This window comes from Micromonospora sp. NPDC051296, from assembly GCF_040682255.1.
GTDB classification, from domain to species: domain Bacteria; phylum Actinomycetota; class Actinomycetes; order Mycobacteriales; family Micromonosporaceae; genus Micromonospora; species Micromonospora craterilacus.
Window position 1 is genome coordinate 1 of record NZ_JBFBAO010000014.1, and the last position, 40,658, is coordinate 40,658.

General features: G+C 70.8%; 37 protein-coding genes, 1 tRNA gene and 3 pseudogenes. 11 read left to right on the forward strand and 30 right to left on the reverse strand.

Translation table 11 applies throughout. The annotated features are described in order from the left end of the window. Window positions 1-223, reverse strand: a pseudogene (locus tag AB0M52_RS02930) (cell division protein FtsK); the annotation flags it as partial. A 183-nt stretch (window positions 224-406) separates the two neighbouring features. Next, complete coding sequence (locus tag AB0M52_RS02935) at window positions 407-802, reverse strand: transcriptional regulator (protein ID WP_176094969.1); 396 nt, start codon at window positions 800-802, stop codon at window positions 407-409. 745 nt (window positions 803-1,547) lie between these two features. Between AB0M52_RS02935 and AB0M52_RS02940 the strand changes: the two genes are divergently transcribed. Further along, a complete protein-coding gene (locus AB0M52_RS02940; protein WP_363948050.1) occupies window positions 1,548-2,003 on the forward strand; it encodes a hypothetical protein in 456 nt (151 codons plus the stop codon). Here AB0M52_RS02940 and AB0M52_RS02945 read toward each other — a convergent pair. The 4 genes from AB0M52_RS02945 to AB0M52_RS02960 all read right to left on the reverse strand — a co-directional run bounded on the left by AB0M52_RS02945 (window position 1,987) and on the right by AB0M52_RS02960 (window position 4,276). Beyond that, a complete protein-coding gene (locus AB0M52_RS02945; RefSeq protein WP_363948052.1) occupies window positions 1,987-2,763 on the reverse strand; it encodes a glycosyltransferase in 777 nt (258 codons plus the stop codon). The two genes, AB0M52_RS02940 and AB0M52_RS02945, sit on opposite strands and share 17 nt — an antisense overlap. Then, window positions 2,751-3,572, reverse strand: coding sequence for a GntR family transcriptional regulator (locus AB0M52_RS02950; RefSeq protein WP_363948054.1), 822 nt, complete (start codon window positions 3,570-3,572; stop codon window positions 2,751-2,753). The genes AB0M52_RS02945 and AB0M52_RS02950 overlap by 13 nt, the downstream gene beginning before the upstream one ends. A gap of 130 nt (window positions 3,573-3,702) precedes the next feature. Then, window positions 3,703-4,047 (reverse strand): hypothetical protein, encoded by a 345-nt coding sequence (locus AB0M52_RS02955; RefSeq protein ID WP_363948056.1) that lies wholly within the window; start codon window positions 4,045-4,047, stop codon window positions 3,703-3,705. Beyond that, complete coding sequence (locus AB0M52_RS02960) at window positions 4,034-4,276, reverse strand: hypothetical protein (RefSeq protein ID WP_363948058.1); 243 nt, start codon at window positions 4,274-4,276, stop codon at window positions 4,034-4,036. The genes AB0M52_RS02955 and AB0M52_RS02960 overlap by 14 nt, the downstream gene beginning before the upstream one ends. Before the next feature lie 642 nt (window positions 4,277-4,918). Between AB0M52_RS02960 and AB0M52_RS02965 the strand changes: the two genes are divergently transcribed. Further along, window positions 4,919-5,329, forward strand: coding sequence for a GntR family transcriptional regulator (locus AB0M52_RS02965; RefSeq protein WP_363948061.1), 411 nt, complete (start codon window positions 4,919-4,921; stop codon window positions 5,327-5,329). A 361-nt stretch (window positions 5,330-5,690) separates the two neighbouring features. On the opposite strand, the gene AB0M52_RS02970 is transcribed toward AB0M52_RS02965, so the two are convergent. From AB0M52_RS02970 to AB0M52_RS02980, 3 genes are all read right to left on the reverse strand, one after another. Then, window positions 5,691-6,953, reverse strand: coding sequence for a hypothetical protein (locus AB0M52_RS02970; RefSeq protein WP_363948064.1), 1,263 nt, complete (start codon window positions 6,951-6,953; stop codon window positions 5,691-5,693). 104 nt (window positions 6,954-7,057) lie between these two features. Beyond that, window positions 7,058-8,185 (reverse strand): DUF262 domain-containing protein, encoded by a 1,128-nt coding sequence (locus AB0M52_RS02975; protein WP_363948067.1) that lies wholly within the window; start codon window positions 8,183-8,185, stop codon window positions 7,058-7,060. A gap of 912 nt (window positions 8,186-9,097) precedes the next feature. Then, window positions 9,098-9,181, reverse strand: a tRNA-Tyr gene (locus tag AB0M52_RS02980). Between the two features lie 149 nt (window positions 9,182-9,330). Between AB0M52_RS02980 and AB0M52_RS02985 the strand changes: the two genes are divergently transcribed. Next, entirely contained in the window at window positions 9,331-9,825 is a 495-nt protein-coding gene (locus AB0M52_RS02985) for a YajQ family cyclic di-GMP-binding protein (protein ID WP_363948070.1), read from the forward strand. 237 nt (window positions 9,826-10,062) lie between these two features. Next, entirely contained in the window at window positions 10,063-10,668 is a 606-nt protein-coding gene (locus AB0M52_RS02990; RefSeq protein ID WP_363948073.1) for a CueP family metal-binding protein, read from the forward strand. 141 nt (window positions 10,669-10,809) lie between these two features. Here the strand turns inward: AB0M52_RS02990 and AB0M52_RS02995 are convergent, their stop codons facing one another. From AB0M52_RS02995 to AB0M52_RS03030, 8 genes are all read right to left on the reverse strand, one after another. Then, window positions 10,810-12,069, reverse strand: a complete 1,260-nt coding sequence (locus AB0M52_RS02995; protein WP_363948076.1) for an MFS transporter — start codon at window positions 12,067-12,069, stop codon at window positions 10,810-10,812. Window positions 12,070-12,230: 161 nt separating this feature from the next. Next, complete coding sequence (htpX, locus tag AB0M52_RS03000; RefSeq protein WP_363948079.1) at window positions 12,231-13,109, reverse strand: zinc metalloprotease HtpX; 879 nt, start codon at window positions 13,107-13,109, stop codon at window positions 12,231-12,233. Between the two features lie 135 nt (window positions 13,110-13,244). Beyond that, complete coding sequence (locus tag AB0M52_RS03005) at window positions 13,245-14,705, reverse strand: proton-conducting transporter membrane subunit (protein ID WP_363948082.1); 1,461 nt, start codon at window positions 14,703-14,705, stop codon at window positions 13,245-13,247. A gap of 37 nt (window positions 14,706-14,742) precedes the next feature. Then, entirely contained in the window at window positions 14,743-16,275 is a 1,533-nt protein-coding gene (locus AB0M52_RS03010; protein WP_363948085.1) for an NADH-quinone oxidoreductase subunit M, read from the reverse strand. Window positions 16,276-16,351: 76 nt separating this feature from the next. Further along, window positions 16,352-18,304 (reverse strand): NADH-quinone oxidoreductase subunit L, encoded by a 1,953-nt coding sequence (locus tag AB0M52_RS03015; RefSeq protein ID WP_363948089.1) that lies wholly within the window; start codon window positions 18,302-18,304, stop codon window positions 16,352-16,354. Next, window positions 18,301-18,738 carry an NADH-quinone oxidoreductase subunit NuoK gene (gene nuoK / locus AB0M52_RS03020; RefSeq protein ID WP_363948092.1) on the reverse strand — a complete coding sequence of 146 codons (438 nt, stop codon included), beginning with the start codon at window positions 18,736-18,738 and terminating at the stop codon, window positions 18,301-18,303. The genes AB0M52_RS03015 and nuoK overlap by 4 nt, the downstream gene beginning before the upstream one ends. Further along, a complete protein-coding gene (locus AB0M52_RS03025; RefSeq protein WP_363948094.1) occupies window positions 18,735-19,304 on the reverse strand; it encodes an NADH-quinone oxidoreductase subunit J in 570 nt (189 codons plus the stop codon). The genes nuoK and AB0M52_RS03025 overlap by 4 nt, the downstream gene beginning before the upstream one ends. Then, window positions 19,301-20,008 carry an NADH-quinone oxidoreductase subunit I gene (locus AB0M52_RS03030; RefSeq protein WP_363948097.1) on the reverse strand — a complete coding sequence of 236 codons (708 nt, stop codon included), beginning with the start codon at window positions 20,006-20,008 and terminating at the stop codon, window positions 19,301-19,303. Before AB0M52_RS03030 ends, AB0M52_RS03025 begins: the two co-directional genes overlap by 4 nt. A 154-nt stretch (window positions 20,009-20,162) precedes the next feature. Here AB0M52_RS03030 and AB0M52_RS03035 point away from each other — a divergent pair, with 154 nt between their 5' ends. Then, window positions 20,163-21,197 (forward strand): glutathione S-transferase C-terminal domain-containing protein, encoded by a 1,035-nt coding sequence (locus tag AB0M52_RS03035; RefSeq protein ID WP_363948147.1) that lies wholly within the window; start codon window positions 20,163-20,165, stop codon window positions 21,195-21,197. A gap of 63 nt (window positions 21,198-21,260) precedes the next feature. Here AB0M52_RS03035 and AB0M52_RS03040 read toward each other — a convergent pair whose 3' ends face one another. Together AB0M52_RS03040 and AB0M52_RS03045 are read right to left on the reverse strand one after the other, a co-directional pair. Beyond that, entirely contained in the window at window positions 21,261-22,223 is a 963-nt protein-coding gene (locus AB0M52_RS03040; RefSeq protein ID WP_363948100.1) for a complex I subunit 1 family protein, read from the reverse strand. After that, window positions 22,223-23,005 (reverse strand): NADH-quinone oxidoreductase subunit C, encoded by a 783-nt coding sequence (locus AB0M52_RS03045; protein ID WP_363948103.1) that lies wholly within the window; start codon window positions 23,003-23,005, stop codon window positions 22,223-22,225. Before AB0M52_RS03045 ends, AB0M52_RS03040 begins: the two co-directional genes overlap by 1 nt. Window positions 23,006-23,153: 148 nt before the next feature. Here AB0M52_RS03045 and AB0M52_RS03050 point away from each other — a divergent pair, with 148 nt between their 5' ends. Beyond that, entirely contained in the window at window positions 23,154-24,200 is a 1,047-nt protein-coding gene (locus tag AB0M52_RS03050; protein WP_363948106.1) for a glucose 1-dehydrogenase, read from the forward strand. Between the two features lie 80 nt (window positions 24,201-24,280). Here AB0M52_RS03050 and AB0M52_RS03055 read toward each other — a convergent pair whose 3' ends face one another. Both AB0M52_RS03055 and AB0M52_RS03060 read right to left on the reverse strand, forming a co-directional pair. Continuing rightward, window positions 24,281-25,597 (reverse strand): DUF2252 domain-containing protein, encoded by a 1,317-nt coding sequence (locus AB0M52_RS03055; protein WP_363948109.1) that lies wholly within the window; start codon window positions 25,595-25,597, stop codon window positions 24,281-24,283. Between the two features lie 69 nt (window positions 25,598-25,666). After that, a complete protein-coding gene (locus AB0M52_RS03060) occupies window positions 25,667-26,245 on the reverse strand; it encodes an NADH-quinone oxidoreductase subunit B family protein (RefSeq protein ID WP_363948112.1) in 579 nt (192 codons plus the stop codon). Window positions 26,246-26,379: 134 nt separating this feature from the next. Here AB0M52_RS03060 and AB0M52_RS03065 point away from each other — a divergent pair, with 134 nt between their 5' ends. Beyond that, a complete protein-coding gene (locus AB0M52_RS03065; protein WP_363948115.1) occupies window positions 26,380-26,940 on the forward strand; it encodes a SigE family RNA polymerase sigma factor in 561 nt (186 codons plus the stop codon). Beyond that, window positions 26,933-28,138 carry a hypothetical protein gene (locus tag AB0M52_RS03070; RefSeq protein WP_363948118.1) on the forward strand — a complete coding sequence of 402 codons (1,206 nt, stop codon included), beginning with the start codon at window positions 26,933-26,935 and terminating at the stop codon, window positions 28,136-28,138. Before AB0M52_RS03065 ends, AB0M52_RS03070 begins: the two co-directional genes overlap by 8 nt. Before the next feature lie 19 nt (window positions 28,139-28,157). Here AB0M52_RS03070 and AB0M52_RS03075 read toward each other — a convergent pair whose 3' ends face one another. The 3 genes from AB0M52_RS03075 to AB0M52_RS03085 all read right to left on the reverse strand — a co-directional run bounded on the left by AB0M52_RS03075 (window position 28,158) and on the right by AB0M52_RS03085 (window position 31,412). Further along, window positions 28,158-29,633, reverse strand: a complete 1,476-nt coding sequence (locus AB0M52_RS03075) for an aminotransferase class V-fold PLP-dependent enzyme (protein ID WP_363948121.1) — start codon at window positions 29,631-29,633, stop codon at window positions 28,158-28,160. A gap of 97 nt (window positions 29,634-29,730) precedes the next feature. Continuing rightward, on the reverse strand, window positions 29,731-31,065 hold the full coding sequence (locus AB0M52_RS03080) for an MFS transporter (protein ID WP_363948123.1): 1,335 nt from the start codon (window positions 31,063-31,065) through the stop codon (window positions 29,731-29,733). 32 nt (window positions 31,066-31,097) lie between these two features. After that, entirely contained in the window at window positions 31,098-31,412 is a 315-nt protein-coding gene (locus tag AB0M52_RS03085) for an MGMT family protein (RefSeq protein WP_137776551.1), read from the reverse strand. A 13-nt stretch (window positions 31,413-31,425) separates the two neighbouring features. Between AB0M52_RS03085 and proB the strand changes: the two genes are divergently transcribed. Together proB and AB0M52_RS03095 are read left to right on the forward strand one after the other, a co-directional pair. Continuing rightward, entirely contained in the window at window positions 31,426-32,583 is a 1,158-nt protein-coding gene (proB, locus tag AB0M52_RS03090; RefSeq protein ID WP_363948126.1) for a glutamate 5-kinase, read from the forward strand. Between the two features lie 19 nt (window positions 32,584-32,602). Further along, the gene (locus AB0M52_RS03095; protein WP_363948129.1) at window positions 32,603-33,844 is read left to right on the forward strand and encodes a glutamate-5-semialdehyde dehydrogenase; all 1,242 of its coding nucleotides are present in this window, start codon (window positions 32,603-32,605) and stop codon (window positions 33,842-33,844) included. A gap of 99 nt (window positions 33,845-33,943) precedes the next feature. Here the strand turns inward: AB0M52_RS03095 and AB0M52_RS03100 are convergent, their stop codons facing one another. From AB0M52_RS03100 to AB0M52_RS03125, 6 genes and pseudogenes are all read right to left on the reverse strand, one after another. Then, complete coding sequence (locus tag AB0M52_RS03100; RefSeq protein WP_363948132.1) at window positions 33,944-34,765, reverse strand: prenyltransferase/squalene oxidase repeat-containing protein; 822 nt, start codon at window positions 34,763-34,765, stop codon at window positions 33,944-33,946. A gap of 91 nt (window positions 34,766-34,856) precedes the next feature. Next, window positions 34,857-36,038, reverse strand: a complete 1,182-nt coding sequence (gene moeZ, locus AB0M52_RS03105; protein ID WP_363948135.1) for an adenylyltransferase/sulfurtransferase MoeZ — start codon at window positions 36,036-36,038, stop codon at window positions 34,857-34,859. A 137-nt stretch (window positions 36,039-36,175) separates the two neighbouring features. Beyond that, a complete protein-coding gene (locus AB0M52_RS03110) occupies window positions 36,176-36,922 on the reverse strand; it encodes a DUF3152 domain-containing protein (protein WP_363948138.1) in 747 nt (248 codons plus the stop codon). Window positions 36,923-37,127: 205 nt separating this feature from the next. Further along, window positions 37,128-38,060: a DUF3152 domain-containing protein gene (locus AB0M52_RS03115; RefSeq protein WP_363948141.1), complete on the reverse strand. Its 933-nt coding sequence runs from the start codon at window positions 38,058-38,060 to the stop codon at window positions 37,128-37,130. Continuing rightward, the gene (locus AB0M52_RS03120; protein WP_363948144.1) at window positions 38,057-39,031 is read right to left on the reverse strand and encodes an alpha/beta hydrolase; all 975 of its coding nucleotides are present in this window, start codon (window positions 39,029-39,031) and stop codon (window positions 38,057-38,059) included. Before AB0M52_RS03120 ends, AB0M52_RS03115 begins: the two co-directional genes overlap by 4 nt. A gap of 22 nt (window positions 39,032-39,053) precedes the next feature. Continuing rightward, window positions 39,054-40,292: pseudogene (locus AB0M52_RS03125) on the reverse strand (hypothetical protein); the annotation flags it as partial. On the opposite strand from AB0M52_RS03125, the pseudogene AB0M52_RS03130 reads away from it, so the two are divergent. Beyond that, window positions 40,252-40,658 (forward strand): annotated as a pseudogene (locus tag AB0M52_RS03130) (hypothetical protein); the annotation flags it as partial. The pseudogenes AB0M52_RS03125 and AB0M52_RS03130 overlap by 41 nt on opposite strands.

A 40,658-nucleotide genomic window follows, 5' to 3' on the forward strand; every position in this document is an offset into this window, starting at 1 on the left:
CCGACCCGAACGCCGCCAGCACCAGCGGCACGATCAGCCCAGCCCGGCCGAACTCGGCGTAGAGCAGCACCCCGGCCACGACCAGGCCCACGATCACCGGATGCCGGACACACCAGACGGCGGCCCGGAACAACCAGCGCAGCACCAGGCCGAGCGCGATCAGCCACAGCGGCAGCTCAAGCCGCCGAGGGCGGATCACCATCAGATCCCCGGCCGTGGTCATCACGACCTCACCACGCGGCCGGCGGATCATCGAACACCCCGCACGACCGCTACCAGCCCCCGCGCAAAGGCGGGCATACCCTTGGACACGTCACGACCTCTCTCGACAGAGCAGGGGAAGAGACACCAGGGGGCGGGGCTGCCGTCCGCCAAGACCAGACAGCCCCGCCCCCACCAAATGCGGCTACGCCGCCGCCTTCTTGCCGCCGACCACCGGAGCCCGCAGCCCGGTCGCCCGCAGCGAATACGCCATCCGCCCGTTGTTCGCCACGTACGGCGTCACCGTCATCCCGTCGAACTCCACCGCCTCGAACGGCGCACCCGACGGCGGCACCGGCTGATAATCAGCCGAGATCTTCACCGTCGTCTCCCGCGACCGCTTCCCCAGCTCAGGGTCAAGATCCATCACCCGGACCTGCCACACCCGCTGACCAGTCAGCTTGTCCTTCGCCGGGCTACGCCGACCTGTCTTCTCGTCGTAGTCCTCGACCTCACCCAGCGACTCGGGCACCAACGCGCACCCCGCCGGGAACACGTCCTCGAACCGCACAGCGAACCTCGTACCGCCACGCAGAGCCATCGCTCAACCTCCAGGTTGTTGACTTGTCTGCCAAGTTGCGGTCCAAGGTAGACGGCACTTGGCAGACAAGTCAACAAGTAAGTTTCGGTAGCCGCACAGCAGGCGACAAGCGAGCGGGGAGAGCGTCAACCCACGCACTGCTGTTCGCAGTGACAAGTAACCTCGTTCGTAATAACATGCATGAGGTAATGTTCGGGGAAGCACAAAGAAGGGCCCCCAACCCCTCGCCAGGAAGCATCGAGGTTGGAGGCCCGCAATCAGATGGGGTGATGTGGCCCTGCTGGCCAAGCAGGAGCTACATCACATCCCCGCCAGACCTGATCAGGTCCACCAACGTACCGACTCGTGCCGCAATCCTCATCCCGAGGTCCAGCAGCTCGCCCCAATTCCGCAGTCGCGCCAGGCTGGCACGGACCCGAGGTTGAGGCACCGGTGAGTCGTTGGTTGGCATGCTGCACCACCTCCTTGACCAGGGGTTGGGTCTCTCCCTCTCCCTGCGCACCGGAGATGGAACCCACCCTCTAGCCGCCGAGGCATGCGGCATAGCGTCATCGACCGTAACCGCTAGATGCCAACCGGACTGCTGAATGTGATTCCGAACACCGGAATCGATGGAGGCAATTTATAATTACCGATTAGCCTCCCATCTCGCATAGATCCGGAAATATTCCTTTGAGCAGGATCCGCCACTTAGGATCTAGCGGTTGAGGGGCACAAATCGACCGGCGCCGGGTATGACTCACTCATGGCAAGTCAAGATCAGCGGCGTCCGCAAACAGTAGACGAAACACACTCACGACCGGCAGAACTTGATGACGCAGCCGTCGAGGCGCTCGGCGAGCTGAGCAAGGCGTTGGAGACGATCCACCGGGTCCGAAGTCACCTGTACTCCGCTCACCAGCTCGTCGGCGGTGCTGATCTCACCCTTGATCGGGTGGTCGAGCTGCTGCGGCAGGCAGGGCACGACGAGGTTGCCGACCGGGTAGAGCGCGAACTGCTGGGCCGCAACGTGCTACCCGGCCGCTGGACGTTCCAGATCATGGAGGAGTTCGATGACGGGTACTACGCGGCGTTCCAGGAGGTAGAGCGGTACGCGCGGGAGACGCTAGCCGGCGGCCGCCGGCACATTTTCGAGGCGGAGATGAAGGAGCGTCGGCGGACTCATGGGATGCCGGGGCATGAGGCTACGCCGCAGGAGTGACCGGCAAACCGTTCGGGAGCATCGAGGCCAGGGCAGCCGCTCTGGCCTCGATGATTTTCATGCGGCCTTCGTACTCGATGGGTTCGCGGTGGGCGGCTTGGCCGGTGACCTGGCCGGGCCATTTGCGGTAGAGCAGGCCGTGTTCGCGGGTGAAGTAGCCCTCGCTGACCGCGCTGGCCGCCAGGAGTAGGCCGGTGTCTTCGGAGGCGGGCAGTGCCATCCAGCCGCCGAGGGCCAGGAGCAGGTCACGGCGGATGCAGAGGGTGGCGGGGTGGACCTGGGCGCGGTAGCCGTTGGCTTGCCAGAAGGCGAGGACGGCACCCCGGCCGATGACTCCGCCGTCGGGATCCTTGCCCCATCCGGCGGTTGAGCCGTCGGGCATCAGGTCCAGGACGCGGGAAGTCGTCCAGCCGATGTGCGGGTGAGCCTCGAAGGCGGCGATGTCTCGGGCGAGCGCGCCGGCGGTGAGTTGGTCGTCGGCGTCGAGCACCTTGACCAGTTGCCCGGTGACCCTGGAAAGAGCGAGGGTGCGGGCGACACCGGGGCCGCCGGGACGACCGCCGCCGATGCTGATGCGAGGGTCGTCCGGCAGGAACCCGGTCAGTGCGCCGGTCTGCCCGTCCTCCTGGACGAGCCACTGCCAGTCCCACCCGTCGGGCATGTCCTGCCTCACCAACGAGTCGTACGCGCCTACCAGGTATTCGATGCTGGGCGCGTGGACGGGAGTGATGACCGAGACGAGCTGCGTCAAGTTTTCCACCGCTGGAGTTTGTGGGAGTAGACAAGCTCGGTCCGGTCGCCCGGCATGACCACGTCGGCGACCTCGACGATGCGGCCGGTGGTGTCGATGGAGGTCTTCCGCACGGTGAGCACGGAGACGCCCGGATCGATGTCCAGCAGTTCGGCCTCATCCGGCGACGGCGGACGCGCCCGGATTTCGTCGTCGATCCGGTCCAGTTCGATACCGATCGTGTGCAGCTGGTGCTGCGTGCCACCGGGCCAGGGCTCGTTGCTTTCGTCGAGCAGGTCCGGGTTCGCGGCCACAAGGTCACAGGGCAGGTACGAGTAGGACATTGTCAGCGGCGCGTTCTCGTGCCGGGACAAGGTCCAGTAGACCCGACGCAGCAGCGGCGTACCCGGCTCGACCTGCAAGGCAGCCGCCATTTCCGCGTCTGCCTCCACCTGGGTGTACTCGGCATGGAACGTGAGGTCATCGACGGTCAGGCCGGTGTCATGCTCGGTCGCGCCGGTCTTGAGCCGCTCGTCCTCGTCGAGAAGGACCCGGTCCTTCTCCCACTGGTACCGCTCGGCGTTGCGACGGCGTACCCGCTGGCGCTGTGCCCGTACATAGGTGCCGCGCCCCTGCTCCGCGCGGACCAGGCCCCACTCGCGGAGCTGGCGGATGGCGTTGCGGACGCTGGTCCGCGACAGGCCCGACGTGTCGGCCAGCTCGGTTTCGCTGGGCATCAGCGTGCCGGGCGCCAGTTCTCCGCTCGTGATCTTCGCCCGCAACTCTTCGGCGAGTTGCAGGTAACGAGGGCGCCAGTCCCGGCCATGCACACCGGTCACCGTACCCCCTAGACGTTCCAACGACTGCCAGGTGGTCCCACCCGCCGGCCGTTCCGGCACCGGACTCACCTCCACCTCCGGCCGCCTCGGTCGATGCCCGGCCACAGGGGTACGGCGGGAGCTGCGGCGGTCAGTGGCGGTCATAGTGTCCCTCCAGAGGTTGTCCCTTGGTCATCACCCGCCACCGGGCGTAGGCCAGTTCGTAGATGAGCCGATCGAGCTGGGCGCGCGAGAGCAGCACCGATTGCGTTGCGCCGTCGCGAGTCGCGTCGACCTTGACGACAGGCTCACGGCGCCGGAAGCGGTCCAGGAGCAGTTGCACGCTCACCCAGCCGCTGCGCTCGCTGCCGATCGTGGCGAGCAGCCGGCGATGCATCGGATCGTTCGGCCCGCACCCCCGGCACCAGTCGGGACACGAAGCCTCGTCGGTGGCCTCAGTCGGTCGAATGCCGGTCGGGCCGTCACTGTCGCTCATGCTGGTCCTCCCCCGGGCCGACGGCCTGCACCAGGAGCGAGCGGAGCTGGTCGACCAACTGTTCCGCTTGCGGGAGGGTGAGTTCGGCCCAGGCGACACCGGACCGGCAGGAAGCGTGAACGACAACGGTCGGCCATGCGTAGTCGGATCCGATCAGGTACGAGACGACGAGGCCGGACGACCGGACCTCACCGGTCCGCAGCAGCACGCCCCGATGGCGTCGCGCCATGTGCGCCAGCACAGGCGGCACCAGGTGCCCGCACCGATCCGGCGCGCACCAAGCAGGGTGGCTGGCTGCGGCGGGCCGCCTGCCCGTCTGGCTCATTGTGGCCACCGCCCACCGTTGCCCCGGAAGATCTGCCCCCGGGTCAGCAGCGGCGCCTGACGCAGCGCCGGCAACTCGCGGGTCCGCTCCACCATCCAGCGCAGCGGATCGGTGTTACGAGCAGAGGCGGAATCGCCGGAGCGGCTTCCGACCCCGGATCCGGCCCGGTTCGCCTGTCGGCGTGACCGCCACGGCAAGAACCAGGGACGTCGACGATGAGAGCCAGGCATCGCACCTCCAGACGTAGGGGAGCCGGCGGCCGACCAGGGGGATTGACCGGCCACCGGCCCGACAGAGGGCACGGCGCACCGTCCGACACCGGACGGGTCGGGTAACGCCGAGCCACCTTGTACGCGCGACTACCGCAACCGGCCCACTAGGACGTCGCGCCTCACGCACGACCAGCCAGCGCAGCAACACCCTGATACACGCCGTCATCCCAGCCGCACACCGGGAAACGTACCTACAAGTGGACGAGTTGTCTACACGTCAGAACGACGCCTCTGCTTGACACTTGGTAAGACAAGTGCCAGGTACGGTGAGCAGGTGCCCACCCCGCACTACGGACAGCCGCGCTACCGCGTCATCGCCGACGAGATCAGGAAACGGCTCGAGCACGGCATAATCGCGCCTGGAGCACTCTTACCCACTGAAAGTGCCCTCACCGCAGAGTTCCGAGCAAGTCGCGGCACCATACGCCAAGCAATCGCCACGCTTCGCGACGAGGGCCTAGTCTCCACCGAGCACGGCCGGGGCACCCATGCAACAATCCAAACCAATGGCCAATCGGACGCTACGGAACGAGAGGTTCTCGCCGACAACCGCTTAGCCTCCCTTTTTGCAGTGCGGGCAGGGACAACACTGATCGAGGTCGAGCGCGTGACTCGCAAGAACGGCCAGGTCGAATCAGTTATCCGAACTTATCGAACGAAGCCACCGAGCCCAGCGGCACCTTGACGTTATACTGTCGCTTGCCTTCAACCGCTACGGGATGCAAGCCCACCTTTGGGGGTGAGGGAACAAGCCGACGCTGGAAAATGTGCCTACAGAGCAAAGCAAGTATGGGCGTTTGCCTCAGTGGCCACCCCAACCCGTCCGCCGCCGGTGGGCACCAGAGGTGCGGCTTCACCAACACCAAGAAGCGCCGCGAATGGCCAGACCAAGATTCATCTAATCTGCGACAAGTGTCCACGACACCGTCCAACCACGAATGCCCATGCAACACGAAGCCGACCAGCTGCGGCTACAGGTCGGCGTTCCCGCCTTTGCCTTTGGACGGCAATGAAGATACTGCCCTTCATTGCCGTCCAGTCTGCCACTACCCTCTAACCATTTTGGCCGCCGCTAGCACTCCGCGGAACTCCTTACCACCGCCTGACCGCTCAAGCTCGAGAACTGCGGAATGCGCAAGGGCACGCAATGTGGGTTGGCGTTCAACACCGCTAGAATCTACAACGTCCTGAACCCAGTTATGCGGCTCCCTTCCCCTAATTCTCATGAACAGCCCCGAGAGCTCACCCTCCGAGATGTTCAGGCGATCAGCGAGAAGGCCGACATTCGCTTCGGCGGCATTCTTCATCAACTCGTCCGGATCTCCTGGCAACAGAATCAGTGGCCACCTCATTCCAGCTTCTCCAGAGGCGCGTTTAGTGGCTGCCGTAACCTCGTCAACCATGTCACCATCTGCTAGGAATGCGAAGTTCACGAGACCCTCGGGCTTTACTGGGGGCCTCGGAAGATGCTTCCAGATAGTCTCGATGTCTCCGTAGCCCTTACACCATAGGAAATTCGATCGCTGCCAGAGCTGTGGGGCAAATCGTCGGAGAGCTTCGTACGCCAGGACATACCCGCATTCATCCTCACAGAGAACCAACCACTCGGAATCAACCGATCGCCCAAACAGGCCTGCAACTTGATCAGCTAGATCTTGCGACGTTGGCCCAATAAGAGCGGTAGAATTTCCTGTTTCTGTTAGCAGGAGAGCCGATTCAGCATCAAGGCCACCGCGTATGAGTTCCAACGAGTGCGAAGCCACGATAATGGGTGCCTGCCGCTTGATAGCAGCCTCGAGTAGATAGTTTAGGACCACGCCTCTGGACGGCGGCGGCAAGAAAGCCTCCGGCTCATCCAGAAGGAGGGGCACGCCACGACTATCCCGACTATAGGATAGGAGCCACGCTAGGAGATGGGCGCTCAACTCTCCTAGCCCCATTGTACGAAAGTCGTACTCGACCCCTCCATGGCGCACCACAAAAATAGGCACAACGTCATCGCCGACCAGTTCCCGGAAAGGGCTATCCATGATGGGCACTGCGTACCATCGGATCTCTTCATAGTCGCGTCGAACAAGATCTCTCACGGCAGATAGGTGCTCGTTGCTGATCGACAAAGGCGACGTCTCTTCAATGAACTCAGCAACGTCTGTTCTTATGCCGAACGCGGTGTGCAGATAATTTACAAGATTGTGCAGCGAGACCAGCTTCGCGCCTCCCATGGAGGCAGCGATTTGACCGAGAAGCCGCGTCTTCCCGACCCCGTTCAGGCCAAATATTAGAGTGAGTGGAGTAGGTAACTCAACCACCGGAGGGAGGCCACTAGAGGAGTCAATAAGGACCGTCCTGGGAAAATCGCGACCAACCTCGGAACTGCGCAACTCTGCCCATCGCCGCTGGACAGGAAGAATCCTCACGGCAGGTCTCCCCAATTCGCCTGGCTGATAGTAACCGTTACCGCCCGCTCAGGACTTTCAGCTAATCCATACGCGTCCAAAAACCCGAGGGCTCTCCCATCGCCCGAATTGGTTACGAGAGAATATATGGCATGCAGCGTAAAATCCCGGATCAGTACCGAACTTATGTCCAGCACCCGATACGAGCCACGATCGCTGTATAGCTGCATCAGGGCGGCAACTAGCGGCGAATATGCCAGGCGCGCGGATTCGTCCAGACGAAGCTCCTCGAAAATGGGGAGAAAGTCCCGTGAGGGATACGACCCCGTACGATGCGCCATCGAGTAGTAGAACACTAGCCATGAGAATAACGTAGCCTTGTTGAACTTGACTCTAACTCCACCGTGCAGATGCTGCCCAAGTTGCGACGCCGCATTTAGGGCATTTTCGAGCACGTCATCTCGATAGCTTCTCTTCCGATAGAAATCTTCGACGACCTGGTTGCTGACTTGCCTCCGCAGATGCCCGTCCTGCAATGCCAGGCAGAAACGCGCAATCACATCATCATACGCCAGGCGTCCGTTTGAGAAACCAAGCGTTTCCCTGCTGAATAGACCCTCTTCTTCCAGTTGGTAAACCAACTTCTTCACCTGGTCCCTCGCCACGCCAAAGAGAGCGTTACGCTTCTCTGGCGGTGACAGGGCATATTGCTGGTTCAGTCTGAAGAAAAGTTCGGACGGCTCCTCGGGGGAATATTCAAAGAGAGTCACTACTGTCAGTTCAAATCGACGAACCTGGCGCTGCACGATCTGCGGAAGCTCGGGGAAGTGCAATCCGTCTAGCTGGAGAATGTCGTCGCGCATGGGCTCGCCAGCGCCCGCCACGGGAAGATCTCCACCCAAAAAGGCATGGATGGTCCTCAACCTTTGCTGCCCATCGAGAACCAGATCCCTTCCGAGCTTGTCGTCCCGCACAATATGGACGGCGGGGACATACCATCCCCTCAGAATCGTATCGACCAGTCGCTGCCGTCGCGTACGATCCCAGACCTCACCTCTCTGGTAGTCGGGCTGTAGATCCAGCTCACCTCGATCAATTCTGTTTACTAGAACCTCAAGTTCCAGATCCGATCGGGTTAAGCGCATGAGACCCCCACTTCCAGTAGGCGGAAGCTGCCTTTATGAGCGGCTGCCGCGCAGGATATCGGACACGCCCCCCACACGCCCCCAAGACACGTCGGTCAGTTCAGCGCCTGAAGGGAGCAGGAGTTTTCCAAGCTAGCCTCTGGGGCCCGGATGTCTGAGCGCGTCCCCTATGGAGTAACACAACAAGACCGACACAGCAAGGCGCCAAGGGACACCACGCGACGATCCTGTAGACACAGCGGCACAGTAATCCGCAGCCCGCATGCTGGCTTTACAGTCCATGTTTCGATCCGGGTCGCTTCTTCGAATCTGAACCTTCAACAGGGACGAGCACGACGGCACATGGGCGTTGACCAGGCAGCTCATGGCATGCAGATACGAACGCGGCGGGTCCGAAGAACTGCTCGGGACATGACAAGTAGTTTAGGGCTAGCTAACGCACTGCTGAATCACGCTCTATTGGATCAAGGCACCGCGCTTCGCGCGGTGCGGGCGGTAAGCCCGGCCGGCGGCAAGCCGCCCGGCCGCCTACGGCGCCGGGGCGGTCAGCCACCGACGGCCGCCGGGCAGCCGCCCCCGCAAATGAGATCCCGACGGGGCCGCATCAACTCCAGGCCGGTACGGAAGCCAACCAACTCACCCCAGCAAGCCGGTCAGGGCTTCCGGCTGCCGCGCCAGTCCAAACCCGGGACTGGCTTGCCCCCGGCCCGTCTCCCGCAGCCACAGACCGCCTCAGCCACCCAAGCGACGCGCCGTGCGCAACCCCAGCACTGAGCAAGGAGCGGGCATGATCAACCTGCCCACGATATGCCCACGACGAGTCGCAACGGGCTGGACTCAGTCGGACTCGGCTAGATCAACGAGAACGGCCCCCGATCAGCATCTCTGCTGGTCAGGGGCCACTGTCGCACCTGGTGGCGGGTAGAGGATTCGAACCTCTGTAGCTTTCGCGACGGATTTACAGTCCGCTCCCATTGGCCGCTCGGGCAACCCGCCAGGGCGTTCCACCGCACCGTGGCGCGGCGGCGGAAGCAAGGATAGCGGCTCCCCCCGGCAGCGTCGCAACCGGGTACCGTCAGGGAGTCGCACCCCTGGTCATCAGGGGGCAAAGGATCACAAACCAGCCGGACAGCAGGAGCATGAGCATGGCAGCGAACCCGTCGTTCGACATCGTGAGCAAGGTCGACCGCCAGGAGGTCGACAACGCTCTTCGCCAGGCGGAGAAGGAGCTCGCGACGCGGTTCGACTTTCGGGGCACCGGCGCGGAGATCTCCTGGTCGGGCGAGGAGGCGATCAGCCTCCAGGCGGAGACCGAGGAGCGCGTGCGGGCCGCGCTGGAGGTCTTCAAGGAGAAGCTGATCAAGCGCAACATCTCGCTGAAGTCGCTTGACGCGGGCGACCCTCGCTCGTCGGGCAAGATCTTCAAGATTGACGCCAAGGTGGTCCAGGGCATCAACCAGGACAAGGCCAAGGCGATCAGCAAGAAGATCCGCGACGAGGGCCCCAAGGGCGTCCAGGCGCAGATCCAAGGCGACCAGCTCCGGGTCACCGGCAAGAAGAAGGACGACCTGCAGGCCGTCATCACGCTGCTCAAGGGCGAGGACTTCGGCGTTGCCCTCCAGTTCACCAACTACCGGTAAAGCCGCTGACGTCGTGGCCGGTCGTCAGGTCGGCCACCTACGTCGACCTGGGGCCCTGTCACCGCTCCACGGCAGGCCGTCCCGCAAAGACGGGACTTTCGCCCTGATACCGGCTGGCACCGGGCGGGCAGCGTGGAGGGCGGCGGTCTCCCGCGTGGGAGGGACGGGCCGGCTCCGGCCGCACCGCCACGGCACCACTCTGGCAAGAGTGCCCGAGCAACCGGTGAAGGACTGATTGTGAAACGACAACTCCTCATCGCAACCGTGACCTGCGCCCTGCTGCTCACCGGTTGCGCGACCGAAGGCGGCAGCCCGAGCGCTACCGCCCCGAGCGTGCCCGCTTCCTCGTCGGTACCCGCCGAGGCCATCCCGCTGCTGACCAACTATGGTCTCGGCGGGAAGAGCACGGTGGAGGTCATCGACCACCTCGACCGGCTGGGCGGCAATCAGCGGCCGGCAGACCTGACGGCATCGGTTCGCCCGCAGGAACTGCTGATCTCCAGCGGCGATGAGAAGTTCAGTCTCGGCCTCCCCCAGGACCGCTTCTACCTGTCCGTGGCACCGTACGTGAACACCACCCACGACTGCTTCTATCACTCTCTGACCACCTGCAAGGGGGAACTGGCCGCCCAGGACGTGCAGGTGCGGATCGTGGACCAGACCAATGACAAGGTGCTGGTCGACGAGGTGCGTACCACGTTCGACAACGGCTTCGTGGGGTTCTGGCTGCCCCGCGGAATCGAAGGCACCCTGCGGCTGAGCTACGACGGGAAGGTCGGCCAGACGATCATCTCAACTGACGACGACGCGCCGACGTGCCTGACCACACTGCGGCTTACCTGACCAGGCCCGTGCCGGGATCAGCGGCCGAAGATCAGCAACAGCACCACGGTCAGGATCGCGCTGACCAGGAGTGATCCCAGGCAGCCCAGTCGGTTCGAGAAGAAGGCGAGCACGCTGCGGGGATACCCGCCGGGGGCGCGGTCAGACGGTGGCCGGGGCGTCGAGGCGTACGGTGGCGGCCTCCGCGCGGGCGATGGGCCCGGCGGGCAGGGCGGCGACCGCGGCCCCGACGGCGACCGCAGCCCCGGCGAACAGGAACGCCCACGGCACGCCACCGGCGTGATCGACGATCAGGCCGGCCACGGCGCCGCCGGCGGCGCTGGCGCCGACCGACATGGTCACCACCCAGGTGTACGCCTCGTTCAGCATGCCGGCCGGCGAGATCCGCCCGACCAGGGTGTTCTCCAGGGTCAGTGCCGGTGCGATGGTGGCCCCGCCGATCAGCAGGGCGACGCCCAGCGCGACCGGCGTGGACATCGCGGCGAAGACGGCGAAGCTTCCCGCCACCGCGGCGAGCAGCCAGGAGAACTGGCGGGTCATGTTCCGGGCCGGGCGTCGGACGCCGAACCAGAACCCGCCCACCGCGCTGCCGATCCCCCAGACGGCCAGCAGCACGCCGGCGAGGCTGTCCGGGTCGCCCGCGGTGTAGCCGGTGGCGAACGCCGGCACGGTCACCCCGGCCGCCCCGAACGCGATGCCGAGGCTGGCCACGCAGAGCAGCAGCGCCGGGAAGCCGGCGACCCGCAGCGGGCCGAGTCCCCGGGCGTGGTGCTCCCGGGAGTGCGGCTGCCAGCCGCGCATGGTCCGGCCGAGCGCCACTGCCACGGTGCCGACCAGGGTCACCACCGCCGAGCCGACCAGTGCCGCTCCTGCGTCGGCGAACAGGACGAAACCGGCCACGAGCAGCGGGCCGAGCACGAAGACGATCTCGAACAGGGTGGTCTCGGCGGCGAGTGCGGTGTTGCGGAGGTGGTACCGGCCGGAGGCGACGCTGGTCAGGTCGTTCCAGGCGCCGCGGATCGCGGCGGTCATCGGTGGGTACGAAGCGCCGGCCAAGGCCGCAGCCAGCAGGACCAGCGAGAAGGGTGCGGAGTCGGAGCGGGCCGACCAGAGCAGCCCGATCAGGGCCAGCGGGTGGGCGATCGCGGTGCCGAGCAGCACCGGGGTGGGGCCGATCCGGTCGGCGATCCGGCCGGCCACCGGGCTCAGCGCGGCGCCGGAGAGGGCGTAGCAGCCACCGGCCACGGCGGCCAGCGAGTAGCGCCCGGTGACCTGCTCCACGACGAGCAGCAACGCCAGTGGCGTCATGCCGATCCCGAGCCGCCCGATGATGCCGGTGACCAGCAGCGTCGGTGCTCCCGGAATCTGCCAGACACCCAGGTACCGGCGCAGCCCAGCCACGTACCCACCTCCACCTCGAATGTAATGAGCGAGAGTCGTTTAGACCCTAACGCCCGGCACCAGCTCGGCAGTATGGTTAGCGCGCTCACACCCGTACCCGAAGAGAGCGCCGCCCGCGCCGGGCGGACCCGGCGCGGGCGGCGAAGGGGTTGGGTGTCGGGTCAGCGCTGGTAACGGACCGGGCCGGTCGTCTGGGCGGCCATCTGCTCCAGCCGGGCGACGCGCTCTTCCATCTTCGGGTGGGTGGAGAACAGGGCGGAGATCCCACCGCCCTTGAACGGGTTGTCGATCATCAGGTGCGCGGTGCTGGTGAGCTGCCCCTCGGCCGGCAGCGGCCGACGCTGGGTACCCATGTGGATCTTCCGCAGGGCGCTGGCCAGGGCCAGCGGGTCACGGGTCAGCTCGGCGCCGGAGGCGTCGGCCTGGAACTCCCGGCTCCGGCTGATCGCCAGCTGGATGACGGTCGCCGCGATCGGGCCCAGGATGATGGTGAGCAGCAGCACGGCCGGGTTCGGGCCGTCCTCGTCGCTGTTGCCACCCAGCGGGATGAACAGGGCGAGGTTGGCCACCATGGTGATGATGCCGGCCAGACCGGCCGCCACGCTGGAGATGAGGATGTCCCGGTTGTAGACGTGGGACAGCTCGTGCCCGATGACGCCCCGCAACTCGCGGTAGTCGAGGATCTCGACGATCCCCTGGGTGACGCAGACCGCGGCGTTCTGCGGGTTACGCCCCGTGGCGAACGCGTTGGGCTGGGCGGTCGGGCTCACGTACAGCCGCGGCATCGGCTGCCGAGCCTCGGTGGCCAGCTCACGCACCATCTGGTACAGCTCCGGGAACTGTGCCTCGCTGACCGGTTGCGCCCCCATCGAGCGGAGTGCCAGCTTGTCGGAGTAGAAGTAGGTGAAGCCGTTCATCAGCAGCGACACGAGGACGGCGATGACCAGGCCGCCACTGCCGCCGAACCAGTAGCCCACCGCCAGGATCAGCGAGGTGAGCAGGCCGAGCAGCGCGGCGGTCTTGAGACGGTTGTGGTGCACGATCACTCCTTCGGTGCACGGATGCCGGGATCCGCTGACCGGTACAACAACCCGGTACCCGTTAACCATCCGCCTCATGACTGAGAGTTACCTGAGTGGCAGTCATGACCGGGAATGCGGGAAGGAGGGCCGGCTTCAGCTCCCGGCCAGATCGAGCACGACCTGCGGCGCGAAACCGACGACCACGGCCACCACGGTCGCCACCGCCAGCGCGGCGGCTACCGCCCGTGCCGGCCGGACGGCAGGCGCGGCGACGTCACCGGGCGGCGCGTAGAGCAGCGCGGCGACACGCAGGTAGTAGGCCAGGCCGAGCACCGCGTTCAGCGCCACCACCAGGGCGAGCCAGCCCGCGTCGCCGCCGAGCAGCGACCGGACCACCGTCACCTTGGCGAACAGCCCGGCCAGGGCCGGTGGCAGGCCGGCCAACCCGACCAGCGCGAACGCGAGGCCGGCACCGACCCAGGGGTGCCGGCGGGCAGCGCCCCGCAGGTCGTCCAGGGTGCCGCCGTCGGCGCCGGCTGGGCGCAGGGCCACCACGCCGGCGAAGGCCGCCAGCTCCAACAGCACGAAGAAGACGGCGTACGCCAGGGCCGCGGCGTACGCGCCGGTGCGCGCCTCGGCATCGGACAGGGCCAGCGCCCCGAGCGGGGCGAGGATGTACCCCGCCTGGGCCACCGAGGACCAGGCGAGCAGCCGCACGGTACGCCGCTGGCGCAGCGCCACCAGGTTGCCCACGGTCATGGTCAGCGCGGCGACCAGGGCCAGCACCGGCCCGGTCACGCCCGGCGGCAGCGCGTGCTGCACGACGGCCAGCAGGGCGACCACGCCACCGAGCTTCGACGCGGTCGACAGGTACGCGGCCACCGGCAGCGGCGCCCCGTCGTACGTGGCCGGGGCCCAGGCGTGGAAGGGGACCGCCGCCACCTTGAACGCCAGCCCCGCCACCACCAGGGTCACCGCGACCGTGGTCAGCGGCAGGTCGAGCAGCGACTCGTCGGCGAGGAGGGTGCCCAGCCGTTCCAGGTGCAGTCCACCGGTGACGGCGTACAGCAGCGCGGCGCCGAGCAGGGTCAGCGTGGTCGCCACCACGCTGACCACGAAGAAGGTCACCGCCGCCTCCGCGCTGGCCAGGCTGCCCCGGCGCAGCCCGACCAGGATGTACAGCGGCAGGGTGAGCACCTCCACGGCCACGATCAACGTGATCAGGTCGCCGGCCGCGCCGAGCACCACACCGCCGGTCATCGAGCAGGCGAGCAGGAAGCAGAACTCTCCCACCGGGGTCTGCCCGGTCCGCAGCAGCGGCCCGGACAGCGCCAGTACGCCGAGGACGAGCAACGCCACCAGCGCGGCGACCAGGGCCGCCCGGCCGCCGAAGACGTACGAGCAGTCGGTGCCCACGCAGAACGTGCGGCGCTCGCCGCCGGCACCGACCACCGCCGCCCCGAGCACGGTGGCGACCGCGCCGCCCGCCGCCGCGGCGACCGTCGCCGCCGGCCGGGCCAGCAACAGGTCGACCAGGAGCACCAGCACGGCCGTCCCGGCGGCCAAATACGCCGGCAGCAACGCCACACTGTCGACGCTCTGCACCATGGTCACGCCCTCCCGTCGGTGTCGCGCTGGACGGTCGGCCTCGTCATCGGAGCACCTCCACCAGGGCCGCCACCGGCGCCTCGGCCACGCCCAGCACCAGCGTCGGGGCCAGCCCGACGGCCAGCGCGAGCAGCACCAGCGGCACCCAGGCGACCAGTTCGGCCCCGGCCAGCCCCGGACGCAGCCCGGCGACCGCCGGGGTGGGCCAGCCGTGGGTCACCCGCCGCAGCAGCCGGAGCAGGTACGCCGCCGTCAGCGCCCCGCCGAGCGCGGCCAGCACGGCCAGCGTGATCCACAGCGCACCACCCACCTCGACGGCGGCGACCACGGCGAACGCCTCGCCCCAGAAGCCGGCCAGCCCGGGCAGGCCCAGCGAGGCGACCGCCGCGAACGCCAGCAACCCGGACAGCCGCGGCGCGGTCTCCCGCAGCCCGGACAGCTCGCTGAGCGCGCCGGTGTGGGTACGGTCCTTGATCGCGCCGGCCAGGAAGAACAGCAGGCCGGTGATGATGCCGTGCGCGACGTTGCCGATCAGCGCCGCCTGGATGCCGGTGGCGGTAAGCGTGGCGACCCCGAGCAGCACGAAGCCCATGTGCCCGACGCTGGAGTACGCGATCAGCCGCTTCAGCTCGGTCTGCGCCAGGCAGACCAGCGAGCCGATCAGGATGGCCGCGACGGCGAGCACGCCGAGCACCGGTGCCGCCCAGCGGGCACCCTCCGGGGCCACCCCGACCGCGACCCGGATCAGGCCGTACGTGCCCATCTTGAGCAGCACCCCGGCGAGCAGCACGCTGCCCACGGTGGGTGCCTGGGTGTGCGCGTCCGGCAGCCAGGAGTGCAGTGGCCAGAGCGGGCTCTTCACCGCGAAGGCCAGCGCGAGCAGGGTGAACGCGGCGAGCTGGGTGCTCCGGGACAGGCCGGTGCCACCGGTCAGCGCGACGATGTCGGCGGTGCCGGCGGCGGCCACCACGACGTACACCCCGACCAGCAGCAGCACCGAGCCGAACAGGGTGTACAGCGCGAATTTCCGGCCCGCCCGCCTCCGCGCGGCGACCGCCGCCGGGTCGGTGCCGTCGCCGCCCCAACCGACGATGATCGCGTACATCGGGAGCAGGACGACCTCGAAGAAGAGGAAGAACAGCACCAGGTCGAGGGCGAGGAAGGTGCCCAGGATGCCGACCTCGACCACCAGCAACAGCGCCACCAACGCCCGCCCGCTGCCGCCGGCCGGCACCCGCCAGAGGCTGTAGGCGCAGCAGAGCAGAGTGAGCAGGGCGGTCAGCACGACCAGCGGCCAGGAGATGCCGTCCACTCCGAGGTGGAAGCGCAGGTCCAGCCCGGGCACCCAGGGCAGGTCGACCGCGTGCCAGGGGCGTACGGCCGGCGGGGTCGCCCCGTAGGCCACCCAACCCATGCCCCGGCCGGCCACCAGTGCCACCGCCGCGACCAGGGTCAGCGCGGCAGCGACCGTGCCGACCACCCGGGCCGCCCGGTCGCGGGGCGTGGCCACCACCGCCAGGGCACCGAGCGCCGGCACCGCGAGTACCGCGACCAGCAGGAACTCCCCAAGCCTCATGCCGCCACCTCGCTCCGCTCGGCGTCGAGCTGAGTCCTTTCCGCGCTGTGCTGATGATTCGCTTGCTGCCGCTCGCTCATGCCGCGCCTCCGATCAGGGCGGCGGCCAGCCCGATCAGCAGCGCGCCGGCGAGCACAGCGGCGGCGGCGCGGGGCAGGGCCGCCCGGTGCAGGCTGCCCAGCCCGCCGCCGAGGGCGCGGGCGGCACGCCCGGTGCCCAGCACCGCCCCGTCCACGACCCGCTCGTCGGCGACGCGCGCCGCCCGGCCGAACGCTGTCGTCGGGCGTACCACCAGGGTGTGCTGGACGTCGTCGAGCCGGAACGCGCGGGCGAAGACCGGCCGCAGCGGACCCAGCGCCACCGCCGGGTCGGCCGTGGCGTCCCGCCGCCAGCCGGCCCAGGCCAGCCCGGCCCCGACCAGCAGCAAGGCCAACGGCAACAGCATGGTCGGGGTCAGGTGGATCAGCCCGCCCAGCGGCCTCAGGTCCGACAGCGCCTCCGGGTCGGCCCACCGGGTGCGTTGCAGATGGGTGGAGAACCAGCCGGGGAAGCCAGCGAGGCCGAGCAGGGCGGCGGGCACGGCCAGCGCCAGCACCGGCCAGCGCAGCACCGCGGGTGGGTCGTGCGGGTGGGCCAGCGGGGTGCGGGTCGCGCCGAAGAAGGTCCGCAACAGCAGCCGGGTGGCGTACCAGGCGGTGACGGCGACGCCGACCAGACCGGCGAGCCAGACCAGCCAGCCCACCCAGGCGGGTGCCGGGCCGTCGCCGTGCAGGGCGGCGCCCTCGGCGGCGGCGAGCACGCCCTCCTTGCTCCAGAAGCCGGAAAGCGGCGGTACACCGGCCAGCGCGCCGAGCCCGATCAGGGTGCACCAGAAGGTGACCGGCATGGTGTGCCGCAGGCCGCCCATCCGGGACATCAACGTGGTGCCGACAGCGTGGATCACCGCACCGGCGGCGAGGAACAGCAACGCCTTGAACGCGGCGTGGGTGAGCAGGTGGAACAGGGCGGCGGGCGGCGAGCCGACCGCGAGGGCCCCGGTCATGTAGCCGATCTGGGAGACCGTGGACCAGGCGAGCACCCGCTTGATGTCGTCCTGCGCGGTGGCGGCGAGCGCGCCGAGCAGCAGGGTCACCGAGGCCATCACGCCGAGCACGGCCAGCGCGACCGGAGTGGCCGCGAAGAGGGGAAAGAGACGGGAGACCGCGTACACGCCGGCGGCCACCATCGTCGCGGCGTGGATCAGCGCGGAGATCGGGGTGGGGCCGGCCATCGCGTCGGGCAGCCAGGTGTGCAGCGGGAACTGCGCGCTCTTGCCGGCCACCCCGGCGAGCAGCAGCAGGCAGGCGGCGGTGAGTGTGGCGGCGCCGTGGTCGTGGGCGAGCACGTCGGCGATCCGGAAGCTGCCCGCCGAGACGCCGAGCAGTGCGATGCCGAGCAGGAAGCCGACGTCGCCGACCCGGGTCACCAGGAACGCCTTCATCGCGGCGGCCGGCGCCTCCGGCAGTCGCCGGTCGTGGGCGATGAGCAGGTACGAGCAGAGCCCCATCACCTCCCAGCCGACCAGCAGCAGGATCAGGTCCCCGGAGACCACCACCAGCAGCATGGCGGCGGTGAAGAGGCTGATCTGCACCGCGTACGGCGGGTAGCGGTGGTCGACGTCCACGTCGTCGTGCGGGCCGCGCTTGAGGTAGCCGGTCGAGTAGACCTGCACGGCCAGGGCGACCGCGGCGACCGCGACGGCGACCAGCGCGGCGGCGCCGTCGAGGCGTACCCCGAGGGTGACGGTGAGCCCGCCGAGGTCGATCCAGGTGGTCGACGCCTCCGCCGGGCCGTCCAGGGTGACCAGCAGGGCCACCGCCAGCGCGAGGGCGCCGGCCGCGCCGGCCACCCCCAGGCCGATGGCCACCCGGCGGGCCGTGTCCTGCTCGGTCGAAGCACCCCGCGGCGAGGGCGGCAGCAGCAGGCCGACCAGGCCGGCGACCAGCGGTACGGCCGGCAGCAGCGCGCCCAGCAGCGTCGTGGTGCTCACCGATCCCCCTCCGGCCGGCCGGCTTCCGGCGCGTTCAATCCGCCGCCCGGCCCGTCGGTCACTTCGCTCGGACCGTCCGCGGTGGCGCCGGCCGGGCCGACCGCGACCGGGACCGGTTCGTCAGCGGGGCGCTCGGCCAGCGGGACGTCGTCGACGGCGACACTGGCCCGCATCCGGTAGAGCTGGAGCACGATCGCCAGCCCCACCCCGATCTCGGCGGCGGCCAGCACGATCACGAAGAGCGCGAAGACCTGACCACCGTGCGGCAGCAGCGCCTTCGCCGTGGTGTCGGCGGTGACCAGGATCAGGTTCACCGCGTTGAGCATCAGCTCGACCGCCATCAGCACCAGCACCGCGTTGCGCCGACGGAGCACGCCATACACGCCGAGGCCGAACAGCAGCGCGGCGGTGACGTACGGGATGACCGGTCTCACCGCGACCGCCCCCGCCCACCACCGTCGCCGTCCACGGCGTCGGCATTCACGGCGGATCGGCGATCCGGTGATCGGCCGATGTCGGGGCGGGACAGCACGATGGCGCCGACCAGCGCCGACAGCAGCAGCACCGAGAGCACCTCGAAGGGCAGCACCCAACTGCCGAAGACCTGCTCGCCGATGCGCTCGGCGGTGCCCGCCTCGGGCAGCTCCACCTTCGTCCAGCGGTACGCGTCGACCAGCAGCGCCGCCAGGCCCAGCCCCACGCCACCGCCGATCAGCGCGGCGGGCCAACCGGGACGGTCCAGATCGTCCGAGGCTCCGATCGGTGCCCGGGTCAGCATCACGGCGAACAGCAGCAGCACCACCACCGCGCCGACGTAGATCAGCACCTGCACCCAGGCCACCAGCTCGGCGCTGAGCACCAGGTACATGCCGGCCAGGGCGCCGAGGCAGACCACCAGGTAGAGCCCGGCACGGACAAGGTGTTTCGTCGCCACCACCAGCACCGCCGCACCGACGGCCACCGCGCCGAGGGCGACCAGCAGCGCGTCCACCCCGGTCACGCGGGAGTACCTTCGCCGTCGTCGGCCGCGGGCGTACCGTCGCTGGCCGCAGGCTTGTCGGCGTCGTTGCCGGCAGCGGGCGCACCGTCGCGGCGTGCGGCCGGGCGAGGGGTGGATCGGGGCTCGGGGCGTACCGCCGGGGTGGTCGGACGGGCGGCGGGCGCGGCGGGGACCGCGGCCTTGCGCGCGGCGGCGGTCTCCTCCTTGGCCGGTTCACCGTTCGGGTCGTGCGCGGGCGGCGGCGGCACCGTGGCCATCCACTCACCCAGGTGGTCCTTGTCGTGCAGCAGGTCCTTGATGTCGTACTCGGCGTACTCGAACTCGGGAGACCAGTAGAGCGCGTCGAAGGGGCAGACCTCGATGCAGATACCGCAGTACATGCAGAGCGAGAAGTCGATGTCGAACCGGTCCAGCACGTTGCGCTGGCGAGGGCGGGCGGCGCCGGGCACCACCACTTCCTCCTTGTGCGAGTCGATGTAGATGCACCAGTCCGGACACTCACGGGAGCAGAGCATGCAGACCGTGCAGTTCTCCTCCAGCAGCGCGATCACCCCGCGCGAGCGGGGCGGCAGCTCGGGGGCGACGTCCGGGTACTGCCGGGTGGTGGAGCGCTTCGTCATCGTCTTGAGCGTGACCGCCAGCCCCTTGACCAGGCCGCTGCCGGGCACGCCGGCCGGCTCGCTTCGCTCGCTCATGCCGAACATCCTGCCCTGTGACCACGGCGCGCGCGACCACCACCCGGGGCTAGGTGGTAGTACCGCCCGGACCACTCGCTCCACCGCCGTCGCCCGGCCGGCCGCCGGAAGATCAGCGATGATGGAGTCGAGGGACGCATCGCGAGACGGCTGGGGGCGCGGCATGGGCGAGGGCGGTACGAGCACCGGCGGCAAGTACGTCGAGCCGGGCGGCGAGTTCAAGCGGGACCAGCGGTACATCACCACCCGGATCACAGCAGACGGGCGGGACGGCTATCCGGTCGAGCCCGGGCGGTACCGGTTGGCGGTCAGCCGGGCCTGCCCCTGGGCGAATCGGCTGATCATCGTACGCCGCCTGTTGGGCCTGGAGGACGCCATCTCGATGGCGGTCGCCGGGCCGACCCACGACGCCAGGAGCTGGACCTTCGACCTGGACCCGGGCGGGCGGGACCCGGTGCTCGGCATCGAGCGCCTGCAGGATGCGTACTTCGCCCGCTACCCCGACTACCCGCGCGGGATCACCGTGCCGGCCATCGTCGACGTGCCCACCGGGCAGGTGGTGACCAACGACTACGCGCAGATGAGCCTGGACCTGTCCACCGAGTGGACCGCGTACCACCGCACCGGCGCGCCGGAGCTGTACCCGGAGCGGCTGCGCGCCGAGATCGACGAGGTCAACGCGGTGGTCTTCACCGACGTCAACAACGGCGTGTACCGGTGCGGCTTCGCCGGCAGCCAGGAGGCGTACGAGCGGGCGTACCACCGGCTGTTCGACCGGCTCGACTGGCTCAGCGAACGGCTCGCCGGGCAGCGCTACCTGGTCGGCGACACCATCACCGAGGCGGACGTACGGCTGTTCACCACGCTGGTCCGCTTCGACCCGGTCTACCACGGCCACTTCAAGTGCAACCGGCAGAAGCTCGCCGAGATGCCGGTGTTGTGGGCGTACGCCCGGGACCTGTTCCAGACCCCTGGCCTCGGCGACACGATCGACTTCGACCACATCAAGCGGCACTACTACGAGGTGCACCGGGACATCAATCCCACCGGCGTGGTGCCACTCGGCCCCGACCTGTCGAACTGGCTCACCCCGCACGACCGCGCGGCCCTGGGTGGCCGTCCATTCGGCGACGGCACTCCCCCGCCGGCCCCGGCCCCGGCCGAACGCGTCGACCCCGCCCACACCCCGCTGAGCTGAGACCGGTCCGGATGTTAAGAAGGGGCCCCTGCTATACCGCAGGCGTTAACAAGGGGCCCTTCCTTACATCGCTACGCGCACGGCGGCGGTGAGCACGAGCTGGGCGAGCGCGGTAGGCACGAGCACCAGCCAGCAGAGGCGCTGGAGCTGGTCCTCGCGCAGCCGGGGGTAGGAGACCCGGAGCCAGATGATCACAAAGCTGACAGCGGCGACCTTGAGCAGGGTCCAGAGCCAGCCGAGTTGCGCGTCGGCGAACGGGCCCTGCCAGCCGCCGAGGAAGAGCACGGTGGTGAGCGCCGCGATCACCACGATGCCGACGTACTCGGCCAGCAGCAGGAACGCGAACCGCAGGCCGGTGTACTCGGTCATGTAGCCGAAGACCAGCTCGGAGTCGGCCACCGGCATGTCGAACGGCGGACGACGGATCTCGGCCAGACCGGCCACGAAGAAGACCACCATCGCCGGGGCCTGCCAGAGCAGCCACCACGGCTGCCATGCCTCGACGATGCCGGAGAGGCTCAGCGTGCCAGCGGCCATCGCCACCGACGCGGCGGCGAGCACCAGCGGCAGCTCGTAGCCGAGCAGCTGGGCGGCGCCGCGCAGCCCGCCTAGCAGGCTGTACTTGTTGGCCGAGGCCCAGGCCGACATCAGCACGGCCAGCACCCCCACGCCGACCACCGCCAGCACGAAGAACAGGCCGACGTCGAGCGGCTGCCCGACCAGGTCGTTCGGGCCGAGCGGGATCACCAGCAGGGCGAGCAGGTACGGCACCAGGGCCACCGCCGGAGCCAGCCGGAACACCGGCCGGTCCGCCGTGCGCGGGGTGACGTCCTCCTTCTGCACGAACTTCACCCCGTCGGCGATCAGCTGAGCCCAGCCGTGGAACCCGCCCGCGTACATCGGCCCGAGCCGGCCCTGCATGTGCGCCATCACCTTGTGCTCGGCCTGGCCCACCAGCAGCGGCAGGACGAGGAAGGCGACCAGCACCCCACCGACCCGGATCACCAGTTCCAGCCACAGTGGCATCAGGGCGCACCCTCCTCGTCCGGCTTCGGGTCACCAGGCCGGCCGGCCTGGGCCGGGCCGTCAGCCGGGCCGGCCGACTCCGGGTCGGCGCCGGAGGCGCGGGGGGCACGGGCCCCCGGGGCCGGGCGGGCGGGGCGCTCCCGGGCGGGGCGGGCCGGGGTGCCGCCGCGTGGGCCCTCGCCGACACCGCCGGCACCGGCCGGGGTCGGGATGGCTCCCCACTCTCCCGGTGCGGGCACGCCCGGCGGCCGGATCGGCCGCCGGCCGCCGCCGGCCTCCGACTCGCCCGGCTCCTTCGCCCCCGGCCAGGGCTTGGCCACCCGCGAGGCGAGCACGAACTCCTTGCGCAGCGGATGCCCCTCGAACTCCGGTGGCAGCAGCAGCGGCCGCAGGTCGGCGTGCCCGGCGAAGTCGATGCCGAACATCTCGTGGGTCTCCCGCTCGTGCCACGCGGCACCCGGGTAGACCGCCACCACGGAATCGACCGTCGGCGTCGCGCGTGGTACCCGGGCGCGCAGCAGCACCCCGTGCCGGCGCACGGTGGACCAGAGGTGGGCCACCACGTCGAAGCCGTCGGTCAGTTCGTCGACCGCGGAGAGCCAGTCGAAGTAGTCGCAGGCCAGCTCGGCGTCGTCCCGTGCGGCCAGCAGCGCCGCCCGCCAGGCGTCCGGGGGTACGTCGACGGTGGCCCGGGAGTGGGCCTGACCGCCGGAGACCGTCGCGGTGGCCTCGACGGGCGCGAGTAGCGCGACGAGCCGCTGGCCGACCTCTTCCGGAGTCATGTCGCTGATCCTAAGCCGTGTTCAACGAGGGCGGTCCAGTCGAGCCGGAGTCCCGACGGCCGCCGGCGACGCCGGCCCGGGGCACGCGGCGGGGTGACGATCCGGGCTTTGCCGGCGGTGGCCCGCCGGTGGCCCCCACGATGGATCGGTGCGCGCTGTGACTGTCATTCCAGGGGTGCCCGGCTCGCTGCGGCTGCTCGACGACTACCCGGAGCCGGCCACCGAGGAGGGGTCGATCCTGGTGGAGGCCCTCGCGGTGGGAATCTGCGGGACCGACATCGAGATCATCGAGGGGCAGTACGGCGAGGCCCCGCCCGGCACCGACCACCTGGTGCTCGGGCACGAGTCGCTGGGTCGGGTGCTGGAGGATCCCACCGGCACCCTGCAACCCGGTGACCTGGTGGCCGGGATCGTCCGGCATCCGGACCCGGTGCCCTGCCCGAACTGCGCCGTCGACGAGTGGGACATGTGCCGCAACGGCATGTTCACCGAGCACGGCATCAAGGCGCTGCCGGGCTTCGCCCGCCAACGATGGCGGCTCCAGCCCCGCTTCGCCGTCGGGCTCGACCCGGAGCTGGGTGAGGTCGGTGTGCTGCTCGAACCGACCAGCGTGGTGGTCAAGGCGTGGGACCACATCGACCGGATCGGCCGGCGGGCGGAGTGGCAGCCACGCACCGCACTGGTCACCGGCGCCGGGCCGATCGGTCTGCTGGCCGCCCTGCTGGCCAGCCAGCGCGGTCTCTCCGTACACGTGCTCGACCTGGCCACCGAGGGCCCGAAGCCCGCGTTGGCCAGCGCGCTCGGCGCGACGTACCACAGCGGGCCGCTCGACCAGCTCGACTTCGAGCCGGACGTCATCGTCGAGTGCACCGGCGCACCGATGGTCGTCCTCGAAGCGATGTTCAAGGCCGCTCCCACCGGGATCGTCTGCCTGGCCGGCGTCTCCAGCGGCGGCCGGACCATCGACTTCGACGCGGGTGAACTCAACCGGACCCTGGTGCTGGAGAACAACGTGGTCTTCGGCTCGGTGAACGCCAACCGCCGGCACTGGGACGCCGCCGCCAAGGCGCTGTCCCGGGCCGACCGCGCCTGGCTCAGCTCGCTGATCACCCGCCGGGTGCCGCTGTCCGAGTACGCCGCCGCCTACTCCCCGGGGCCGCAGGACATCAAGGTGATCCTCGACTTCACCGCCTGACCCGGCCAACCTTCGCCGGCTGCATGTGGTCCAACGCGAGCAGGGTCCAGGCCAGCGAACGCGGCAGGCGTCTCGGCACCTCAGACGCCCGGAAGCCGGCCGTTGCGGAACAGGTCCACGAAGAGTTGATGGTCCTCGCGCGCCCGCAGCCCGTACGCGTGCGCGAAATCCACCAGATGGGTGACGAAGCCCTCCGCCTCGGCGTCCACCGCCGCGACGATCGCCTCCTCGGTGGAGTAGTCGACCAGGTCATGGCTGGACTCATCGTCGGCGACCGAGTGCATCCGGGCGACCGACCGGCCCAGGTCGGCCAGCACACCGGCCAGTTCCGCCGGCTCGTTCACATCCGCCCAGTCGAGGTCTGCCGCGTACGGGGAGACCTCGGCGACGAGTTGGCCGACGCCCTCCAGCTCGGTGAAGCCCACCCAGGGATCGGCGTGCGCCTGCAACGCGCGCTGCGACTCGGCGGTGCGGTGCCCCTGGTGCCGGAAGTAGCCACGGACGCGTTCGTCGTCGACGTGCCGGGCCACGGCCGGCACCTGCGCCTGCTTCATGTAGATGACGACGTCGTTCTCCAGCGCCTGGGTGTGCCCCTCCAGCAGGAGGTTGTACGACGGCAGGCCGGCCGACCCGATGCCCACGCCCTTACGCAGCACCACGTCCTTGATGTGCGCTGAGAGCGGACGCTCCCGGGTGGTCGCGGCCGGCAGGGTGGCGAGGTAGTCCTCGAACGCCGCGCAGACCCGCGCCCTGATGTCGCCGTCGACCTGGTAGACCCCGTCGCCGAGGGAGAACCGTCGCTCGTAGCTGTCGATCGTGGTCTGCGCGGAGAGCAGGCCGACCCGGGTGTTGAGCCGCGCCCGCTGGAGCACCCGGCGCAGCACCCCGTCGGCATTGTCCAGGGTGATCGAACCGATCGCGTCGTCCCCGCCGGCGGCGATGGCCCGCAGCTCGGTCAGGTACGAGTGGGCGAAGCCGGCGACCAGGTCGCTGATCACCCGATCGGAGAGGGCCTTGCCGTAGCCGATCAGCGCCACACTGGCGACGAACCGCCGCAGGTCCCAGGTGAACGGCCCGACGTACGCCTCGTCGAAGTCGTTGACGTTGAAGACCAGCTGACCGGAGCCGTTCATGTAGGTGCCGAAGTTCTCCGCGTGCAGATCGCCGTGGATCCACACCCGACTTGTCCGCCCGTCCAGGAAGCGGTCGTCGGCGAAGTCGCCGCGCTGGTCGGCGTAGAAGAGGCTGGCGCTGCCGCGGTAGAAGGCGAACGGGGAGGCGGCCATCTTGCGGAACTTGCGGCGGAAGGCGGCCGGGTCGAGTGCGATCAGGGCGCCGAACTCCTCGGTCAGCACCCCGACGATGAAATCGGAACGCTGCTCCGCGACATCGGTCATGGTCCGTACGCTAGCGAAGCTCCACCACCGCGACGGCCGGCCGACCGGCCCGGCCTTGCCCCGAGCCGGTCAGGGTGTTGGCGGGCGTACGGGCGGGGCGGTGAGGGAGGCGACGGAACGGGGTGCCGCGCCGTCGCTCGGCGGGGCGTCGACCGGTGGGGCGAGCAGGTCGGGGCGGGGCACGCCACCGATGCCGGACTGCTCGGCGGCAATCTTCTCCTGAAGACGGAGGATGCCGTGCAGCAGCGCCTCCGGCCGGGGCGGGCAGCCGGGCACGTAGACGTCGACCGGGATGAGCTGGTCGACGCCCTTGGTCACCGAGTACGAGTCCCAGTACGGGCCGCCGCAGTTGGAGCAGGCACCGAACGAGATGACGTACTTCGGCTCGGGCATCTGGTCGTAGAGCCGCTTGATCGCCGGGGCCATCTTGTCGGTGACCGTGCCGGAGACCACCATCAGGTCGGCCTGCCGGGGCCCGTGCGCGAACGGGATCACGCCGAGGCGCATGAAGTCGTGCCGGGACATGCTGGTCGCGATGAACTCGATGGCGCAGCAGGCCAGCCCGAAGTTGAAGACCCAGAGCGAGTACCGCCGACCCCAGTTGAGCACGAACCGGATCGGCTCGCCGAGCACCGCCGGCAGCTGCACCTCTGCCTCCCTCGTCTGTCCCCGGTGTGACAGTCAACCACAGCGCCGGAGTTGCCAACCCCCGCAACCCTCGCCCGCCTCAAGGCGTGTGACCGGCGTTGATCGCGCGATGCTGGCGCAGGCGGGGAGGACAAATGATGGTGACCAGGAAACCACGGCTCGGGGAACCACCCCCGGACGAGGCGACAGAGCCGCCGGCACCAGCCGAGGGAATCGACTTCGACGAGCTTTACCACACACATTTCCGGTTCCTGACGCTCCAGCTCGCCGCGTACTGCGGTGACCTGTCGCAGGCACAGGACCTGGTCCAGGAGGCATTCTGCCGGGCGTTCGCCCGCTGGTCGCGGGTGTCCCGGTACGACGACCCGGTGGGCTGGGTACGCCGAGTCGCCTGGAACCTCGCCACCAGCCGCTGGCGGCGGATGCGAACCGCCCAGTCCTGGCTGCGCCGGCAGCGGCAGGAGCACGTGGCGGGGCCGGGACCCGAACGGGTGGCGCTGACCGCCGCCCTGGCCCAGCTGCCCGCCACCCAGCGCCGGGCGATGGTGCTGCACTACCTGGCGGATCTCAGTGTCACCCAGATCGCGGAACAGGAAGGGGTGCCGGCGGGCACGGTCAAGTCCTGGCTGCACCGGGGTCGAGTGGCGCTGGCCGTGCAACTGACCGGCACCAGGGAGGTGGACGACCATGACTAAACCCGAGGACATCCTGGTCAGCGGCGAGTTCGCCGCGTTCCGGGCGACGTACGGCCCGGCGGTGCGGCCGGCCGGGACGGACGCCGTACGGCTCACGGTGCGCCGGCGGCGCCAGCGGGCGACGGTGGCCGTCGCGGCGGCCGTGGTGCTCGCCGTCGTGGTGCCGCTGGGCGCGCACGCACGCCTGGGCCGCACCGACCCGCCGCCGCTACCGGCACAGACCGGCGAGCCGACACCGGCGGAAACACCGACTCCGACGGGAACGCCGTCGTCGGCCACCCCGACACCGACGTCCGGCGCGTCCGGTCGCACCCCGGCCGGGTCGGACGGCCGGATCAGCCGGGCTCAGCTGCTCGCGGCGCGCGTCGGCCTTCCCGACTGGCCGCCGTACCCCCCGACGACCTGCACCACGCAGGACGTCCGGCTGCGCGAGCCGCAGCGGGGGCAACGGCCGGAGCTGCGGGGCGAACTCCGCTACGGCGACCTGGACGGCGACGGCCGCACTGACACGATCGCCCTGGTCGCCTGCCGGTTCGGCGAGACCCTGGCCAAACAGGTGGTCGCCTTCTCCCGGGACGACGCCGGCCGGATCGTCACCCTGGGCCAGGTGGTCGGCACCCGCGAGGGGTTGGGCGACATCACGGAGGTCTCGGTGGCCTCCGACGGGACGGTCCGGGTGGCGGTAGCCGACATCCAGCCCTGCTGCGACGCCCCCAAGTGGTGGCCGCAGCAGCAGTGGCGGACGTACGCGTGGACCGGTACCCGCTTCGACCAGACGGCCGGACCGGCGAAGTTCGGCACCGACCCCCGGCTGACCGATCTCACCCTGACCACGGGTGAGCTGGTGCTCGACCCGCCCGACACCGACGGCGGGCGGACCGCCTCGCTCACCGTCACGGTTACCAACAAGGGTCCGGTCGACGTGCCCCGGCTCGGCTTCGAGATCCTCAGCGTGGGCGAGCGGGCCGGAGGCGACCTTTCCCGGTGCCGGATGGTGGCGATTTCTTGGGGCGAGGCCTGCCTGCTGGACGGTCTACGGTCCGGCGCGCGGCGGAGCTACACCTTCCGGTTCCTGGTCGACCCTGCCGAGGCGGACCCCGAACCGAGTCTGCTGGTCGTCCACTTCGACGGCCAGGACCGGCACTGGCAGGACCGGAAGCCGCAGGACAACTCCGTCGATCTGCGGACGAGCCGCTGACCGAGCTGCAACGCCCGACCTACCAGGTCGGGCGTTGCAGCAGCCCGACGAACTCCACGAGCAGCCGTTCCCGCAACGGCACCGGGGCAGCGTCGAGCAGGGTGTTCACCACTGCCATCCGGTCCGGCAGACCGGCGCGGCCGGCCAGACCGAGCCCGTCGGCCAGCCCGGCGACCAGCTCCCGAGTGAGCGCCTCCGAGGTCAGGCTGCCGGCGAGAGCCAGCAGTTGCGGTGGCAGCACGACCGGGCCGTGCGCCCGCGCCGCGGCCACCGCGTTGGTCAGCGCCGGCCCGAACTCCGCCGCCCGGGGTGCCACCGCCGCGGCCACCGTCAGGTGCACGCTGCGCGGCAGGCCGGCGTACGTCAGCTGGGGTTGGGTGTGCCAGCCGCGCGCGGCCAGCTCGTCGACCAGCACGAACAGGTCGGGCCCGGAATCGGTGGCGGTGAAGCAGACCACGGTCGACTCGGGCTCGGCGACCAGCCGCAGCCCGTCGACGTCGCGCACCGCGTCGGCCAGCACCCCTACCGCCTCCCGGGTCCGGCGGGTCAGCTCCAGGTAGCCGTCGTCGCCGAGGTGCCGCAGGGTGGCGTACGCGGCGGCGATCGGGCCGCCGGACCGGGTGGAGGAGATCACCGGGTTGATCATCGTGTACCCGGGCCAGTCGGCGTACGCGAAGTACTGCGGGGCGCGCAGCGCCGGGTCGCGGTGCAGCAGCACCGAGACCCCCTTCGGGGCGTACGCGTACTTGTGCAGGTCCACCGAGATGGAGGTGACCCCGGGCACGGCGAAGTCGAACGCGGGCACCGGCGCGCCGAGGCGGCGCAGGTACGGCAGGGTCCAGCCGCCGAAGCAGGCGTCCACGTGGCAGCGCACCCCGGCCGCGGCGGCCACCTCGGCGACCTGTTCCACCGGGTCGATGACGCCGTGCGCGTACGACGGGGCGGAGCAGGCCACCAGCACCGTCTCCGGCCGGATCGCGGCGGCCATGTCGGCGACCGCCGGCCGCAGGGTCACCGGGTCGAGCGGCACCGGGTCGAGTTCCACCCGCAGGTAGTGGGCCGCCTTGGCGAACGCGGCGTGGGCGCTGGCCGGTACCACGATCCGGGGCGCGGCAACGTCCGGCCGGGCGTCCCGGGCGGCCTTGACGGCCAGGATGAGCGACTCGGTTCCCCCGCTGGTGACGCTGCCGACCACATCCGGCGCGCTCGTGCCCGGCCCGCCGCCGAGCAGCCGTGCCGCCGCACCGACCAGCGCGTTCTCCATCGCCAGCAGGGATGGAAAGGCGGTCGGGTCGAGCCCGTTTACGTGGGCGCTCTCGGCGTACGCGGCGGCGGCCAGCGCGTCCAGCCCCGCCACGCCCGGGTCGTACACGTACGCGAACAGCCGCCCCCCATGCGTGGGCCGGTCCATCCCCCGCAACTCCCGGATCTCCGCCAACACCCGCTCCCCCGGCACCCCGTGCACAGGCAACGCCGACCGGTCTTCGTCGATCATGGAGTAATGGTGCCCTTTCCGTGCGGCTTGGCGGCTTTCCTTCCCCACCACAACTCCATGATCGGCGGAGTGGGGGTGGGGTGGGGTGGGGTGGGGGTCAGGGGGTGGTAATGCGGGTGGGGGTTAGGTCGTAGGGGCGGAGGAGGAGGGTGGGTAGGGCGATCAGGAGGGCGGGGAGGATGGTGAAGCCCAGGAGGACGCCGAGGCGGGCGGTGTCGGATTGGGGGGCGGCGGTGCCGGTGGCGGAGGAGACGTAGCCGGTGAGGGCGAGCACCAGGCCGTAGATGCCGGGTCCGAGGGCTAGGCCGAAGGTCTCGCCGGCTGTCCACAGGCCGGTGAAGACGCCGGCCTGCCGGCGGCCGGTGCGCGCGGTGTCGTAGGCGATGCAGTCCGGCAGCATGGCCAGCGCGAACACCTGCTGCCCGGCGTACCCGACGCCGATCAGCGCGACCAGCAGGTAGATCACGGCGGCGGGCAGCACCGGCGCGGCGACCAGCGCCAGTCCACCGGCGGCCAGGATCAGCGACGCGGCGACCAGGCCGGCCAGCTTGCCGAGCCGGGCACCCACCCGGGACCACAGCGGCATCACCACCAGCGCCGGCCCGACGAAGCAGACGAACAGGACGGTTGGGCCGGTTGCCGAGTCCCGCAGGATCTGGTCGGCGAAGTACTGGACCCCGGCGAGGATCGTCGCCACCCCGGCGGACTGCACCACGAAGCAGAGCAGCAGCACCCGGAACGGCCGGTTGCGGCCGGCGACGGCGAGCTGGGCACGGAGGCTGGGCTCGCTGGCCCCGACCGTGCCCTGCGGGGCGGACCGGGTGCCGAGGAAGGCGCCGACCGCGCCCAGCGCGATCAGGGCGGCGACGAACGCCCCCATCCAGCGGTGCCCCGGCACGCCCCCGCCGGCTGCGTCGCGGACCAGCGGGGCCACTGCCCCGGAGACCAGGATGGCCAGCGCCAGCACCGCGATCCGCCAGGTCATCATCCGGGTACGTTCGGCGTAGTCGCTGGTCAGCTCGGCCGGCATCGCCACGTACGGCACCTGGAAGAAGGCGAACGCGGTGGCCGTGGCCAGAAAGGCGACCGCGACGTACGCCCCGGCGGCCGGACCTGCGCCGAACGGCGCGGCGAAGATCGACCCGAAGAGCACGGCCAGCGCCAGCCCACCGATCAGCAGGTAGGGCCGGCGGGCACCCCAGCGCGACCGGGTGCGGTCGGAGATCCGCCCGGCCACCGGGTTGACCAGCACGTCCCACGCCTTCGGCAGCAGCACCAGCAGGGCCGCCACGCCCGCGGCCACGCCGAGCGTGTCGGTGAGGTACGGCAGCAGCAACAGCCCCGGCACGGTGCCGAACGCCCCGGTGGCCAGCGAGCCGAGCGCGTAGCCGGCGTGCACCTTGCGCGGCAGGGTTGCCAGTGGCGCGCTCATGACGCCGAATGTTACTCACGTTATGGCGTCGGTCACATCCCCTCACCGGGCCACCAGGTGGCCGCCCGCATGTCCACCCGGTCCTGGCGCAGCGGCGTACCTTCGGCGAGCCACCGCGCCCGCGCCTCGGCCGCGAGCCGGGGCGGCATGCCGCCGGACGCGTTGACCACCCGGTGCCAGGGTGCGCCACCGCCGTGCCGGGCCATGATCGACCCGACCAGTCGGGCCGACGCCCGGCCGCTGCGCTCGGCCAGGGCGTCGGCCACCGCCCCGTACGACATCACCCGGCCGGTTGGGATCCGGTCGACCAGCTCCAGCACCGCCTCGACGTACTCGTCAGGAGTCACAAGCGGCCAGAGTATGGGAACGGCCGGAGGGGCCGCGCGGACGACCACGCAGAATAGGCGGGTGCGCGACGCAGTCACGACGGCCCGGCGAGTCGTCGTCAAGATCGGATCATCCTCGTTGACCACCGCCACCGGCGGGCTGGACGACGGGCGGCTCGACGCGCTCGTCGACGCCCTCGGCACCCGGACGGTCGACGGCCGCGAGGTGGTGCTCGTCTCCTCCGGCGCGATCGCCGCAGGTCTGGCACCGCTCGGGTTGACCCGGCGACCGCGCGACCTGGCCACCCAGCAGGCCGCCGCCAGCGTCGGCCAGGGCCTGCTGATCGGGCGGTACGCCGCCGCGTTCGCCCGGCACGGCCGCACCGTCGGGCAGGTGCTGCTCACCGTCGACGACGTGACCCGCCGGGCCCACTACCGCAACGCGTACCGCACCCTGCGCAAGCTGCTCGACCTGCGGGCGGTGCCGATCGTCAACGAGAACGACACGGTGGCCACCGAGGAGATCCGGTTCGGCGACAACGACCGGCTGGGCGCGCTGGTGGCCGCGCTGGTCGACGCCGACCTGCTGGTGCTCCTCTCGGACGTGGACGCGCTCTGGACGGGTGACCCGTCGCGCGCCGGCTCCCGTCGCATCGCCGAGGTACGCGACGAGGCGGACCTCGCCGGCGTCGACATCGGCGGCACCGGCCGGTCGGGGGTCGGCACCGGCGGCATGGTGACCAAGGTCGAGGCGGCGCGGATCGCCACCGGGTTCGGCATCCCGGTGGTGCTCACCTCCGCCGCCCAGGCCGTCGCGGCGCTGGCCGGCGAGCCGGTCGGCACGTTCTTCCACCCCAGCCCCCGGCGCCCGGCCGCCCGACTGTTCTGGCTCGCCCACGCCACCGCGCCCCGGGGGCGGCTGCACCTCGACCCGGGCGCGGTCGCCGCGGTGGTGGGCCGCCGCAAGTCGCTGCTGCCGGCGGGGATCACCGCGGTGGACGGGGCGTTCACCGCCGGCGACCCGGTCGACCTGGTCGACACCTCCGGCGCGCCGGTCGCCCGGGGGCTGGTCAACTACGACGCGGTCGAACTGCCCGGCCTGCTCGGGCGCTCCACCGCCGACCTCGCCGCGGCGCTCGGCCCGGCGTACGAACGGGAGGTCGTCCACCGCGACGACCTGGTGCTGCTGTGATTACCCGAAGGAGCATGGGATGAGCGTGAGCGAGCAGGCCCGCCGGGCGCGTACGGCGGCGGAGGCGCTGGCCGTGGCAACGCGTACCGCCAAGGACGCCGCGCTGCACGCGATGGCCGACGCGCTGGTGGCGCGTACCCCGGAGATCCTGACCGCGAACGGCGCGGACCTGGCGGCCGGGCGCGAGGCCGGGCTGAGCGCGGCCGTGCTGGACCGGCTCGCCCTCGACGAGGGCCGGGTGGCCGGCATCGCCGACGCGCTGCGCCAGATGGCCGCGCTGCCGGACCCGGTGGGCGAGGTGGTCCGTGGCGCGACCCTGCCCAACGGGCTGGAGCTGCGGCAGATCCGGGTGCCGTTCGGCGTGGTCGGCATCATCTACGAGGCCCGGCCGAACGTGACCGTGGACGCCGCCGGCATCTGCCTGAAGTCCGGTAACGCGGCGCTGCTGCGCGGCTCCTCCTCGGCCGCGCACTCCAACGCGGCGCTGGTGGCGGTGCTCCGCGACGCGATCGCCGGTGCCGGCCTGCCGGCGGACGCGGTGCAGCTGCTCGACGCCGCCTCCCGCGACTCGGTCAAGGAGCTGATGCGGGCCCGGGGCCTGGTCGACGTGCTGATCCCACGCGGCGGCGCGTCGCTGATCCGGACGGTGGTCGAGGAGTCGACGGTGCCGGTGATCGAGACCGGGGTGGGCAACTGCCACGTCTACGTGGACGCCGCCGCTGACCTGTCGATGGCCGTGTCGATCACGCTGAACGCCAAGACGCAGCGGCTGTCCACCTGCAACACCGCCGAGTCGCTGCTGGTGCACGCGTCGGTGGCCGACGCCTTCCTGCCGCCGATGCTGGGCGCGTTCGCCGAGGCCGGGGTCACCGTGCACGGCGACGCCCGCACGGCGGCGTACTCCGACGCCGTGGTCCCGGCCGGCGACGAGGACTTCGCCACCGAATATCTCTCGGCGGACATCTCGGTCGCCGTCGTCGACTCGCTCGACGCGGCGGTCGCGCACATCCGGCGGTACGGCAGCGGCCACACCGAGGCGATCGTCACCGACTCCCAGTCGGCCGCCCGGGAGTTCGTGGCCCGGGTGGACTCGGCGGCGGTGATGGTCAACGCCTCGACCCGGTTCACCGACGGCGGCGAGTTCGGCTTCGGTGCCGAGATCGGCATCTCCACCCAGAAGCTGCACGCCCGCGGCCCGATGGGCCTGCCCGAGCTGACCAGCACGAAGTACGTGGTCACCGGCAACGGCCACGTTCGTTAGCCGCCCCCGACCCCACCCGGTTGATCAAAGAGTTTGCGTCACGCCTAGACGGTTTCCGGACCGAAACCCCTCGATCAACGGGATCGACACGGAGGGGCGTCAGCGGAAGGCGCGGATCACGGCCAGGGTGGCGTGCACGTCGAATTGGTGGCCGTCGTCGCTGCTCCAGCCGCCGTCGCTGCGTTGCGTCTCGGTCAGCCGGCGGCGGGCCGCCACCAGCGTCCACTCCTGCTCGTCGACGCCGACCCGGCGCAGCGTCGCGGCCAGCCAGGCGGCGTCGGTCGGCGACGCCTGCGGGATCCGCTCGGCGAGCACCGCCTTGATCCGCGCCGACTCGTAGAACATCTGCTGCCGGTGCAGGACCGCTGCGCTCAGCCAGCCGGCGGCCAGGAATGACGGCCAGCTGCCGTCCGGGCGCAGCTGGGCGGCGAGCGCCTGCCCGGCAGCTTGCACCACGCCGGCGTACGCCCCGCCGACCCGGTGGTCGAGCGGACCGGCGGCCCGGGCGTCCAGGCCGGCCACAGTGAGCCAGAAGGCAGCGTAGGCGGTCAGGAAGAGCCGGGCCTCCGGGTCGCCCGGCCGGGCCCACTCGGGGGCGGTGTCGGCGAGCGCCTTGTCCTCCTCCCAGCAGCCGTCCCGCTGCTGGGCGGCGGCGAGCCAGTCCAGCGCCCGGCGGGCGGCCGGGCGGCCCAGCGCGCCGAGATCGTCCAACTCGGAGAGGCGGAAGCAGGTCGCGTCGACCGAGGCGACCTCGTCACCCCAGGACGCCGGCCAGCCACCGCCCAGGGTCTGGCCGACCTCCGCACTGTCGAGCACCTCCTCCGGAGGCGGCGTACCGGTTCGCAACCACGACAGACGGGCACGCTCCACCGCGTCCCCGTGAGCCACCACGAACCCGATCGCGGCGTCGATGTCGACCACGCGGCCACGCTACCGGCGCGAACGTGATCGCGCCTCGGTGAATCGGCCGAGGTCGGAGCGGGCGGAAAGCCCGCTCCGACCTGTGCGTTCGTCAGTACGCGGGCAGCGACGGGTCGATCTGCTTGATCCAGGAGAGCACCCCACCCTGGACGTGGACGGCATCCCGGAAGCCGGCCGCCTTCAGCGCGGCGAGCGCCTCGGCGGAGCGGACGCCGGACTTGCAGTGCAGCACGATCTGCCGGTCCTGCGGCAGCTTGGCCAACGCCTCGCCGGAGAGGATCTCGCCCTTGGGAATCAGGGTGGCGCCGGGGATGCGGACGATCTCGTACTCGGCCGGCTCGCGCACGTCGACCAGGAAGATGTCCTTGCCGGCGTCCTGCCACTCCTTCAGCTCGGCCGCGGTGATGGTCGCGTCGACCACCGCCTCCTGGGCCTCGACCGACACCGCGCCGCAGAAGTCCTCGTAGTCCTCCAGCAGGTCGGTGAGGGTCGCGTTCTCGCCGCAGAGCACGCAGTTCGGATCCTTGCGCACCTTGATCTTGCGGTAGCTCATCTCCAGGGCGTCGTAGACCATCAGCCGGCCGACCAGCGGCTCGCCGATGCCGGCGAGCAGCTTGATCGCCTCGTTGACCTGGATCGAGCCGATCGAGGCGCAGAGCACGCCGAGCACGCCGCCCTCCGCGCAGGAGGGCACCATGCCGGGCGGCGGGGGCTCCGGGTAGAGGCAGCGGTAGCAGGGGCCGTGCTCGGCCCAGAACACCGACGCCTGGCCGTCGAAGCGGTAGATCGACCCCCAGACGTACGGCTTGCCGAGCAGCACCGCCGCGTCGTTGACCATGTACCGGGTGGCGAAGTTGTCCGTACCGTCGACGATCAGGTCGTACTGGGCGAAGATCTCGCGGACGTTGTCCCGGTCCAGCGCGGTGTTGTGGATCTCGACGTTGACCAGCGGGTTGATCTCACGGATGCTCGCCGCGGCCGACTCGGCCTTGGACCGGCCGACATCGGAGACACCGTGGATGACCTGGCGCTGAAGGTTGGACTCGTCGACGGTGTCGAAGTCGATGATGCCGAGCGTGCCGACCCCGGCGGCGGCTAGGTACAGCAACGCGGGGGAACCGAGGCCGCCGGCGCCGACACAGAGCACCCGGGCGTTCTTCAGCCGCTTCTGCCCGGTGACCCCGACGTCCGGGATGATCAGGTGGCGCGAGTAGCGGCGGATCTCGTCAACGGTCAGCTCGGCGGCGGGTTCGACGAGCGGGGGCAACGACACGGTGGACTCCCCGGAATCGATGTGGTGGACAACCGGGCCATTGTCGCTCGCCGACGCGCCCATCGACCATGAGCAGGGCCACGTCGCCCGGCATCCGGGAGCGGGAATAACCGGCCCGCCGAGCGACACCGGCCGGTTCAGGGAAGGGGGTCGCCGGCGTACCGGTGGCCGTCGCGGAAGGGCCAGGCGTTGGCCAGGCAGCCGGCCAGGCCGTACGTCTGCTGCTGCATGACCGGCGCCGGCCGGCCCGGGACGGGACACGCCTCGTGCCCCTCCCCGAACTCGTGCCCGACCTCGTGGTTGACCACGTACGCCCGGTAGACCGCCAGCGGCGCCCCGTAGTCCGGCACGGCCTCCAGCCAGCGCGCCAGGTTGATGATCACCTTGCCGGGCAGCCGGCAGGACGTGTAGCCCTCCGTACTCAGGCCCCCCTCGGCACACATCACCTCCGAGGTGACCGGGGTGGCCAGATAGACGGTGAAGTCCGCGCGTTCCGCCTCGGCGATCCGCTGCACCCGCAGCTCACCGGAGCCGATCCAGCTGCGTGGATCGGCCAGTACCGCGTCGACGTCGGCCGCGAAGACGTCCGGATCCTGGCCGGTGCCCTGCTCGACGGCCACCCGGTAGCGCGTCAGCCGCCCGTCGAGGCCCTGCACCGGAGACTCTCCACCGGCCACCGCGAAGCTGCCGGCACCTGTTCTCGGGTACCCGCTGGGCGACGCCGGCTCGTCCGCCCCCGCTCCCGCCCCGTACGCGATCCGCTTCCGGCTCGCCGGTTCCGGCCCCGAGGCCCGGTCGCCGGACCGGGCCAACAGCACCCCGGCGGTGGCCGCGAGGACCAGGGTCAGCCCGAGGGTGACGGCGCGACGGCGCCGCCGACGCATCCGTACCGTGGCCGCCCGCGGTCTCGCCGGCCGGCCCACTGATGCCGGCGCTCCCGCCGGCCGTTCGGTCGGTGCCCGTGGTCCGGCCGGCCGATCCTGTGCGCCGCACGGGTCACGAAGGGGTGAAGACGGCATGAAACCATCGTCTCACCCTTATCGGGCATATACCCGCATTACGGAGTCGCCTGCGACGCGTCCTCGCTGCTCAGAGCGGGGGTCCGGCATAGCGCCGGCCGTCGAGGTACGGCCAGGGATTCGCCACGCAGCCCTTGAGGAACAGCGTCTGCTGCATCATCACCGGGGCCGGCTCACCCCGCCCCGGGCAACGCTCGTGCCGATTGCCCAACTGGTGCCCGACCTCGTGGTTGATCACGTAGTTGCGGTAGACCGACAGCGGCACCCCGGCCTCGACGAAGTGCGGCACCGACAGCCGCCACCGATCCAGATTGATGATCACTTTGCCCGAGGTACGGCAGGAGGTGTAGGGGCGCCCGCCGATCCGGATGTCGACGCCACCGGCGGCGCACATCTGACCCGCCGTCGCGGCCGTCGCCAGGTAGACGGTGAAGTCGTACCGGGAGGTGGCCTCCACTTGCCGCAACCGTAGCCGCCCGCTGTCCACCCAGCTTCCCGGGCCGGTTAACGCGGTCCGCACGGCCAGCGCGAACTCGCTCGCGTCCGCACCGGAACCGGACTCCACCGCGACCCGGTAGCGCCGCACCGTGCCGGCGGTGCCCAGCACCGGACCCACCCGATCGTCGTAGCCGAAACGGCCCGTCCCGCGCGACGGAACCGGCCCGGGCTGCTGCAACATCGGTGCCTCGGGCGACGGGGTCACCTTGGTCGGCGAAGGCGACGGGCTCGCCACGGGCGGCGGCGGGATCACCACCGTCGGGGAGGGCGTCGGGGTCACCTCGCCGGCACCGGCGGAGCCCCGGAGCGCGCCGTTTCCGCCGGCGACCATCGCCACCGCGGCGCCGACCGCGGCCAGCAGCACGACGGTGCGGACGACGGCACCGGACCGGCGCGGTCGGGGCCGCTGCTCGCCCGGGCGGCCTGCGGTGGTCGCTACCGGGACCGGCGAACGGGCGTGCCGGTCGGAGCGGCGATGGCTACCGGGACTACGCACTCGGCTCATCCTGCCAGGTCGGCCCGGCGAGCGGATTCCCCCGTCTCGGTGAGCAGGCCGACCACCGCCCTGGCCACCAGGCGGGGCACCTCCAACTGCGCCACATGACCGACACCGCCGAGCAACAGCAGCCGGCTGTCCGGGATCACCCGGGCGGTCTGCGGCGCCACGCGTACGTCGACCAGGCGGTCCTGTCGGCCCCCGACGACCAGCGTGGGCGCCCGTACCTTCCGGGCCATCCGCCACAGCGATCCCGATCCCGGCAGGTACGACCGCACGAAGCTGGAGACCAGCCCGCGGAACGTCCGAAGGTAGGCCGCCGCGTAGTGCTCCGCCTGGTAGCGCACCAGGATCTCGTCCACCGCCTCCTGCCGGCGCTGGTCGCAGATCCGACTGAGGTCGGCCACGCACGCCTCCATCACCTGCTGGGCCATCACCTCCGGCGCCGTCTGGGCCAGCCGCCAGGCGGCCAGCCGCTCGCCCCGGGGGATCGCCAGCAACGGAAGCATCCGACCCTGCAACGACCGGCGGAAGTCGAGGAACGGCAGGGCTGGCGAAATCAGGGTCAACGTCCGGACCAGATCCGGCCGGAGCGCGGCCACCCGCACCGAGATCGCCCCGCCCAGCGAGTTGCCGAACAGGTGCACCGGCCCACGGCCGGAGTGCTCGACCCAACGGACCACCCGCTGCGCGAAGACCGGCAGGGTGTAGCGCCGGCCCGGCTCGCTGCGGCCGAAGCCCGGCAGGTCGATCGCCTGGCCGTCGAGCCGGTCGGCGAGCAGGCCCGCCAGGTCGGTCCAGTTCTGCGACGAGCCGCCCAGCCCGTGCACGTACAGCGCCGGTTCCGCGTCCGGTCCGGTGGCCGGCGTCTCCCGCACGTAGGTGACCGTCCCGTCGAGGCGTACCGCGCGGCCGGGCCAGGGCGGCGGGACCGAGTGGACGGGCAGCAGTCGGTCGGGCCAGAGGGTGGCAGGCTTCACCGTTCCAGTCTGCCCGGCCGGCTCAGGCCAGCAGTGCCTCCAGCCGCCGGTTCACCGCAGCCAGGGAGGCCCGCACCACCGCCTGCCGGGGGTCGCCGGCCACCAGGGCGGACCCGGCGAGCTGCTCGACCCACCCGTCGCAGACCAGCAGCACCACGACGGTGGCCACCTCGCAGTTGCCGAACGGCACCACGGCGGCGTGCTCCACGAAGCAGCGCCCCCGGTCGGCGGTGGTGCTGGCACCGCGTAGCAACTCGTCCACCGCGGCCGCGGCGGCGACCGCGCAGAGCCGCAGCACGTACCCGTCCACGGCGGGGCCGGTGGCGTAGCCGGCCGCGCTCTGCTCGCCGGCGATCAGCCGGACCTCGACGGTGGCGTCGAGCCCGAAGGTGCTCACCTGGACGTGGTCGAGCACGACTCGGGGACCGGGCGCACCGCCGGCGTTCAGCGGCCGGGACGGCGCGGACTCGGTGGTGGTCAACTGCCCGCCGGAGTAGGAGGCACCGAGGGTCGCCGGGCTGCCCGGCGGTCCCGCTTCCTCCACCGCGGCCCGACCCCGGTGCGGGGCGGGTGCCTGACGGCGCCGCCGCGAGGTGTCCGGCACCGGTTCGGCCCGGGCCGTGACGGCCTCCGCCCGGGCACCCGCGGGGCGGGCGTTGGGACGGCGGGGCTCGGCGGGCGGGCGGGCCTCGTCCGCCTCGCCACCCCGGTTCTCGGTGGACCGGCGACGCACCGGCGCGGCAGGCGCTCCGGGCGCACCACTCGGCGCGGCGGCCAGCCCCATCCGCTCCTGGAGCAGGCGGGCGACCTGCCGGCTCACCTCGGCCGGGTCGGCACCGTCGGCGAGGTCGAGGCGCAGGCTGTGGGCACCGGCCTGGGTACGGCGCAGGGTCGCGTCGCGTACGCCGTCGACCTCCCGCACGGCGTCGAGGATGGCGTCGACGTCGAAGCCCTCGGGCCGCTCGCGCAACGGCGCCGGCTCGTCGTCGCGACGGAGATGGGTGGCGATCCGGGCTAGTTCCGGGGTCTCGGCGGGTGGCTCCACGGCTGGCGGCTCCGGCACGACGGGCACGTCCGGCTCGGCGGGGACGCGCTGCGGCAACACCGCCGACGTGCTGTCCGGCGACCGGTCGCCGGACGGTTCCGCCGGCGGCACCGGGTCGGGCGCGGATCGACGTGCCGCGTAGGGGGCAGCGCTCGTCGGAACGGGCGCGGAAGGGGTGCGCTCACGGCGGCCGGGCCCACCGCCGGCCGGACCGGCCAGCGGGTCGGTCGCCGCCGGTGCCGTGGTCGGGCCGGGCGCGGCAGCAATCGGAGCGGGCGGGACGGGCCCTGGCTCACTGGGCACCGGCCGGAGCCGGAACGGTCGATGGGACGGCCCGTCGGACGCCGCACCGGCCTGGGCGGCCGGCGGCGCCGACGCCGGCTCGGGCCGGGCTTCCGGTGCGCCGGGCGACCCACCGGCTGACGGGGCGCTGGCCGACGACGCCACGAACGGCGGCCCGCTGGCCGGTGGGGCACTGGCCGGCGGCCCGGCGAACGGCGGCCCGCTGGCCGGTGGGGCACTGGCCGGCGGCCCGGCGAACGGCGGCCCGCTGGCCGACGGGGCACTGGCCGACGGGGCACT

Bases quoted from the DNA above. Each gene is read 5' to 3' on its own strand.
- AB0M52_RS02935 (WP_176094969.1), bottom strand. From the start codon at position 802: ATGGCTCTGCGTGGCGGTACGAGGTTCGCTGTGCGGTTCGAGGACGTG.
- AB0M52_RS02940 (WP_363948050.1), top strand. From the start codon at position 1,548: ATGGCAAGTCAAGATCAGCGGCGTCCGCAAACAGTAGACGAAACACAC.
- AB0M52_RS02955 (WP_363948056.1), bottom strand. From the start codon at position 4,047: ATGAGCGACAGTGACGGCCCGACCGGCATTCGACCGACTGAGGCCACC.
- AB0M52_RS02960 (WP_363948058.1), bottom strand. From the start codon at position 4,276: ATGGCGCGACGCCATCGGGGCGTGCTGCTGCGGACCGGTGAGGTCCGG.
- AB0M52_RS02975 (WP_363948067.1), bottom strand. From the start codon at position 8,185: ATGCGCTTAACCCGATCGGATCTGGAACTTGAGGTTCTAGTAAACAGA.
- AB0M52_RS02985 (WP_363948070.1), top strand. From the start codon at position 9,331: ATGGCAGCGAACCCGTCGTTCGACATCGTGAGCAAGGTCGACCGCCAG.
- AB0M52_RS03010 (WP_363948085.1), bottom strand. From the start codon at position 16,275: ATGAGGCTTGGGGAGTTCCTGCTGGTCGCGGTACTCGCGGTGCCGGCG.
- AB0M52_RS03030 (WP_363948097.1), bottom strand. From the start codon at position 20,008: ATGTTCGGCATGAGCGAGCGAAGCGAGCCGGCCGGCGTGCCCGGCAGC.
- AB0M52_RS03035 (WP_363948147.1), top strand. From the start codon at position 20,163: ATGGGCGAGGGCGGTACGAGCACCGGCGGCAAGTACGTCGAGCCGGGC.
- AB0M52_RS03040 (WP_363948100.1), bottom strand. From the start codon at position 22,223: ATGCCACTGTGGCTGGAACTGGTGATCCGGGTCGGTGGGGTGCTGGTC.
- AB0M52_RS03045 (WP_363948103.1), bottom strand. From the start codon at position 23,005: ATGACTCCGGAAGAGGTCGGCCAGCGGCTCGTCGCGCTACTCGCGCCC.
- AB0M52_RS03055 (WP_363948109.1), bottom strand. From the start codon at position 25,597: ATGACCGATGTCGCGGAGCAGCGTTCCGATTTCATCGTCGGGGTGCTG.
- AB0M52_RS03065 (WP_363948115.1), top strand. From the start codon at position 26,380: ATGATGGTGACCAGGAAACCACGGCTCGGGGAACCACCCCCGGACGAG.
- AB0M52_RS03070 (WP_363948118.1), top strand. From the start codon at position 26,933: ATGACTAAACCCGAGGACATCCTGGTCAGCGGCGAGTTCGCCGCGTTC.
- AB0M52_RS03075 (WP_363948121.1), bottom strand. From the start codon at position 29,633: ATGATCGACGAAGACCGGTCGGCGTTGCCTGTGCACGGGGTGCCGGGG.
- AB0M52_RS03080 (WP_363948123.1), bottom strand. From the start codon at position 31,065: ATGAGCGCGCCACTGGCAACCCTGCCGCGCAAGGTGCACGCCGGCTAC.
- proB (WP_363948126.1), top strand. From the start codon at position 31,426: ATGGGAACGGCCGGAGGGGCCGCGCGGACGACCACGCAGAATAGGCGG.
- AB0M52_RS03095 (WP_363948129.1), top strand. From the start codon at position 32,603: ATGAGCGTGAGCGAGCAGGCCCGCCGGGCGCGTACGGCGGCGGAGGCG.
- AB0M52_RS03110 (WP_363948138.1), bottom strand. From the start codon at position 36,922: ATGCGTCGGCGGCGCCGTCGCGCCGTCACCCTCGGGCTGACCCTGGTC.
- AB0M52_RS03115 (WP_363948141.1), bottom strand. From the start codon at position 38,060: ATGAGCCGAGTGCGTAGTCCCGGTAGCCATCGCCGCTCCGACCGGCAC.